Here is a 57671-nt window from a genome sequence, read left to right as displayed (position 1 = left end):
AACTCCGCCTCATCGTCGAGCGTGACGTACACCGGATATGAGGTTCGGTTGATCACGCGGAAATTGCCGCCGGATTCGCAAGCCGCGAGAAACAGGAGCGCCAACAGCGGCAGGAGCAGTAAATACATGCGTTTCATGTTTACACCTCTCTTTAGCTTTAAGCTTTGCCAGTCCAAATAATTCAGGCTGATAAAACCTATTAAAATCAAGCTTTCGACCCGCTGTCCTGATGTCAAGCATTATCTTGCCACTGATACAGTAACGGCGGTGGGAGCCGGAGGGATTTTCTTTCATTTGATACCCAGAAACTTACCCCCTGCCTAGTCCTGTCTGCCGCACCCTTAACCCTCACGACTATACCCCTCCCATGCCTCCCGGATAATACTCGCATCAAGTGCGGCCATTGTGCGGGAGGCGAATCTGAACCACAAGGAAGGGCCTTAAGGACCAGACAGCATCGCTTCGCTCTTTTGCGGGGAATGACATCAGGCCAGTTCATATACACAAAAGCCGATTTATCCGCGCGTAATCGCATCTTTGAAACCCGTTCGAGCCTGCGGCGCCCCAAGCCCAAAAAAGCATTTGACAGGAAAACATAGGGGTAAAATAATGCTTTTACGAACCTAAGGGAGCGATAAATGAGTTCATTAACGGTGCTGGGCTGCATGTGGGGCGACGAGGGCAAGGCCAAAATCGTCGATTTTCTGGGCGCGAACGCCGATGTGGTGGCCCGCTTTCAGGGTGGGGCCAATGCCGGGCACACGATAGTTCTGGAAGGGAACAAATATGTTTTCCACACGGTGCCCTCCGGCATCCTCTATCCCAAAACCAAATGCGTGATCGGCGCCGGAACGGTCATCGATCCCTACGGCCTGCGCGGCGAAATGCAGGCGCTGATGAAGCAGGGCATAGATTTTGGCGGCAGGATGTTCATCGACATCCGCGCCGGACTGGTTCTGCCGCTGCACAAAGAGCTGGACGGCAGCACGGAAGAGGAATTGGGAGCCAGCAAGATCGGCACCACGGGCAAGGGGATCGGCCCCGCCTATTCGGACCAGGCGGCCCGCTGCGGCCTGCGTTTTGGAGACTTGGGACATCCGGACTGGCTGAAGCAGCGCCTGGCCAGCCTTTACGCCTATCACGACCTCAAGCCGCGCGACCTCACCTGCGAACTGAAAGAGCTGGCCGAGGTCTGGGAATTCCTGAAACCCTTTGCGGCCCAGGCGGATGAGCTGCTCCGCAATTGCTATCTGGCCGGAGAATCCATCCTCTTTGAAGGCGCCCAGGGCACCTTGCTGGACCTCACCTACGGCACCTATCCCTATGTCACGTCGTCAAATACCACCACGGGAGGGGCCAGCATCGGCATCGGTTTTCCCCCGCGCTGGCTGGACAAAACCATTGGCGTTTATAAAGCTTACGTCACCCGTGTGGGGGAAGGACCTTTTCCCACTGAGATTTTCGATGAAACTGCCGAGCAAATCCGCGCTGTGGGCAACGAGTTTGGTGCCACCACCGGAAGGCCCAGAAGGATTGGCTGGTTCGATGCCGTCGCCGCCAAATACACCGCTTCACTGAACGGCCTGGATGCCCTGGCACTCACGCTTCTGGATGTGTTGAGCGGCCTGCCGGAACTGAAGATTTGCACGGGTTACTGGCTTGATGGGAAAAAACTCCCCGGCTATACACCGCACCCGCTGATCCTGGAACGGCTGGAGCCGGAATACCTTAGCCTGCCGGGCTGGGAAGCCGACCTCGGCAAAATCCGCAGTTTGCACCGCCTGCCCAAAACGGCAAAAGAATATCTGGAAGCGGTCCAGGACCTCGTGGAGGTTCCCATCGAGTTGGTCTCGGTGGGCAAAGACCGCACTCAAACCATTGTTGTAAAGCGATAAATGGAGATATAACCATGCGCAGAAACATTATTTGTCTGCTTTTGCTGGGGCTGCTGGGCACAGCGCTGTCTGCCCAATCCCCCGACGCCTTGAACTTTCCCCAACCCCAATACGTGAATCCCATTTTTGACAGTTTTACGCGCAACTACATGTCCACCAGCGCGATGGGGCGCGGCTACACCGGCCTGGCCATCCTCGGGGGAGTGGACAACGTGCTCAAAAATCCCGCCGGCTACCGTCCGGACAAGGCCTCGCTGCATCTGGAAATGCTGGTAAAACCTCCGGTGGAAAGCGATATTTACGCGATGGCCGACACCTCCGTTTACTACCGCATGACCAAAGAGAATATGCTCTCACCCGTGCCGGTGGGAATCGTTGGCGGCGGCGGAACTATCGGCCCCAATTTTACTTACGGCCTTCTTTATAGTATGCCAAAAAGCATCAAGGTGGATAATTTCGGCGTGGAAGTCAACATGGGCTACGGCCTCATCATGCGCTATCCAAGCTTTTTCCTGAACCAGCTTACCGCCAACGCTGCCTGGCACAAGGACAACTTCCACGTGGGATTGAACTTGCACAACCAGATCTACCATCTGGGCGACGTGACTTTCCTGCGTTCGTTCGAGCGCATCATTAGCGACAAATATGTGCTCAGGCCGCAACTGGGGCTGCTTTACAGCGGCGAATCCCTGAGTGCCGGCCTTAGCATGGTGCCACAGCAGAACGTTAATTGGGACCTCAAATTCGCCCAATACGATACCCGGCTGCCTCTAAACCTGGCTCTTGGCGTGGCTTACAACAAAAACAACGCCGTCTTCACCGCCGAGGTGGATTATGAGCAGTGCAGCACCATCAGCGATGCCTTCAAGGACCGCTACACCTTCCACGCGGGCATGGAAAAGACCATCAGGCGTTATACTTACCGCGCCGGCTATATCTACCATCCGCAGGTTTGGGAAGGGAATTTCCTGATCCCTGACGCCTGTTCGGACACCATCTCCATCTGGTGGGCTGCCGTGCTGCCCCAGGGCCGGGTGGGCAAGAACAATCAGCATATCCTCACCCTGGGCACTTCCTGGAACCATCCTGACGTGCGGGTGAACCTTTCCGGCCTGATAGACGTGGCCGGGCAGGCCCCCATCGCCCAGGTCAGCCTTTCCGCAGACCTCTTTTTCAGCGCCTTCAAGCGCAAGAACTTCCTCTATTTCGACTGATGCCAAAAGTCCAGATTCGCAGGATTGAAACATACGACCTGCAGCAGCTTGAGGCCGCGGTGGCTGATTTTCTGGGCCACGCAAACCGAATCAGGATAAAGCGCAGCAAACGGGTTTTGCTGAAACCGAATCTTTTGGGCGCTTTTCCCCCGGAACGGGCTGTCACCACCCATCCGGTGCTGCTGGAAGCATTGATCCGCCATTTTCTGGAGCTCGGCAAAGAGGTCTGGATCGGCGACAGCCCCGGCGGAACAGCCGACGTGGAACAGGTTTGGCAGGCCTGCGGGCTCAAAGACCTGGCCAGCCGCTATCCCGTGAAGCTGGTGAACCTTTCCACCTCCGGCTACCGCGAGCTCAAATGGAACGGGATTCCAGTTAAGATTTCCGAGGTCTTCTGGCAGTGCGGAATCGTGATCAACATAGGCAAATACAAGACTCACGGCCTGGTGGGTTTCACCGGCGCCCTCAAAAACCTCTACGGCCTTGTGCCCGGCTTGATTAAGACCGATTACCACAGCCGCTATCCCAATTCTGTGGATTTTTCCCATCTGCTACTGGCGCTTTACGGGCTGACCCGCGCCCGGCTTTCTTACAGCTTCATCGACGGCATCCTGGGAATGGACGGGATCGGCCCTTCCGGAGGCAGAGTGAGGAAATTCGGCCTGCTGCTGGGTTCGCGTTCCGCATCCTCGCTTGATTTCACCGCTGCGAGGATGATGGGTTTCCGCCTTGACGACGTTCCCTACCTCAGCGAAGCGCTGCAGATGGACGGGGTGCTGCCTTCCCGGGTTCAGGTACCCACAAGTTTTCGCAATTTCACACTGCCCGATGTGGACATCCGTGCCGTGAAATACAGCTACCGCGTCCTGCGCCGCGTGCCCCGTTTCGCCCGGCATCTGGTGCAGCGTTATTACAGCAAGCGGCCCTTTATCAGCGACCGCTGCAAAAAATGCGGCATCTGCGTGCAAAGCTGTCCCGTGCAGGCGATTTCCCCTCCCGGCAGATTCACCCTGCCCAAAATCGATCCCCGCAAGTGCATCAAGTGCATGTGCTGCCACGAGATGTGTCTCCACGGCGCGGTGGATATCCATAAAACCTTTCTCACCAGGATGATCGAAAAATGAAAAAACAACAGCCCAAGCATAAAGCCCTTTTCAACTTTATCTACATCGCCCTGTTCCTGTTCATCCTGAGTTGGATACTGTTCTGGGGCAGCAACAGTTTTTACCAGAAATGGCGCTTGCAGCAAAGCGCCGCCAGGAAAGAGAAACTGGTGGAAGCGCTGGAGGCTCAGAACGACAGCCTCAAGCAGGAAAACCAGCGGCTGAAGACTGATCCGGAAGAACGTAAACGCGCCATCCGCGCCACTTTGGGCATCTACGCCGAGGATGAGACCGCCTATATTTTCAAGCCAGCCCAGGAAGACAGCATGGCCACAAAGGCCGGTAAGAACGGAGAAAAATGAATCCCCGCCTGGATTTTGCCGGGCAGAGGGGCCCGCATTGCCATTTGGAGCCTGAATGACCGACGGGACTGATGCCAAAACCCCGATACCGGTGAGCTGGCGCCGCAAAAAGGGTCTGCGCGAAATGCTGGCCCTACTGCTGGATTCCAGTGGGCCGCAGCGCGAGTATCTGATCAACATCATCCTGGCCCAGGGTTCAGGCAGGCCCGGCCGCGAACCGTCCCAGCGCGAAACCCGCTTCCGCTGTGCCAACATCATTGAGCAACTGGTGGGGCTGCTGCGTTCCGAGGCGGTGCAAAGTAAAAGCCAGCTGCTACCTTTCTTCAAGTATCTGGACAGCTTCCCCCTCGACCCTCTCCAGGAAACCCAGACCGCTCTGAGCCTTATCTTCCCCGGGGGTCCCAGCGAAGAGGATAAAAAGCTCTTTTACCGCCTGGAACTCTTTTGGCTGCTTACCCTGATGGGCGATCTGGACAGCGCCGGACCCCTGCGCAAAGAGCTGGAACCACAAATCTCCCTGGAAAAGCCCCGTCTCTACATCATCTGGCTGCTTTCTTTGGCCCGCATTCTCCAAAAGCGGGGGAAACGCATCAGCTTCTCAACCCTGTGGCTGAACATCATTTGTGAATACTACCGCCTGGACGGTGCCGCCACCGCGCTCTACCTCATCCTCAGATGGGTGAGGATGATCAACTGGGGACGCGACACCGCCCTCCGCAAGAAGGTTTTGCACAGGTTCGGCGCCCGGCTCCGTCAGCGGAAGGACCTTCTCTCCGCCACCCTTTTGTATGAGCTCTTCGACCAGGAACACCGCCACGCCAATCCCAGCGAAAAGATGCTCTACACCAAGCTTCTGTTCCGCCACTCCTCTTCCCTGCTCAGCGTGCAGCAGCTTCAGTATCTCCACTTTTTTGCTGGCAACTACCTGTCGGCTGTGAAATCCAGCTTTCCCCAGTCAATCCGGGAATTTCAGCATTCTAACTACTATCTGCACAAAAGCTGGTCCCACCTGCGAAATCTATCCCTTTTTCTGCGTGCCAACCTCCGCGACGACCAATATGCCCAATCCATGAGCTACCTGCAGCAGCGAGTGGTGGACTTGAGCAGCCAGATCAGCCTGCAGAACAATGCCTACGTGGAAACCCTGCACGAAAACTACAGCACCATAAAAAAACTGCTCCGCCAAGTGGAGGAACTCTCCATAACGGACAACCTCACTGGCCTCAAAAACCGCCGCTACCTGACCAACAACCTCTACCACGCCTTCCAATTGGCAGCACGACATAAAGTGCCTGTCTGCCTGGCCATCCTCGACATCGACTATTTCAAGAGCGTGAATGACCAACTGGGGCACCTTGCCGGCGACCAGGTGCTGAAAAGCCTGGCCAGGCTGCTGCAGTCCTCATTCCGCAAGAGCGATGCCGTTATCCGCTATGGCGGTGAGGAATTCCTGCTTGTACTTTTCGACGTGGACCCGGAACGCATGTCTGAAATGATGGAGGAGCTTCGCCGCAAGGTGAAAAACCAACGTTTTAGCTGGCAGGGCAATCCCATCCGCATAAGCGTTAGCATCGGCTGGGCAAGTTGCCCCGCTTGCCTCAAACAGAGCGAGCTGGAGGAACACATCGCCCGCATCGATGCAGCCCTCTACACCGCCAAAAGCACCGGCCGCGACCTGGTTGTGCGTGCCACGGACTGATTTCCTGCTTGACAGCTTTGCCCACCGAATTTTTTGTTTGCCCAAAGGAGTATTCAGATGGCCAAAATCGTTGTTAAAGACCTCAACAAGTATTATGACAATAGCGTCCACGCCGTTATAGACGCCAATTTCGAGGCTGAGGACAAGGAATTCATAGTTCTCGTGGGCCCCTCCGGCTGCGGGAAAAGCACCGTGCTGAGAATGATCGCCGGTTTGGAAGAGGTTTCCAGCGGTGAGATTTGGATCGGGGACACCCTGGTCAACGACGTTCCCCCAAAAGACCGCGACATCGCCATGGTCTTTCAAAATTACGCCCTCTATCCCCACATGAGCGTATATGACAACATGGCCTTCGCCCTCAAATTGCGCGGCGAGGACAAGGAAAGCATCCGCAAAAAAGTGCAGCACGCCGCTGAACTCCTTGGCATTCAGGACATGCTGAAACGCAAGCCGGCTCAGCTTTCTGGCGGCCAACGCCAGCGCGTTGCCCTGGGCCGGGCCATCGTGCGCAACCCCAAGGTCTTTCTCTTCGATGAACCCCTTTCAAATCTGGATGCCAAGCTCCGCGTTGCCATGCGCGCCGAAATCGTTAAGCTTCAGCGTCAGCTTGCCAATACGATGATCTACGTAACCCACGACCAGGTTGAAGCCATGACCATGGCCGACCGCATTGTGGTGATGAAAGATGGCGTGATCCAGCAAATAGACACCCCACTTAAAATCTACAACGACCCCGCCAACATCTTTGTGGCAGGATTCATTGGCTCCCCCGCCATCAATATGGTGTCTGGCAGCGTGCAAACCAAAGGCGGCGAACTGGTCTTCGATAGCGGCGATTTCCAGTTGGAGATCTTTCCCGCCCATCGCGAAGCTCTGCAGAATTATACCGGAAAACCCGTCATCATGGGCATCCGCCCCGAAGATATCTACGACGCCAGATACGATTCCATGGCCGATTTTCCCCGCAAGCTTGCCACCACCTGCGACATCGTTGAGCCCCTTGGCAACGAATACCACGTGGTGCTGCGCACTGTCAAAAACGAGTTCACGGCCCGCTTTGACCCCAAGGAACTGCCTGTTCCGGGTGCCCCGCTGGAGGTGAGCCTGAACCTGGCCAAGGCTCATTACTTCGATCCCGAAACGGAACTTAGCCTGGTCTGAGCTTCTCTTAGGTTTCCATGCGCGTCTTGATCCTGGCTTGCATCTGCCTTTTGGCTTTCCCTCTGGGCGCGCTCATTCTCCATAACACTGCCTCCGCCAATGCTTTGTCAGGCATAACTCTGCTTTCTGAATCCGTGGCCGATTTCCAGCTTTCGCCCGCCCTGCCTTTCACCGGGATAGCCGCTTCAGGCCATCTGCCTTTCAGCGCCCCGGAAGCCGGCACTTTCTCCCTTTCCACAGCTCACAAACTGTCATTTCTGGTGCTCAATGCAGGTGCGTCCCACAGCGGAGACGCGGATTACAGCCTGCAGGATTTCCGGCTGGGGCTGGCCCTGAATTATGAAGGCTTGAGCGCTGGCTATGCCCAGCATCTGACTCTGGAAAGCGCGGCCACAGGCAGCTACCAAAGCTGGAGCGGCGACGCAGCCGTTTCATACCGCACCCCCGGCTACGGCTATGAAGCCCGCCTGTTGAGGATCGGCAAGGAGGACACGGAACTCCATCTCAGCGTGAGCACAAAGATCGTGACCGGCATCCAGGCCGCTTCCAGCTATGTTTACAGCCCTGGCGGACCTGACAGTTACCGCCTCGCCACCTCCATCGAGGTGACGGACAACCTTTTGCTGCAAAGCTCCTGGCAAAGCTCACCCAATCGCTTCGGTGCCGGTCTCAAGTTCCAACTAAAAGGCTGGGACCTGATGTACGCCATCAGAACCCATCCAGACCTTCGCCTCTCTCACAGCCTCGATCTTGGCTACACCTGGTGAAACCCGGCCTTGTTGCCTTCCTGCTCCTTTCCCTTTCCTGCCTCGCGGCCCAAATCCCCGATGAACTGACAGAGCTGGACTACGCTGCCCAGGCAGAGACAGCTTGGGAACAGCTCCATCAGGAACTGCTCGGCCAGCCTTTTTCTTTGGATGCCCGGGCCACCCTTGCGCCAAACAATTCCCAATTCCAGACCAGCGCCTCCTGCCACATCTCCCAAGCGGAGTTGTTGCTGCATTACAATTACCGCGCCAAAGACGCCCTGAGTGCTGGTTCCTTCCGCCTCAAGGCCTCCTCGCCCCGTTGGGATCTGGCCCTCGGCAGTTATAGATTCCGCTTCGGACGGGGCCTCGTGAGCGGTTCCAACTCTCGGGCACAGCAGGACAGCCTGTTCAGCCTGCTCGAACCCCTTTCCCCCAGGAACTACAGTCCCCAGGGCGCCATTGCCATACACCGTTACGGGTTTTTCCGAGGGGCCCTGTTCGGTTCAGTTCAGGACAGGGAAGCCAAAACGGATGCTGAAGGAAGGATTCAAACCCTGTTCAAAACCAGAACCGGCAGGCTCTCTACAACCCGGGAAAACATTATCGGAATGGCAGCAGGAGTGGCATTTCCCAGCGTTCAGGCCAGCGGATTGCTCTACTGGAGCCAATACGACCGGGATTTCGCGGAATCCGGAATCGACCCTGCCCTTTGGGCGGGAAGCCTATACGCAGCCTTCAGCCACAAAAACCTGCGCCTTGATGGCGAAGCGTCTTTGGCAGAGGGAATTCCCAGCGCTTTGCTCACCTGCAGTTATAAACTCAATCAATTCTCCCAAAGTCTCAGCTATGCCCATAACGGCTTCCAGGATCGGCTTCCTTACGCACTTTCTCCCGGGGTGCTTTCCCCGTCTGCTTCCAGAGATGAATTCAACGGAGATTTGAGCTTCGGCCTGCCTTTGCACACAAACCTGCAACTCCGCTTCACTCTGAATTCCGGTTCCGGCTTCAGCGGCGGTGCTCTTTCCCGCTTCACTGGCTCTGCAGGTTACAGCCACAGGGGCAACCATCTGAAACTGCTTTTTCACAACTACGACCGCGAGATCATCAGCCTTGTGGATTCCAACTACGTGTCCTCAGAACCGCGTAACTGGCGCTTTCAACTGAACGGCCAATTCCGCTTTCTGAACAACTTTTACCAACGGCTGGTTTTCAGCTACACGTTGCAGGATAAAACCGATGCCAGCCGCAACACCTACCGGGTCCGCTACGGCTTTTTCTGGTCACAAGGGGCTTGGAAGCTGGGTTTGGATTATCTTGCCTGGCAAAGCTCCGAGGAAATCTGGGAAGTGGATGAGTTGGACCCATACAATCTGGTGGCGGAAATGGCGGAGGACAAGCTGCTGGTAGCCGATCTGGCCAGGAAAAGCGGACCCTGGCGACTTGGCTTGCAGGGGCGACTATCCTTTCTGGATCAGGATTCCTGCCGCCTTTGGCTGCGATGTGGTTGGAGCTGGCCAGGCCGATCTGCGGATTCAAGTAATCCCCAAAAAAAGTGAAGTTCATGAATTGCGGCAATCTTAATAAAATACCTTTATGAACAACCCTCTGGCGTCGAAAGTATCAAGTGGTAACTCCGCTGGCGGAAAAAGGGTTGACCGCCTTAGTGATGGATGAGATGTTGTTCGCAAAAGCTATCCGAGGTGATTGATGTCCCGTTATTTGGTGTCCCTGATCGGGGAACTGGTGATCCCCAATCTCCTGTTGATAAAGACGTTAACCTCTGTTGACAAGCATGTTTTCCTCTGCCCCCGGGGTGGGGAATCCCGCGAACAAGTTGGGCGGCTTTGCGCCGTGAGCGATATTATTGATGAACCGCTGTTGCTGGAGGTCGAGGAATTTAGTCTGGAAGACGCGGATAGAGTTCTGAAGAATCATCTGAACGATCCCAGTTCCGAATATTGGGTCAATCTCACCTCCGGTTCCCGGATCATGGCCCTGGCAGCTTTTGAGCATTTCCGGAAACTACAGTCCCAAATATTCTACCTGCCGCCGTATCGCAATGTGTTTATGCAGCTCTGGCCCGATCACATTGAACATCATCTTCCCATCAAATTCAAACTGAGTCTGAAAAGTTGTCTGGAAGCCCATGGGGTAAAGATAACACGCATATCATCTAATCAACACAGCCTGGAGCAGTTGGAGGCGATGTACGCCATCATCACCCAAAACTCCAATTCCCGGTTCATGAACTTGCTAAACCGTCTGGGCTCAGAAAAACGCAGTGCCAATGAAGAGAACAAATTGGCCCGACTGGCAAGAAAATTCAGCCAGGCTTTAGGGATTTCCGAATACGAAGTTGAAACCCCTGCCTGGCTATCTTTCATAAAGGGCGCCTGGTTCGAGGAATACATGGCTTACTGGCTGGACAGGATCGTGGATGAGGTCTATTACGGCGTGGTGATAGAAATGGAAGGGGTGCAAAACGAATTGGACTGCGTTTTCATGCATGAGAACCGACTCCATTTTGTGGAATTGAAAGCCTCAGCCAACATCGGCGACCTCAATGAGTTTCTTTACAAACTGGATTCCCTTGGCAAAGACTTCGGTTTGCTGCCCCGTTGTTTCCTGGGCATCGCCGATCCAGACGTGGAACATGGCTTGCGGCACAACCGGCATTACCTCCGCCGGGCCAAGGTGATGGGAATAAATATCCTCACATACAGCCAGTTAAAACCCGAAAACATAGAAAAGACCCTGCGGGAGGCTTTATTCAGTAGCAGATGAGGGATGGACGCGAGTGGAGGGGCAGACGCTTGTTTTGAAAAGATTGAAAGATTGTCAGACGATAGACACGTAACAGGGAAGATTCTTTACCACAAGGCGATAGACAGCTTCAGCTCCCAGCTCCGGCCAGAGAAATGTTTCACGTGAAACCACACATTGGGCCAGAAGCGCCGAGATTCCACCCACGCAAATCAGATAGATGGCATGGTATTGCCTGATAGCTGATTCCACTTCAGAAGAACGCTCACCTTTGCCGATCATAACCTTCAGGCCCTTTTCGAGCAAGGGAATGGTGTAAGGGTCCATTCTGGTGGATGTTGTGGGACCGATTGAACCGCTCACCCTACCTGGTGGTGTCGGAGCCGGCCCGCAATAGAAGATGGCCGTTTTCTCCAGGTCAAAGGGCAGATTATCTCCCCCGCCAATCATCTCCAACATCCGGATATGCGCCTGATCTCGGGCTGTATAAACCTCACCGCTGAGCAGGACCTTGTCGCCAACTTCCAATCTGGAAATAGCTTCGGATGGAATCGGGAGACTAAGTCTATGTGTTTTCATATTTAAATCATGCTGAGTAACCATGTTTCACGTGAAACATCAGATAACCCTGGAAGTACTCCGGTGGGCGTGGCAGTCGATGTTCACAGCCACGGGCAGAGAGGCGATGTGCCGGGGACGGGTGAGGATGGAAACTTTCAAAGCGGTGGTATTTCCGGCAAAACCCATTACCCCTTTACCCATTAGATTGATTCTTTGGAGGATTCTTCCTTCCATTTGCTCAATATCCGCATCCTTGGGCTCTTCCAGCATCAAGGCCCGCTTAGCCAGGATGGCGCAGCTTTCGAAATCTCCACCTATGCCCACACCCACAAAAACCGGCGGACAGGGTTTTCCCCCAGCATCAACCACAGTCCGTACCACAAAATCCTCTATTTCTTCCAGCTTGGCCCCGGGCAGGAACATCTTCAGCTTGCCACAGTTTTCCGCGCCTCCGCCTTTGAGGGCCAGATGCAGGGTTAGCTGGTCACCCGGTACCTGTTCGAGGTGCAAAACCACAGGTAGTCTGGGGTTATCAGACCTCTTTCCCTGAACTTCCATCCTTTTGCCTGATAATGAGTTCCTTTGTGGATAAGCGGCGATCGAATCCCTCAGATGGAATTGTTGCCAAGCATCATGTGCCGTTTCTCCGATAAGAGATTCCAAGGTTCCACCCTCGACGTGTATTTCCGTTCCCAGTTCCGCGAACACGACCAGCAGACCGGTATCCTGGCAGAGCGGGAGTTGTTCCCTCGCGGCCAGTTCGTGATTTTCCAGGATGACGTCCAGCATGTCACGCGCGATTTCGTTTTTTTCTCCGTCTCTGGCTTGGCGCAACAGTTCCGCTGTTTCCGGGGTGGGACGGCAGAACATCTCTCCGATGGCGTCTATTACCGCATCTTTGATCTGGTTGGCTGAAATGGTTCTTACAGCCATAGCCGTTTAAACGCCCGGAAAGGCGTGTTTTTGAAGTTTTATCCGTTTAGCGCACATACGACTCCAATCTCATCCTTTTTTGCGCATCAGGAGGTATTTTAAGAGCAAGTCCTCCAACGGCGTGGCGGTGCTCACGGGGTTGTATTCTATCTGGTATTGGTGGCAGCCGGCCTTGAGCTGGTTGATGTGCCCGGAGTAGCGGGAAAGATATTGGGCCCTGATTTGCCAGGGGTTGACCACGATCTTTTCGCCGGTCTCGCTGTCCACGAATTCCGTTTCCTGGCGGAAGCTGAATTTGTCTTCCTGAAGGTCGGTGATGTGGAAGACCAGCACTTCATGGTGTTGGGAGCGGAAATGTTTGAGCCCCTCTATCACCCGTTCGGGATCGTCCAAAAGGTCTGAGATGAGGATGATGAGGCTGCGTTTGCGGATGGTGGAAGCGATTTGGTGAAGGTTTTCCAGCAGGCGGGTGGAATCCTTGGGCTCCAGTTCCGCCAGCACGCGGAAAATTGGGCCCAGATAGCCTCGGTAGGCCTTGGGCGGCAGCATGGAGGTTATCCGCTCGTTGAAGGTTATCAATCCGGTGGCGTCTTTCTGCCCCACCATCAGCCAGGCCAGAGCGGCGGCCAGACGGCAGGCGTAGTCAATTTTGGTGCTTTCGCCGGAGCCGTAGAACATGGAGCGGGAGTGGTCCAAAATGAGGTAGCAGCGAAGGTTTGTCTCTTCCTCGAAGCGCTTAACGTAATAGCGTTCGGTTTTGGCCACGATCTTCCAGTCGATGTTTTTAACAGGATCGCCACTGTTGTATTCTCGGTGGTCGGAAAATTCCACGCTGAAGCCGTGGTAAGGGGATTTGTGCAGACCCACCAAAAAACCCTCCACGATCGCCCGGGCCTGTAGCTGATAGCGTTTCAGCCGGGCCGCGGTCTCCTCTGTGAGCAAGGCCAAGCCTTAATCCTTGGGTTTGCTTTTATAGAGCAGCCCAAACGGGATCAGCACCACATAGGCCAGTATCAGCAGCAGCGGCGAGATGGTGATCTCGTTGGCGGACATGATAATGTAGCCCAGAATGAGCAGCACCGCCGCCACTCCCAGGATGATGAAATTCACGGGGCCCAGTTGCAGGCGGTCGTTTTTCTTGTCCATGATATCTCCTCTTCTATGTTGAAAGTTGGGTGTCGTAACTGTTGAAAGTGTCGCGGACCTGCTCGTAAACCAACTCTGCCAGTTCACCGCGGTTGCGCTCCGGATCGTATTCCACGGGATCCAGAAAGCTGAGTTCAGCCTCCAGCCGGCGCGCCATCAGGTTCCAGTAATACTTCAAAAAATTCACGCCTTTGTACCAGCAAATCACCGAACGGTTCTTTTCCGTGACCGGTTTGCCGTCCAAACGCAGATAGCGGATGCAGACCGGCACCACGGTGCAGGCGGCATCCACGGCCACCTGGAAAAGGGAGCGGCGGAATTTCTTAACGTGGGAGCCGTCCGTGCCGCTTTGCTCGGGAAACAGCACCAGTTTGAAGCCGGAACGCAGCGTTTCTGTAAAGCGCTTGATTTCTCCGGGCAGGCTCACCTTCTTCTTCCTGTCGGTATAAAGGCAGCCGCCTTTGCGGATTATGTCTCCCAGCACCGGAGTTTCGCTCATGTCCACCGAGGTGATGAACACGAAGTTTTCCACGGCGCCAAGCACAAAGATGTCCAGAAAAGAGGCGTGATTTCCCACCAACAGGTAATTCTGGTCCTTCAGTTCCTGCAGGCGTTCAGGGTTTTTTATCTTCAGTTTTACATTGAACGCGCGCAGGAAATGCCTGGCAGTCAGGGTGGTGTTCTTAATCTCCAGCCTGCGGCGTTTTATAGGGTTCCGGTTAAAAAGCCGGATAAAAAAAGACCGCGTGAAGAACCTGGCCAGGATAAGGCTGTGCCAGACTGTTTGCAGAGTCCTGATCATCCACTTCACGGTTACTCCCAAGTGTTTTTTGGAGGCTTGTCCGCAGATTCCGCCTTCTTATAGGCAAAATGCCGGCAGAACGAAAATCTGTCAAGAAAATTTGCCCAGCCCGCTGTAATAGGCGTGATTTGAGGTTCTTTTTTAACTGGGTTGGTAAGGGTACTTTGATTAGGTTCTCTTTCAAATCGAGTGGGTAATCCGGTTAATCGAGCCCGGAGGGCGGCAGATCATAGCGAGGGAGTGCAGTGAGCGTAGCGAACGGAACCCGGATCAAAGTCAGCTCGCCACCCCTGGCGTCCAGCGAACGCAGTAAGCATGGACGGCAGGAAATGTTGCTGTCGTCGATGCTCGTTCCTCGCTCGACGCCAGCCTCCCCGCCAACATTTTCTTCGTGTCGGCGCTTCAGTGAGCGCCGGTACTTGGCGGAATCTGTGTGATGCCCCATTTGCCTGATCTGCTCCTCATTTACCCTATCTTATTCACATCCCATTCACTTCCCGCTTAGTTCCCGTTCGGGCTGCGGGAACTAAGCGAGTGGCAGTCAGGATGTGTATAGGAAAGGGAAAAGGAGGAATCAACGAAGATGAGCAGGCCGAGAAACATGGATATATCTAACCGCATGTATGGCTGGCAGTTATAGTAATGGAGCCTGGTTTGTTTTGCGCGCTTTTACACATCCAAAGGTGCAAAAAACCCACGGGAGAACGGTAAGCCGGATTCTGTGGCCAGCGCTCACGCGCTGGCTGATGTCCATTCCTCTGGACCCTTTCTCACGAAAGGGTTCAAGCTGCCTACCCGGAAGCCGTAACCGCGCGGGCCGCGCTTCCTGGCTTCCCTATTTGGCATTGCACCGGATAAGGCATTCCCGTCAAGCCCTGTCACCAAGGCTTACGGTGGTCTCTTACACCACCATTTCACCCTTGCCCGGCACAAAAAAGCCGCGGTCTCTCAACGGCAACCAATAAAAGGAGGGCGCGCCGGGCGGTTTGTTTCTGTGGAGCTGCTCCGCATTGCTGCGGCTTCCCGTTAGGAAGTATCCCGCCCTGTGGTGTCCGGACTTTCCTCTGCACCCGCTAAGGATGCAGCGGACATCTGGTTTTCCCATGGGTCTGGAAGCAATTTTAGCAAGACAGCTATATCGTCAAGGGAAAAAACGCTGAATCTACCTAACTATTTATGGCTCACTTTCAAACCGAGTGGGTAAACTGTTTGATCGAGCCCATAGGGCTACCCCACTCGGTTTGGAAGTGAACCCCGTTTATTTGAAGTGAGGTTAGGGATGGTAATGTTTGAAGGTATTGAAAATGGATAAGTTAGTGATGTATTTTGTAAGGCCGGCCCCGGGATATCGAGGCTTTTCAGCGTGTTTTAACCACTCGCCGCAATTCTGAGTTCTTGCCGGCTTCCGCGCGCAGCAGATAGATTCCGGCAGGAGCGGGCTGCCCTGATTCCAGGTTGCCGTCCCAAACGCAGTTGGCGCCATCCGTTGAGACTACTAAATCCCTAATCCTGGCACCGCGAAGGTTGTAGATTCGGACGCGGGGCTGGGCGAAGCGGGTATCCAGATTGATGTTCAGCGAGGCGGCAAAGGGATTGGGCCAGGTGTCCAGGATGAGGGAAATATCCGGTTGAAAGGGGTCTTCAGAGGCGGTTCCGGGCTGAGCGGAAACGCTCACTACGCGGCTTTGCATGGCGGGAAGATCAACGCGGACGTAACAGATGTTTTCGCGATCGGAACGGTCCACCTGAAGCAGGGTGCCGTTTGTGACGCTGTAAGAACAGTTCCCTGGAGGCATGCGGAATTTGAGCAGGCTGTGCTCGAAAGCAACGCTCTGGTTGTTGTTGAACATGGCCGCCACGCTGTCAGCCACGGCTGTGTTGGAAGGAAACCAGATCACATTCAGCGCCTGGGAGTTACTGCCGGCGTAGATGGTTTTCAAAGGCTGCAACTGGGTTCCGTTCACCCGGATAACCCGGTAGGAGCGGTTGCCGTCACAGACGCTACGGGTGCCCAGATTGCAGGGATAGGCTGAAACCGAGCCGCTGTTGTAATGGATGTGGCCCCAGAGGGCAAGATCGACCCCCAGCGCGGAAAGGTTCAGTTGGTCCGAGAAATCGTAATGGTGGAAGAGGACGCGGGTCTTGTCGGGATGCAGGCTCAGACGCTGGTTCAGCCAGAATATCTGGTCGTAGATGAAGCTTTGCCCGCCGTAGATGTTGGGTCGCCAGTTGTCATAGTTGTCATAGGATTCCAAACCGATAAAGTGGATGTCGCCATAGGTGAAATCATAATCCTGGGTGTGCAGCGGCCAGTTGGAATCAGGGTTGTCCAGCCAGGGCCAGCCGAAATAGCGCCACCAGTTGCGTCGCGAACTTCCCTGCGGGGGCGGGGTCGAGTTCCAGCCGCCCAGGTCATGGTTGCCCGCGGTCACGAAACAGGGAACCTCAAACTCCTCCAGCAGGCGCTGAGTCCAGCCATACCAGTGCTGTCCCGCAAAGCCTTCCAGCTCTCCTTCGTTGAGCAGGTCTCCGGTGAGAAGCACGAATTCAGGGTTGATAAGGTTGATGTCATCTATTACGGCCCGAAAATCTTTCACAGAGGTGGAATCGCTGTCGAAGCCGCTGTTTGGATAGTAAATCCGGGTGGGCAAATGGAGGTCCGTGATATGGACGAAGTAGTAGCTGCTTTTACGTGTGGGAATCACTTTGACGGCGTTGGTGGTGGTGTCGTCGATCCCTCCGGAAGCCGCAACCCGCAAATCGTAAAGCTCATAAACCGGCAGGGAGGGTATCAGGGCCTGCAGTTCCCAGCGGTCCGGTGTGTTCAAAAACTGGCTGTGGATGATTTCCAGAGCCACGGACTTGTGCTTGTGCATCAGCCAGGCCTGCCAGCCGGTGGTGGAAGGAGGCGCAACGCAAGTGATGGTGAGGGTTTCTCCGGGGATGTGGATGGCAGGGATGTTGAGCAGCGGTTGCTGGATGACTGTGAGGGTGTCGCCCAAAGCATTGTAGGGGTTGAGCGCTGCCAGGGAAGCGAACAGAGACAGCAGCAAAAGCATTGCAACAAGCGGTTTTGCGGCTGCCTGCCGTTCTTTGGAGACAGGGTAGCCGTGCAAGCCCTTGAAGCCGCGTGGGATAAAGCTTCTGGAGTCCAGGCTCAAAGTCTGCTCAGGATCGAAACAACCTGGTCCACTGGAATGGCGAAACCGATGCCGATATTGCCGCCGGTTTCAGACACAATGAAGGTGTTGATGCCGATCACCTCACCCTTGATATTCACCAGCGGGCCTCCGCTGTTGCCGGGGTTGACGGCGGCGTCGGTTTGGATCATGCTGCGGTAGCTGCGCCCTTCCTGGGGTTCGAAACTGCGGTTCAGAGCGGAGATAACGCCAACGGAGACAGTGGGTTTGGGATCGCTCATCATGAAGCCGTAGGGATTTCCCAGCGCGATGGCCCACTCCCCGATCAAGAGGTTTTTGGCGCTGCCGAGCTTGGCCACGGGCAGATTGGAACCGGTGATCTTGAGCTTGGCGACGTCGTGAACATCGTCGATGCCCACCAGGACGGCTGGAAACTCACGCTTGTCGGGCAGCACGACGGTGATTTCGGAGGCGCCCTGCACCACGTGGGCGTTGGTGACGATGAGGCCGCTGGAATCGTAAATGACTCCGCTGCCGATGCTTTCAACCTGCCTTTGCATGGGAATGTCGCCAAAGAAATCGAAGAAACTGAAGCTCGGAAAGCGGCGCACATACTGGACTTTGGTGACGTTGACGCTCACCACGGCGGGCTCCACTTCCTGCACTGCGGCGGTGATCTCGTTGTGGCGCTGGTTGTGAGAGACAATTATCTTTGAGGCTGGTTCGGACACTGTATTCAAGCCCTTTTGGTTGATCAGGACGAGGGTGATCCCTGCGTTCAGGATCAGCACCACCAAGGCTAAAGCTATCGCTGTTGAAGTTTTCATGGTTGCACCTACTTGAATATTTGAATGGCGAATTCAATACTGGCAATGCTGACGGTGGTTTCGTGGCAAGGGCCGTTGGGACGCTCGTTCAGAACAGCGTAAACCGGATACCGCCAGGCGTCGCGCAGGCCGTCCAGCAGATCACGGTGGCAAGCCACGGCAACAATCACGTTGGGATTTTTGTCATGAATGAGCTTGCGAGCCAGCGAACCGCCGGTTGCCACTGCCGCCTCAACTTGTTGCCGCTCAATCAGTTTCTTGATGGTGGCAATGTCACAGCCGCCGCATTCCTCACAGTTGATGATGTCCGTGGTGATGCGCACGGTGCAATCATCCTTTTGCAGGCAATGCGGCAGCAGCACTAGGATGTTGGAATTGCGGACATCTTTTTGGTCGGTGAGCACGATTTCGTTGTTGAAATTGAGAAATGATTCCGTCAGCACGTTCTTCGAGGAAAAAGTGACGGTGCCCAGAGCGCAGGCCATCGGATAAAACATGTGGTTAAGCATCCATTTGTTTAGCTGGCTCATCCAGCGCGGTTTGATGCGGATATGGGTTGACATCAGGGTGCTCACCCAAGTGAAGATCATAAAGACGATCACCACCAGTAGAGCAATTAGGAGGCCGCGCACCAGATGCGGCTCCGTAACTTGGTCCTGCAGAATAAAATAGACCAAGCAGATATAGAGGGCGCTGATGATCAGCAGGCTAAGGCTGACAAAAGCGGGGAATTTCAACACGGACAGATATTGGTCCTGATCTTTCATTCTTCCTCCTGAAGAGGGTTTGAGGGTTTAAAAGTTGGGGGTCGGCCGAAACTTTCGCCGATGGACAGACGCGCCCCGAGCTGCCAGGGCCAGGCGTCCATCACCTTTTTCCCAGCTGCCTGAACCCGGGTGAGCAGCAAACGCTGGACGCCGCAATTCACTTCGACGCCAGTATTCCTTATCAGGGCTGCCACCGTGCCAGGCTCGCCGCTGGCGGGTTCCTGAACCAGTTGGGCAGCCAGGATCTTGAGAGGTTTTTCTCGCAGCCAGGCCTGGGCCCCGGGCTGGGGTGAAAAAGCCCGGATGCGGTTGAGAACTTGGTTCGCGGGCTTATACCAGTCCAGCTGAAGGTCTTCTTTGCCCAGTTTGCGGGTGTAGCTGGCCGCGGAATCATCTTGGGCAATTGCTTCACAGGATCCGCTTTCCAACTGGGGCATGAGGTTTTGCAGCATCAGAGCTGAGAGATTGGCCAGCCTATTGTGCAGGCTGCCGAAATTGTCTGTTTTAATGATGAGCATTTGATGCTGCATCAGGATCGGTCCCGCGTCCATCCGGGCATTAAGGCGAAAAATGCTGACGCCTGTAATGGTGTCGTCATTCAGCAAAGCGCTTTGGATGGGCGTCGCGCCTCGATATTTAGGCAGCAGAGAAGGATGCAGGTTCACCGCTCCGTAGCGGGGCAGATTTCTCAGTTCGCGCCTGATCATACCGCCATAGGAGGCCGTGATCAGCAGGTCGGGAGCGAATTCCCGGATCCGGCTCAGACTGTCTGGAGCATTCACGTCCGGCGGCTGAAACAGGTCCAGGCCCACCCGGCGGGCGTAATCAGCCACGGGACAGGGCTGGAGGCGCAGATTGCGTCCGGCGGCCTTGTCGGGCGGGCTGATGACGAGCAGGGGAACATCTTGCCGCTCAAGCAGTTGCAGGGATGGTAACCCGAAGGTTGAGCTGCCGGCGAAGATCAAGCGCATTGCATCGTTTTCCCGGTTCAGTCCTCACCGCGAAGGTTAACGCCATTCACAGCCTTGCGTTCGAGCTCTTTAAGCTTGCGCTTCACCTTTAACTTGGCTATGGTGCCGAGGCGGTCAACGAACAGGATGCCGTTCAGGTGGTCGTGTTCATGCTGAACCACCACGGCAGGATAACCTGACAGCTTCATCAGGCGGCGTTCTCCGCTCAGGTCGGTGAAAGAAACGCTGATAGCGGACGGCCGCTGCACCCGGGCATAAATGCCCGGAACGCTGATGCAGCCTTCCTCCATTTCTGTTTCGCCGTCGCTGGACTCGATCTCGGGATTGATCATCACCAGCGGTTCGCGTCTGGCTCCTTCCTTGCTCCAGTGCGGGTCCACCACAATTACGCGTTTGCTTACACCCGTCTGGGGTGCCGCGAGCCCCACCCCGTCACGCTTGTACATGGTGTGGGTGAGGTCTTTGGCGAACTGCAGCAGCTCGTCATCGATGGTTTCAACTTCCGCTGCCCTCAGGCGCAGAACGTCGTCGCCATAAACGCGGATATCCAAAAGCTTGGGACTGCGGGACATCAGGACTGGGCGGCGCTGTTTTCCCCGGTGACAACCGTGGCTATGGCCCCGCGCTGAAATTCCACGCGCACGTGGTTGGTTTCGTCAATTTCGATCACGACGGAGTTTTTATCCGGTTTGATGGTTACAACGCGTCCGTAGATTCCGGATGTGGTGATGACCTTGTCGTTCACCTTGATGTTGTCCAGCATCTTCTGCAGTTCTTTCTGCTTCTTCTGTTGAGGCATGATCATGAGGAAATAGAGCAGGGCGAACATGATGATGATGGGCAATAAGGACATCAGGGGATTGGTTTGCTGTGCAGGGGCGGTGCCGGAAGTTCCGCCGGCTCCGGTCATTAACAGTGTATAGAGCATTTATTTCTCCTATTGGCCAAAGAAGCTTGGCTTCAGTATTCTTATCAGTTGGATCACAAGGTTCGCGTAAACGCCGGCGATGAGGTCATCTACCACGATACCCCACCCGCCGCGCAGGCGCTGCGAAACGTTGATGGGAAAAGGTTTGGCGATATCGAAAACCCGAAACAGGACGAAGGCGTAGATCGCCAGCAGAAGTGATTTTGGCAGTAACAGCACAGCCACGAAATAGCCGCAAAACTCATCGATAACGATAGCCGGAGCGTCTCGCCCCAGTTTCTTTTCGGCCCTGCCGCTCAACCAGACAGCCGCCCCGGAAACGAGCAGAAGCACTCCACCCAGCCACCACCAGCCTTGGCCGCTGAAGAGGCTTTTGGGCAGCAGCAGATATACCCCCGCGGCAAAAAGAGTGCCAAAGGTGCCGGGCGCGAAGGGGATGAAACCCACACCCAAAAGCGAGGCCAGAAAAGTGGTCGGGCTCAGGCGCCGGGAATTCATCGCGGTATGATTCGCACAAATGATTTGGAGATCAGGTCGCTGATCCATTCATTGTAGGCGGTGTTAAATTTCTCTTGCATGAGGTAGTTTTCCAAAACGGGTTTCACCTCATCATAACCGAAGACGCGGGTGGGCATTTCTTCCAGCCGGACGAAAAGCAGCAGCACTCCCTCGTTTTCCAGCACAGGTGTCATTTTCCCAACTTCGGTGGCAATGATTTGCGGGGCATAGAGTTCCGGAAATTCATCCCGGGCCAGTTCTCCGATGATGCCGCCATTGGCAGCGGATTCCTTTTCGTCTGAATAGAGGGTGGCCAGGTTGGCAAAACTTTCCTCCCCGGAGTTAAACCTTTCACGCACGCCTTCCATCAGTTGAAAGGCATCCAGGCTGTCTTGCCGGGTAGGAGAGAGGATTTTCAGGATGTGCCTGGCCCGCACCTCGTTGTCACGTTTTTCCTCCACCTTGATAAGGTGATAGCCAAACTCGGTTTGCACGATGGGAGAAACCTGACCCGCGTTGAGCGCAAAAGCAGCTTCCTCAAAGGGTTTCACCATCATTCCCCGGCTGAAGAAACCAAGGTCTCCACCCCGCTCTTTACTGGGGCAATCACTCACTTCCATAGCCAGGGAGGCAAAATCCGCCCCCTGGTTGAGGCGGTCCTGAATAGCTTTCATCTCGGCCAGCTTCGCTTCCTCGGAGGCTTTGCTGGGCTTGATCTCGTGGATGATGGCGCCGGTCTTCCATGTAACCGGCTTAACCGCCAGGCTGTCCTTGCTGGTTTCGTAAAAAGACAGCATTTCCTCTTCGGTGACCTTCACTTTGGTTTTCACGTAGATATCGATCAACTGCTGCGAGAGGTAGCTTTCTTTGATTTGGGTGATATAGAGGTCCAAAAGCTCTGTTTCGGTCAGGTTTTCACGGGCAAGATCGGCAGCAAATGCCTGCTCGGAAGGATATTTTTCCTTGGTTTTTTCGAGCTCTTTTTTGGCGTATTTCTCCAACTGCTTGTTATCGATCTTAAGGTCCATGGACTCGGCTTTTTGAAGGATCACCTTCTGCTCAACGATCTGGCGCAAGGCGGCTTCTTCGTTGATGGACTCAGCCGGGTAACCCGCTGTTTGCATCTGGAACATCAGTTTGTAAACGTCGCTTAATAAAACGATGTCCGGGCCGACCTTGGCTACTATGCGGTCAACCAACTCCGCGGACAGGCTAAGCATCAGCACAGCGGCCAGCAGAGTGAGCAGGATCTTTTTCATATCTTTCCTTGTTGGGATGTGTTGGTGTCGGTCAAGACTGGTTCAGTAATAATAGATCTCCGGAGTCTTCATCTTGAGTTCCTGGATAAGTTCCTGGTAAACTTGCTGTTTTCTCTCTTTTAGCAGGATGGAACGGATCTCAGCCTGATATTCGGCGAAATTGGCGTCCTGGGTTCCCTCCCGCTGCTGGACATGGCGCAGGATGTAGGTTTGGCCGTTGATTGAGGCCATGCCGGGTGTGTTTGCCGGTAATTCATGGGCGGTACGCCAAAATAGCGAATCCGAGCCGGAGGCAGTTACAAAACCCATCCTTCCCTTATTGTTTTTCAGAGCTTCCTGGGAATGCTCAGCCACGGCAAGATCAAAGTCGTATCCATCCCTTTTTAGCCTTTGCAGGAGGGAAACGGCGCTGGCGGTATCAGAACAGAGGATGCGCTGGATGTCATATTCCATCAGCTTGCTCTGAAACTCGCTCTGGTGGATGCGGTAGTAATTGAAAAGCTCCTCCTCGCCAATGGCGATGCTGGCCAGGCGCTTGGAGATCAGGGCGTTGGCTTTGATCTTCTTGGCGGCATAATCCATCCGCTGTTTCACAGCCCGCTCTCCATCCAGTTTTTGGGCTTCGGCTTCCTGGGCCAGAAGGGTCAGGTTAACCCAGTTTTCAATTTCCTGCTTTTTCTGCTCAGAGCTGAGATTGTTCCACTGTTCGTCAGTAAATGTGGAGCGGAATCCTTCCAGGGTGAGCACGTCTCCGTTCACCTCGGCCAATGGTGTAAGTTTTTCATTGGTCGCTTCCTCCCTGTCGCAGGCAGAAAGCAATGCCAGCAGCAGGATCAGGAGCGGAAGGATTCGTCGCATGGCTCAAAGGAACGGCGGAGTGTAGGTTAGGCGCAGCTTGGGGCGTTTGTTCGCGGGCGCGTCCTCAAAGTGCCAGAATTCGATTTTGCCGTAGTTTATCATTTCCTGCAACGAACGGATCACGATGCCATAGGGAATTTTATCACCGGAGCTGTAAGCTTGGATGATCGGAGTGATGTCCACCACCAGGCTGTCCCCGCGCACAAGCTGCTCTGTCGGTATCCCTGTGGCCAGGCGGGAATCTTCAATTTCCACCGGCTGGGTAATATCCAGGGAATCGTCCATCCGGTCAGCCCTCAGCTTGTAGGTGCGGCTGCCTGTATAGTAAGGATTGTCTTTCACATACAAAATCAGCCTGGCCTGATTGATGGTGGTCCGCTTGCGGCTCAAACTGTCCATCGCGTTCCCCCGCATGTCCTTGAACCATGAATTGTCGATGGCGAAATCCATATAGATGCGGGAAGGGTTAATATTGCCTACGATCCAGCGGTTTGTGAGTAGAGGCGCCTCATCGGAATCAACCCTGTAGCTGTCCCGGGTGGGTCGTTGTTCATATCTGCTGTCATCGGTGTTAGTTGCTTCGTCAAGGCGGTAAAGGAAGTTAAGCTGAGGCCCCCTTCCGGTTTCCAGAGACATCGCCTCCATCCAGAAACCGCTCATGGTCCTGATAGCCAGGGTCATTCCCAGTGAATCAGAGGGAGTTTGCCAGGTTTCTATCTCATCTATGGGAATGGGTATCTTGATTTCGGTGCCCATGGTGCTGATGCTGTCGGGAATGGTCATTTCGATATTGGATATCTCTATCAGGTTGGCATCCTGTATCAAGTCGGTGCTGTCGGCCGCCCAAGCCTGGTTCAGCTTATAGATGGTCAGGTTGATGGGATTGCCCTGGGGAGTGGAGCGGCGCGTGAGGGTCAGCGAAAGAAAGGTGGAATCCTGATAGGCAGTGGGAATATGGAAAGTTCCAGGGTTCGGAAGCCCGGTGAAACGCATGAAAGCCACGGATTCGATCCCATCATAATTTCCGCACAGCAGCGAAGACTCGGTGCCAGTGATTTCAGCGCTTCCGGCAAAACTGTAGCCGGCTATCATGTCAAGCGGTTCCGTAACAGTTATCGGCCTCACATCTGACCAGTTGTTGCCGGTGGGATTTCCCTTCTTGATACACCCGGCCATCATCAAGGCCAAAATGACCAATAGTAGAGGTATAAGTTTGTTCTTCAACATCATATTCTTTATACCTAATTAAAAGTTCCTTTCTCAAAAAGTAGTGTTAGTAGGCATCGTGGATAAGTGGATTATCGGTCAACCTTTTTTTTAAGTGGCTATCCATAAAGCCTTGGCGAAGCCTCTCAAATTGTGGATAACTTGTGGGTAAGCATATCCTTCCGCACGGAGTTTTCCACACAGGAACAAGCATTTATATTTAAAACCAGGTTGTCCACACTTATCCACATAAACTATCCACTTATCCACAATCCCCTGCTCAGGCCTTGATATTTTTGATAAGCTGTTCGATATGCGAGCGGAAGTTGATATCCTCCCGGAAGCGGTTATCGATCATTTTTTTGGCGTGCAGCACGGTGGTGTGGTCTTTGCGCTTGAAATATTCGGCAATTTCTTTCAATGAAAGCTGGGGAATGAGCAGATTAGCAAGATACATGGCGATTTGGCGGGGATAGGCGATTTGCTGGCGGCGGGTTTTGTCAACTATCTGTGCGATAGTAATGTTATAAGCCAGGCAGACCTGCTGGGTAATGGTGTCCAGCGATATTTCCCTGCGGCTCTCGGAAATCATGTCGCTGAGGATGTTGCGCACTGTCTCGGTGTCCAGATTCGCGGGGTTGAGTTTGTTGTAGGAAGCGTAGGCCAGGATGCGGATCAGCGAACCCTCGAGGGCCCGCACGCTGGAAGAGATGGATTCGGCGATAAAGGAAAAAACCTCGTCGGGGAGATCGATGTTCTCCGGCTCAGCTTTTTTGCGCAGAATGGCCACCCTGGTTTCAAAATCCGGATTTTTGAGGTCGCAGAGCAGGCCGCTCTCGAAGCGGGTTACCAGGCGCTTTTCGAGGTCCGGAATGTCCTTTGGCGGCCGGTCGGAAGTAAGCACTATTTGCTTGCGGCTGTCAAAAAGGGCGTTGAAGGTGTGGAAAAACTCTTCCTGGGTGCCTTCCTTGCGGGAGAGGAAATGGATGTCGTCAACCAGCAGCAGATCCACTTTGCGGTATTTAGACCGGAAATCCGGCATCTTGTTGGAGCGGATGGAATCGATCATTTCGTTGGTGAATTCTTCGCTGGTGATGTAGAAAATGGAGCAGTTGCGGCCCTCCCGGGCCACGAAATTACCCACAGCCTGCATCAGGTGGGTCTTGCCCATGCCGCTTTCCCCGTAGATGAAGAGCGGATTGTAGGTGTATCCAGGCGCTTCCGCCACCGCCTTGGCCGCGGAATAGGCAAAGTTGTTGTTGCGCCCCACCACGAACTGCTCGAAGCTGAAGCGGTCGTTCAATTTCGTGTTAAGGAGCACTCGGTTGCCGGAATATTCTGCCTGGGCGGCCTTTTTTTCAGCCGGATAATGGGGCGGGGAGGTGAATTTGATCAGGTAACGCTGCTTGTAAAGGGCGTAAGATATCTCCCCCAGTGTTTCTGTGTAGTTCTGATTCAGATAATTTGCCGCGAACTGCGTTGGAACCCTGACCACCAAAGTGTTGTCCAGCAAATCCACCAGCTTGGCGTCCGAAAACCAGGTCCGGAAACTCTGATGATTGATATTGTCCTCGAGCTTATCCAAAATGTTCTGCCAAATATCTTGGTCCATACGTCTGTCCTATATAAAAATTCATATTTATCCACAGATGACCACATTCGCTTCAGGATGATTGGTAGCCTAATGTAATCACCTGCCGTTCAATTCGTTATCTGATTTTCGCGCAACCTTTGTCCACCCTCCGGATTAAAGTTATCCACATCTTTTCCACAATCTTCAGAGGCAAGCCTAATAGCTGTTCCAGCAACAATTACACATTTTCACAGTATCGGGCGGCAAAGGGATTCCAAGCTTTTTCCCCGGCGGTCTTTTGTCAAGCGGCTAAATCATTTAACACAATAACTTCCGCAGGCATCACAATCGCTAACGGAACCCATTTCAAAGCAGTTATAAAAACAACGCTGCAAACACAAAAACAGGAGGAATTGTCTGATTCTTATGTGGCCAAAAAGATTACAAAAATCTTCCTGCCGCAGGGGGATTTCCAGCAGTCAATCATCCAGCCTTTATCCACTTTCCCGAATAACCTAATTCCGAGTTGGCGCCGGGATTCCCACAGGGCAGATAAACCTTGACAAGATTTAACTGCCTCACATTCTTGGACAAGTAATATTTCCAAGAGGTGTAAGATGAAAATTCTGAAGTTTTTTGCGGTTTTAATACTGACCCTCACCTTTTTTTCCTGCAAAGAGCCCACCACTGAGCTCATCCAACTGGACGCCCCCATGTTCAGCAACCCCAGCGGGACCTATCTTGCCGGACAGGCCATCTACCTTACCTGCCCGGAATACGGCGCTGACATCTATTACACCACAGACGGCAGTGAACCCACCGACCAGGCTAACCTCTATGCCAATCCCCTGATCATCCCGGAATTTTTCCCTGAAGGTGCCGTCACCGCCACTCTAAAGGCCAGGGCATACAAGGAAGGATTTGACCCCAGCAGCGTTGTATCCGCCACCTACACCGTCACTTTTTTCAACACCGTTGCCAAGCCGCAGTTCTCCCCTCTTTACGGAAATATCACCACTAATACCGAGATTAACATCCATTGCTCCACCCTGAATGCGGACATTCACTACACTTTGGACGGCAGTGACCCCGATCAGAGTTCCGCAAAATACATAGAGGGGTTCACCATCACCCAAACCGGTGAGGTGACTTTGAAAGCCCGGGCCTATCGCTCTGGTTGGAACCCCAGCGAAATAGCGGAAACAAAATATACGGTCAGCGCGCCGTAACACTCGTTCTGATGATTCAATCAGAATAGTTCCTGATTCTGACAGCCTAAAAACAGCTCTCTTTCAAGCCGGATATGTAACTCCTTACAGGCTGCTCTGTTATTGGACTTCTGCAGTCACTTGGTTTAAAAAAGCAATACATCCTTACCCGCCTCAGTGTCCAGATAGACAGGCCCTGAGCGCTTGCTTCCATCTCCCTCCCACGCCCCTAGTATAATACCCGCATCAAATGCGGGCATCATGCGGGAGGCGCTTCTTGAGCATGGGAAAGGGCCTTAATGGCCAGACAGCATGCCAGGATATATGCTGGCGTGGGGAAAGGATATCAGGATTCAGGTATTCTTACCGCCCTGTCATTCGGTGGGCGTAAAAGAACATCAGTTGTTCCAGTTCCGGCTCGAAGCTCAGCAGTTCGAAATCCTCCGGCAGCCTGTCCGCTTCTTGCCGCGCGAACTCCAGATAGTCATGGAATTTATGTTCAGCGTTGTCAATGTATTCAGGTTCTTCCGAGCTGCCATTAAATCCCAGTTCTATATCCAGTTCCAGCGGTTTGGGCATAACGTGGTCCAGATACCGCCATTCCCCGCTTATGAGGTTGAACTCATACTGGGAAATGAACTTATGGCCGTGTTCGAGCACGAATTTCACCGCTTCGATCAGGTAGTCCACCTCTGCCTCGGTCATTGAGTAGTGCAGATTAAGGCGCACCCAGCCAGGTTTAATGCCGTTGTAGCCTGCGTTGGTGATCATGCAGCGGTAAAAATCCGAAACCTGGCTGCCGATATTCATCAGATGGTGTCCGTAAGGCCCGGCGCAGGAGCATCCCGCCCGGGTCTGGATGCCGAAGAGGTCATTGATCAGTCGGGTCACGAATTTGGGATGCAGTATCCGGTCGCGGTGACGGACGTTGAAAGGCACTATGGGCACCTTTTTATCCGGATCCAGCAGTCCGTAGAAAATGATCCGTTCGTCACCTTCGAAAGCCGTCATGAACTTTTCATAGAGGTATTTTTCCAGCCTGTCAATGGTGGACTGCCCCACCTTTTGCTTGATCTGAAAAGCCAGCGCGATCCGCAAAGCTTGCATAATCCCTGGTGTGCCAGGTTTTTCCCGGCTCTCGATATCGCTGAAAAACTCTTCCTTGTACTGGGAAACGTAGCTCACCGTGCCGCCGGCGGACACGGTTGGAGGAAGGTTTGAAGGATAAATGCGCTCGTTGAAGATCAAAACCCCGCTGGTGCCGGGGCCGCCCAAAAACTTGTGGGGTGAAAAGAAGATGGCGTCGAACCAGCTTTCCCCGTCCCGGTTCATGTCGATTTCCACATAGGGCGCGGCCGCCGCGTAGTCGAAACAAGCCAACGCGCCGTGCCGGTGCAGGATGCGCGCCACGTCATAAACCCTTGTTTTCAGCCCGCTCACGTTTGAGGCCGCGGAAAAGGAACCGATCTTGATCCGCCCCTCGTAGCGTGGGTCTGAGACCATTGTTTCCAGCGCGGCCAGGTCTAGCTCATGGTTTTTCAGGGGGACTTCAACGATCTCGCAAAGTGTCTGGCGCCACATGATTTCGTTGGAATGGTGCTCGTAAGGCCCAACGAAAACAATGGGTTTGTTCTGATGCATGAAGTCGTGCAGGGCCTGGTTGCAGTCCACGTCATCAGGATTGCGCAGCAGGCAACTTTTCAGAACTTCAGCCACCCGCTCGCGGGTTGCCGGGGGCCAATACACACCCAGTATCTGCATCAGCTTGTTCACGCCGCCGGTGCTGCCTGAGCCGGTGAACACGATCTTGCCTGCGGGGCCGGCGTTAACGCTGTCTTTGATTATCTTTTCAGCGTCTTGCAGTAGCGAGGTCATGGTCATGCCGGTAAAATCGTCTTCCGTGTGCGAGTTGGCGTAATAAGCCAGGATTCTTTGCACAGCACGTTCAACGGATTTCAGGCCTCTGCCGCTGGCCGTGTAGTCTGCATAAACCAGAGGCCTGGCACCGTAAGGTGTGGGGATGGCAATGTTCCGGCCGATGATGTCATCACGCAGCCAGTCCAAACTTCGGATCAGTTCTTTAGCGTTAATCATTGTGATTCCAAAAAAGACAGACCGCCATTTTCGGCAAGAAATATTCTTTCCGCCGTGATGGTTTCAGTTTTGAAACTTGTTTAAAGCCGCTCAGGCCTCCTCTTTGTCCTCAAAGAGCAGCCGGTAGATTAATCCGCCGGCCAAAGCGCCGATGATCGGAAACACCCAGAACATCCACAACTGCCTGATGAAGATGGAGCCGGCAAAGAAAGCGACTCCAGTGCTGCGGGCGGGGTTTACGGAGGTGTTGGTAACCGGGATGCTGATCAGGTGGATCAGGGTGAGCGCCAGGCCGATGGCGATTGGGGCCATTCCAGCCGGGGCGCGTTTGTCTGTGGCTCCCATGATCACCAGCAGGAACATTCCGGTCAACACCATTTCTGTCAGCAGGCATGGGATAACCCGGTATTTTTCAGGCGAAGCGCTGCCCACGCCGTTGGCGGCAAAACCGCTGGCGGCGATGTCAAAACCCCTCACCCCGCTGGCAATGATGTAGAGAACCAGTCCGGCGAGCAATGCTCCCGCTACCTGGGCTACGATGTAGGGGATCAGGTCCTTGGCGGGAAAACGTCCGCCGGCCCACAAGCCCAGCGAGACCGCTGGATTGAGGTGGCAGCCGGAAATATGGCCGATCGCATAGGCCATGGTTAGCACCGTAAGCCCGAATGCCAGGGAAATTCCAACCGGGCCGATTAACGTGCCTGCCAGAATGGCGGACCCGCAACCTCCCAGAACCAACCAGAAAGTGCCGAAAAACTCCGCGCCCATGCGTCTTGTGATGTTTGGCATGATTCGCTCCTTGCTGTTGTTTTGCCGCCGGACACACTGCCCGCGTTAAAGAGCTGTTATTTATGACGCGTGGCCGTCCTGCGGCTCCAGCCCAGTTTGCTTCATCTTGCCTGTGAGTCAAGTTTTTTCTGAACCCTGGCCAGAAGCGGTGTCGGGACATGCCATTTCGGGGTGGATTCTTGCCTTGATCTCCAGACTGGATTATCTTTTCATTAGTTATTAATGCAAAGGAGAATCAAAATAGATGAAGCCCCGTCCCGAATTCAGCCACACCGTCCATGAAGTGATCTGGAAACGCTGGAGCCCGCGTTTCTTTGCCGACCGTCCAGTCTCTGAAGAGCAGGTGCTGACTTTGTTTGAGGCAGCCAGTTGGGCAGCGTCCGCCATGAACGAACAGCCCTGGCGCTTCATTTGGTCGCTAAAAGACGGTTCCGAAAAGTATAAAAAGCTCTTTTCCTGCCTATATGAAGGCAACCAGATTTGGGCAAGCTCAGCGCCTTTGCTGATCCTCACCCTCGCCAAAACGACCTTTTCCTTCAACGGCAAGCCCAACCCCTGGTCCAGCCACGATTTGGGCCTGGCCGTGGGCAACCTCACCACCCAAGCGTCTTTGATGGACCTCTATGTGCACAACATGGGAGGCTTTGACCGTCAAAAAGCCCGCGAAATCTTCTCCTTGACCGAAGACCTGGAACCCATCACCATGATCGCGGTGGGTTGGGCGGAAGACCCGGAAAACCTCTCAGAGCAGGAACGGCAAAGGGAATACCTGATGCAGAAACGCCGGTCCTTGCAGGACATTTTCCTGTGACAATCTGCTGTCGTTGGAAGCCGGCACACTTCTTCTCATGCGGTTCTTGCCAACGCACTATGTCTTAGCCGTAGAAAAAACTTGACAGCCAGCCCCGTGTTTGGTTTCTTAACCAAGAATAAGGACGCTCGAATGATCCCTTCCAAAAAGACCTGTATCTTGCTCCTGGCCTTGCTTCTGGCCAGCCTCTGCGCCGCGCAGGAACAGCCGGATTTTTCTTTTCAGCCCGGCCGTTACGGCACCCTGGGTTTTGGTTATGGCTTGCCTTACGGCGGATACGGTTTCAGCGCGGACATGTATATCTTTGACCAATTGGCGCTTACGGTGGACGTAGGCACTTTGCTCTATGCCGCCGGCTATGAATTGGGCCTTAAATACCTGCACGGCAATGCCGGCAAGCTCTGGCGGCCCCAGGCCATCCTGCTTTACGGAGTGAACGGGATCATACCTTACAACTTTTCAAACACCGAAGTGGTCCAAACTGAGGTTTACAATGGTTTCACCGCCGGCCTGGGCTCGCAGTTCATGTTCGGCAAAAAACGCCGGCACGGACTCGACCTCGGCGTGACCTACGTAATCAGCTCCGGCCTGTTCAAACGCCTGGAAGAGCTGGCGGGATACGAGCTTGGAGCCTCCAGCCGCTTTGGTTTTTATCTGGGTTACCGCTACGCGTTCCAGTTCTTATATTGAACAGAGACTCTTTCAGTCACTGTTTTTATGTTCAGATTGGGTTTGGAGCCCTATCGAAATCTGGCACTTCTGGCAACAAAACAACAACATAAAGGAGTAAAAAAAAATGCTTGAGCGACAAACACATCCCTACACACCTTATCTTCCGAAAACGGCTGAAGCAGTGATAATTGGAAGCGCCCCACCCTGGCGGTTTTGCACTGGCAGGACTGAGGATCTCAGGGCGGGCGACGTGGATTTCTTCTATGGATCCGTTGACAACCGTTTTTGGTGCGTGATGTTTGAAGTTATGGGAATAAAGCCTGAGCCGGTAACGGTGGAACAACTGAAGAAAATCCTGAAAGACCACAAATTGGGGATGGGCGATATCCTGAAAAGCTTTACGCGCGAAGACCGCAAATCAGTTGATACCGCTTTGTCCGAGTTTACCTACAATATCAGCCTGGTGAATGAAATCATGGTCCGAGACCGCATCCGCAAGCTTTTTTTCACCAGTGAGTTTGCTTACAGGCATTTCAAAAGGGCTCTCCGAGAGCAGGGTTACAAGCTTAAACAGACAGCCATTGCGAGACGCCAATACACCCTTTCGGTCAGCAAGCCAGGTTTTGAGCGGAAATTTGAGATCAGTGTGCTATTGTCGCCCTCGCGCAGGGGGAGGCACAGCTTTGAGGACCTCGTTGCCAACTATAAGGAACAGTTTTCCAGGTTTTTCTAAGACTAAACTGAGATTCTTGCTTAGAATGAGGTGAATGCCCGGCCTGCCAACTCCAACCCTCCGCAACAGTTATCATAGACTCAGAAGCTCTACGAAGACCTCAGCGCGGGTACTTTTGCCAACGCTGTGCAGGGTCAAGCCCCTTCGCCGGTGTAGTTTCAGCAGCCTCAGGCAGATACTGGAGGCCCTGTTGCCGGCGGAGATAAGTTCCTGCCACTGGGTTTTGAATTCTCCCTTGTTCCAGTAGAGGTTGAGGATTTTGGCCAGTTCCTGCAGCCGGGCGACCTGTTCAAAGCTGAGAGCGTCAGTTTTCAGCACCTGCCAGGGCGGGTCGTTCAGCCACAGGTATCTGCGCTGGCTGGCAATTTCCTGCATCGGCGTGCCGGGCAGTATTTTCAGCATTCCAAGCTGGATTTCTGCCGGGAAGGTGGAGGCCAGCTCGTCGAGGGAACGCAGCACGGAAGCGTATTTTTCTCCGGGCAGCCCCACCAACAAATCGGCGTGAACGCAGATTTGGGTGCGTTCGCGGAGGGCGACAAGCGCGGCTTTCACCTTGCCCCAGTTAGAGTTGCGCCCGCAGGCCCGGGACACGGCGGCGTTCACGGTTTGCACCCCAACCTCGAAGCGGATGCGGCCGGGCGGGGCTTTTTCCAGGATTCGCAGGTCCTCTTCGGTGAGCAGGTCGGGATAGATCTCAAAGTGGAATTCACAGCTCTGCTTCTGCCGGATGGCGTGTTCCCAGATCAGGCGGGCCAGCCGGGGATGGGCATTGAAGCTGCGGTCAACGAATTTCAGGGTGCGCGGCTTGAGTTCCAGCAGGCGGTCCAGTTCTGACCTCAGCTTGCGGCGGTCGGAGGCCAGGGAGGGGTCGAAACGCGCTTCATTGCGTTTATCCAGGGCGGAAAGGCAATAGGCGCAGCGGAAGGGGCAGCCCCTTGAACTTTCAAAATAGACAAGCCTGCCCTGCAGAGCGGGACGGTCTGAGCGGCGGTAGAGAAAAGGCAGTTCGCTAAGGGGCGGAGCCGGAGCCTCGTAAGTCCCGCCGGGAAGCTCAAATCCATATTCAGCCAGCCTCCGGAACACTCCCTCACCCGGTCCTTTTACCCTGAAATCGCCTTCAGCCAGGCCGAAATCGCCGTTCGTGGCTTCAGGTCCGCCCAATACCACTTTCAGGCCCGGCATCAGTTTCTTCAGTTCCGGGATAAGCCGGCGCAGGTCAAGGCTATTCCAGACGTAAGCTGAAAAGCTGGCCACATCAGGGCGGTCGCGAATAATTTGGGTAAGGATGTCGAAGAGCGGTTCGGCGATGGAGAATTCACGCAGGCAAACCTCGAAAGGCAGGCCGCGCAGGGAGCCGCGCAGATAGTAAAGCGCGGGATTGCTGTGGTACCAGGCGCTGTTCAGCCCGATGAGGCTGATCCTCAGCCGTTTATTTTTGGCGGACAGGAACCCAAATCTCCAGCACGGAATCCGGCTGTCCCCAGCGGAAACGCCAGTCGTACAGTTCAAAATCCAGATTTCCCACCCGCTCAAGTGCGCTGGCAGGAAGCCATTCTGAATAGACCAATTCGTAGGTTTGGCACAAATTGTCCAGCGCCCCGCGATGCTCAAAAATGGCGTAGTCATTTGCCGGAACCACAAGCAGTTCCATGCCCGGGGGTATGTCGTTGGCGATTGAAACCTCCATCCCTGCCAGATAGGAAAACCTGTCGCCGGAGGGAGCGTCGCCCTCCTCGAGATAGCAGACGCCATAGGCGGTCCGGTCCTTGACGGAGTGGGGGATGCCGGCGCAGACCTCGTTGAAACCGTCCCAAAGCCGCGGAATCACGTTGTTTTGCTTGCTCGAGCGGCACTTGAGGCCCACCACCGTGAAGGCTTCGCGGCTAACCAGTCGGGGTTTCATCCTATCTCCTTTGCGGCGGGACCGTATCCAAGGCGGTCCCCTCTTCAGGCTTCATTTTTCCAGCAGGGCAAGGCTGTCAAGGGATTTGCCCGGTTTTTCCGGCACTTCCCCATTTTTCCGGCCAGCCTGCCTTTCATTTGCCGTGGTCCTGTCGGTCAGGCCCTTAGCGCTCGAGCCAATCTCCCTCCCACGCCCCTCGCTAGATTCCCGCATCAAGTGCGGCCATTGTGCGGGAGGCGGACTTGGGATTCAAGAAAGGGCGTTAACGGCCCGATGGCATTCCAGCTTTCGCGTTTCTGGGTTATAATCTCCTACCCCTCCCGGTCCCGGTCGCGTTCTAAGTCTTTCCTTTGCAGTGATTCCCGCTTGTCGTAAGTCTTTTTCCCTTTCACGAGGGCGATGGTCACCTTGCAGAGGCCTTTTTCGTTGATGAAGATTTCCAAAGGGACGATGGTCATTCCCTGTTCCTCGGTTTTGGCGCGGAGGCGGCGGATTTCGTGTTTGTGCAGCAGCAACTTGCGTTTGCGGGTGGGGTCGGGGCTGAAGTGGGTGGATTTTTCGAAGGGGGAGATGTGGAGGTTGAGCAGCCAGCACTCGCCGTCGATGACGCGGGCGTAGCTGTCCTTGAAATTGACCTTGCCGGCGCGGATGCTCTTTATTTCGCTGCCCACCAGGGCGATGCCGGCCTCGAACTTCTGGATCACGAAGTATTCGTGCAAAGCCCGCCGGTTCTTAAGCATCATATCAGCCCAATTCCTCCAGCACGCGCTGCCTCCACATCTTGGCGTTGGCGATTAGTTCGGCTTCGTCCACTTTGCACAGGCGCCCGCCCTCCAGCACAACCTCACCGGCGATCACAACGTCGCGCACCTGTTTGGATCCGAGGGTGTAAACCACGTGGGACCAGGGATTGTAAAGAGGCTGGCTCTCGATTCCGCCAAGCTCAAGAACGCAGATGTCGGCGTCCTTGCCCGGCTCCAGCGAGCCGCGTCTGTCCGCCACGCCGAGGGCTTTGGCGCCGCCAATGGTGGCCATCTGGACGGTTTGGACGGCCGGAAGGAAGGAGGGGTCGTTGTTCATGGCCTTGTGCAGTTTGGCGGTGAGGTCCATTTCGGCCAGGAGGTCGAGGTTGTTGTTGCTGGCTACGCCGTCGGTGGCGAAACAGAGGTTCACGCCGCTCTCCAGATATTGGGCCAGGGGCAGGATGCCCGAGGCGAGCTTGAGGTTGGAATCACTGCAAATGGCCACGGAAGCTGGATTGGCGGCCAGAAGAGCAATTTCGTCGGGGTCGGTCCAGACTCCGTGGGCGTAAAGTGCCGGAAGCTCCAAAATGCCCACCTTTTGCAGATAGGGAACGGGTTTGAGGCCGTGCGCCTTCAGGCAGTCCTCCACCTCGCCGCGGGTCTCTGATAAATGCGTGTGCAGCAGGATTCCGTGTCTGGCAGCCGCTTCGGCGCATTCGCGCAAGGTTTTCTCCGAACAGGCGTAGATGGAGTGGGGGGCGAGGTTGAAATCCAGCAAGGGGTCATCGGCGTAACGCTGGCGCAGCTCCAGGACCTTGCTGCCGAGAGGGGCTTCGCGGGTGCCGGAATTGCCTTCCAGCACCGCTTCGCCGATGATGGCTCTCAGTCCTGCTTGGGAGCAGGCATTCGCCACTGCCGGCATATCGAAATACATGTCGTGGATTTGGGTGATGCCGTTCTTGATCATCTCCGCGGCGCCGTGGAGGGCGGCCTGGCTGATGAAGTCGCTTTTTAGCATTTTGGCTTCGAGGGGCCAGATGAAGTCGTGTAGCCAGGTCTGCAAAGGCAAATCGTCCGCCAGACCGCGGAAATAGCTCATCGGCAGATGGGTGTGGGCGTTGATCAGTCCCGGCATCACGATGCAGTTGGAGGTGTCCAGCGTCCGCCGGGCCTGATAGCTCTTTTCCCGGGGGTCGAAGATGTCCAGGATGCGGCCCTGGTCAATGGCGATGGCCTGGCCTTCCAGAATGCGCAGCCCGCTGTCCAGGGTGAGAATGGTTCCGCCCTGCAGGAGCAGGTCAATGCTTTGGTTCATAAAGGTTTATCCCTGCACCTTCTGGGCGGCCTCGGCTGCTGCGAAAACACCTTTGGGGGTGATGATGCCCTGGATAAGTTCTGCCGGGGTGATGTCGAAACCTGGATTGAGAACCGGGGAGCCGGGATTGGCGGTGATCTGTCCGCCGTAGAGCTTGATCTCCTCCTCGTCTCTGAACTCGATGGGTATCTCTGTACCCTGCCGGCAGGCGAAATCGAAGGTGGAAAGCGGCGCGGCAATATAGAAGGGAATGCCGTGGTATTTGGCCAGCACGGCCTTGTCATAAGTGCCTATCTTGTTGGCAATGTCGCCGTTGAGGCAAACGCGGTCAGCGCCGGTCATAACCAGGTCGATCTCTTTTTTCCAGAAATAATAGCCGCTGGCGCTATCAGGGATGATGGCATGCGGAATCCCTTCCTGCTCCAGTTCCCAGGCTGTTATCTTCGATCCCTGGTGGCGGGGACGGGTTTCGCTCACATAAACGAAAATGTTTCGCCCTTTGCGGTGGGCCAGCCGGATCACGGCCAGTGCGGTGCCCCAATCTACGGTGGCAAGGGCGCCGGCGTTGCAGTGGGTGAGAATTCTGGCGCCATCGGGGATCAGGTGCAGGCCCTGTTCTCCGATCAGACGGCAGTCTTCGGCGCTGCGGTTGGCGAACTCCTTTGCGGCCAGTAAAGCCACTTTGCGGGCGTGGGCCAGGTCAGGAATGAATTTGATGGTCCGTTCGTAAACGTAATTGACCCCGCTTTGCAGATCAACAGCGGTGGGACGGGTCGCGAGAAGCAGGTCGTGGGCTTTGCGGATATGGCTGCGGAACCTTTCATCCGGAGCGTTCTTCGCGGCCAGGGCAAGGCCGAAAGCGCCCGCCGCGCCGATTGCCGGGGCTCCGCGCACGTTCATGTTGCGGATGGCTTCTGCTACCTGGAGGTGGTCGCTGAAATCCATGATCGTGAAATCATGCGGAATCCTGTTCTGATCGATCATCCGCAGGCGCCCATGTTCCCACCAGACGCTGCGGTATTCGCGTCCGTCAACTATCATCGGAGGTAGGCTCCACAGGAATGGGGCGGTTCTTGAAACGTGTGTAAGCAATGCCTCCGCCGAGGGCGAGCAAACTGGCCAATAGGCCGATGAAGCTGAGGCGGACGCTGGTTTTGTAGGATTCAGGGGCGAAGGTCAGTTCCAGTTTGTGCGCTCCTGCGGGAATCTGTAATCCGCGCAGGATGTAGTTCGCGGCGTGGATGGGGATTTCTTTGCCGTCCAGGGTCGCCTTCCAGCCGGCGGGGTAGTAAACCTCGCTCAGCACCAGGAAGGCGGGCTTGTCGGTATAGACGTCATAGGCCAGTTTGTGCATCTCGGCCGTGGTTTGCGTAACCCTGGCGGAATCAGGCTTCTGGATGTCTTTCAGGTCCGTTTCCACAAAGGCCAGCCGGCGGGGATCAAAGCTCTCGGAACGCAGCAGCGGGAGGATGGAATCAGCCGGGGCGACCTTTTGAACGGCATCCACGAACCAGGCCCGGGGCAGGGCGGTTTTGTTGCGGTAAACCGAAGTGCCGTCGAAGCCAGTGAAAACAGGGGTAAGCTTGTTGTAGAACTGATTGTAGGGCGGAAAGTCCAGCGTGAAGAGTGAATCGTTCGGAAGCGGATCGGGGTGAAGGATGTATTTGGTGGAAAGCATGTCCAGCACCGGGGTGGGTTTGTCAACTGGCATTTCGCCTTCTTTCATGCCGTACATTCCCATCATCAGGCGGCCCCATTCTCCGGGCTTCTGGGTGGCGGGATCGCCTTCGATCAGCTTCAGCAGCTTGTCATAGCGTTCCAGCTTGGCGGCGGAATAACCTGTGACAGTTTGGTGGTGGTAGGCAAATTCACCGGCGGGTTTGCCCATCCTGGCTTCTGAGAGCATGCTCTGGCCCAAAGGCAGGATGCGGTAGTTGGATTTGTCCGCCAGGAGGAATTCGTCGTAATCCTGAGGCGCGAAACGGTCGGTGTATTCCTGCCGGGCCTGGAGGTTTTCGCTCTTGAGAAATTTTCCCGTGTAAACCCAGAGGTCGATGAAAGCTAGTAGCGTCAGCAGCAGCACGAATGCGGCCTGAGGCAGCTTTTTCGTGCTTTTAAGCCAGGCCAGCGCGAGGCTGAGGCTGAGAAGCAACAGGCTGATCAAACCGCTGTTGTAAAGTAAGCCCAGGCGGGTTTCCTTAACCGTGCCCGGAAGCTCGGTAAGTCCATGCTGGGATAACTGTTGCAAATCCGAAGCGCTGGCGAATCCGAGACCGCCGAACAGGGCTTTGGCCGCTATGAGCCAAAGGAAGAAAACCCCGCCGCAGATCAGAGTCGCCTTCAGCAGTCCTTTGCTCCAGTCCTTGCTTTGCTCCGCGCTGAGGCTGAGGATGGTGTCCACGCCCAGGGCGGCCTGTAGCACGGCGTTGATTTGCACCATGGTGAGGATCATTGAGGGCACGCGGAATTTATTGAAGTAGGGCAGGTATTTCAGGAAGAGGTCAGAAAGCCGGGGCGTGGCGCTGCCGAAGGACATGATCAGGAAAATCAGCGAGCTGATGGACAGGAAAACCGCCGTGCGACGGTGTTTGGAACCGATCAGGGCAATGATCCCAAAAGCCAGCACGATCAGCCCAAAGTAGTTGTAAACCTGCGTAAAGGGCATGTAACCCCAGTAGTTGGGGCTCACACCGCCGTAGAAATCCGGGATGAAGAAGGTGATGATTTCTTTGGGATGGAAGCTCCAGCCCTGGGCGTAACTGGTTTCCAGGCCGCCGCTTCCGCCGCGCTGGGTGAATTTACTGTATTCCATCGTGCTCAGGTAGGGGTTCATCACCGCCAGCAGGGTCAGCCCCACCGCCACCACAGCCAGCAAGGTGAAGAGCCAGAAGCTCTTATGGTCTTTGGCGCGGATGCTTTCCACCAGTTGCCAAAGCCAGTAGAGACCCAGGAACAGATAGAGGTAGTAGCTGATTTGAGGATGGTTTTCCCGTAATTGTATGATCAGCGTGGTGGCCAGGAAACCCAGGCTCAGCAGGCCGGGTTTTTGCCGCAGGCGCATGAAGGCCCAGATCACCCAGGGGATGTACATTATGGCTCGGAATTTGGTGTTGTGGCCGATTTCCACCAAACCCAGCCAGTGGCAGGAGAACATGAAGGCCACGGCCCCAAAAAAGCTGGTCCAGACATCCAGTTTGAGGAACCTGAGCAGCAAAAACATCCCCAGCGAGCCGATAAAGAGCAGGAAGATGCGCCAGTTGATCAACTTGTCCGTGAGCCGGGAAAGGTTTTCCAGAAAGGGCCAGCGGTTCGGGAAGGAGATCATGTAGGAGGGCATGCCGGAAAACATGCTTTGGGTCCAGAGGGCGTTGTCAGCGTGATTTTGGTTGTATTCGATTATCTTGTTCGCCGCGCCTTGCCACTGCGAGATGTCAGATGCATGGGGGGTCTTACCGCCGAAAGCCACGGGGAAATAGAGCAGGCTGACGAAAACCAGCAGAAAGACCATCAGTGCCCAAGGCAGCCAGGGTTTGGCGGAAAGGACTTCCAACCAGCCCGGGGCGGCGGCCGGCGCCTGTCTCGGGGTGCGGGCTGAAGAATGGGCGCGGGCGGCCTGTTTAACGCCCTTCACGCCTTTATGCTGAATTTTTGGGTTGACATTTTTCTTGGCCATATTATCCTCAATTCAAAGATGATTTAATCATCAGAATTACGCCGCCCTTATCGGTCAAGCACAAAATACGGCGGCGAATGCCAAAAGGGAGACAGATAATGGTTTTCGAGTTTCGCAAGCGGATTTACGGCTTTGAGTGTGACGTTTACGGGCACCTGAACAACGCCAACTACCTCCAACTGCTGGAAAGCGCGAGGTCTGAGGCCATGATCGAAATGGGTATGTCCATGTCCAGGATGCATGAACTTGACATTCAGGTCTTCATCCGCGGCTTCGAGCTGGATTACCGGCAGTCCATCGAACATGAGGACCTCATCACCATCAAAAGCTGGTTTGATGAAATGAACCGCGTGAAAGGCCACTGGGTGCAGAGGATATACAATTCCCGCGGCGAACTTTGCTTTGAAGCGAAAATGGTCGCCGTCTTCGCCAGTGGCGGAAAAGCCACGCGGGTGTCTGAAGAATTGTTAGAAATATTTTTGGGCTATCTGGAGCCTCCGGCGGATTGAAAAGAGTTTATGGCACACCAGATTCGGGAGCCTAACCGACGTTATTCCTCGTAGTTACCTATTTGCTTATTAGGGGAGGGACCCCTGTCTGCCAGATGTCTTCACAATTCCCTTGACGGCGATTCGCGGCTGAGGATAATGGCATCCATAAAATCAAAGGAGGTAATCGCGATGCGCAAGAAGAGTTGATCCTGTAACAGCTCTCGCGTTGTGATTACACCCCTTTTTCACAAATCCCCATCGAGCTGTTGCTGCCCATCCCAAAACCAGATTACAGGAGAAAACCATGCAGTTTATCCAGCTCAAAAACATCCACTACACTTACCCGGACCAGTATCAGCCCATCCTCACGGGCGTTAGCCTGGTGGTCGCCGCTGGCGAAAAGATCGCCCTGATTGGCAAAAACGGTTGCGGCAAGACCACCCTTCTGCGGATAATTCTAGGCGAATTATCCCCCACCCAAGGTAGTATCAGCTATCCAAGCTCCCGCCCCGCAATATCTTATCTTCCCCAGGACATCCGCGTCTCCGCGCCCCTCAGCGTCCGTGATTTCCTCCTGCGGGTTAGGCCCCGGCAATTTGAATTGCTCACCCGGATCGAATCTCTCACTTCCACAGAGAATCTCTCTTCCTCAGCCGGACTGGAACTGGCTTCCCTCTGGCAGGAATACAACGATCAGAACACGGCGGAATGGGAAAAAGAGGTCCATGCCATCCTCCTCGGGATGGATTTGCTGATGCTGGCGGAACGGCCTTGCGCAACCCTTTCCGGCGGCGAATCCACCCGTCTCCAACTGGCGGCCCTGCTCCTGGAAAAACCCGACATCCTCATCCTGGACGAACCCACCAACCATCTGGATTCCGAACAACTGCTCTGGTTCGAGGACTGGATGCTGGATTACGGCGGTGCTGTCCTCTATGTATCCCACGACCGGGTTTTCATCGACCGCACCGCCACCAAAATAGCCGAACTGGAGGCCGGAAAGATGGAACTGCGCGCGGGCAACTACCAGAGCTTCGTGCGTGACAGACAGCAGCTTAAGGACCACCAAATGGTGCAATACCGTGAGCGTCAGCGCCTTTTGCGCCAGTTGCGTGACGCCAGCCGGAAAAGGCGGGCTTGGGCCTCGTCCTTTCAGAAGGAAACCCGTGGCGAGGGCGGCGGCTACGTTTTTGAAATGATCTCCAACCCAGCCCGCACCCAAATGCAGCAGGCCCGGCACATCGAAAACCGCATCAAAATGCTCACTGAACGTTATCCAGTGGAAAAGCCGCATCAGGACAAGCTTCGCCACCTTGCTTTCGAAGAGGTCCAGGTGGGCGACAGGGAGCTGATCAGCGTGGCTGGGATGGGCTTTCGCTATCAGGAAAACTGGATATTCCGCAATTTCTACCTCCACCTCTATGGCGCGGAAAAGCTCTGGCTTGCCGGTCCCAACGGCAGCGGCAAGACCACCCTTTTGCGCCTTCTACTGGGTTCTCTGGAGCCTTGCGAGGGAACGATTTCCCGCGCCAACCGCCTGCGGATCGGGTATTATGAACAGGACCTCAGCAAGCTGGACCCCCAGGCTGTGGTGCTGGATTTCCTGAAAACCTCTGGCAAGGAGGAAAGCCAGATACGCACTCTCATGGGCTGCATCGGCCTGAAGACAGACCTGGCCTTTGCCCGGACGGGCAGCCTCTCTTGGGGCGAACGGGCCAAGTTGCAACTACTCATGTTGCTTCTGGGCGAATACAATGTCCTGCTGCTGGATGAGCCCACCAACCACCTGGATATCCGCAGCCGCGAAATGCTGGAGGAATCCCTGAAAAACTTCAGTGGGGCTGTCGTCTTTGTTTCCCACGATCGCGCCTTCATTAACAGGCTTGCCACCCGAAAGGTGGAGCTTGCCAACACTCCGGCCCGAGATCATAACTCCGTGTCGACTTAATAATAAAGAGGTTCTTGCAAACCGGGTGGCTAAATTCCTCCGGGCTGATTTTTGCTTGAACACACGCAGCCACTTGATTACAAAGAGAGCCAAATCTGATTGCCTGCTGCTATATCCTGTCAGCCACACCCTTAACCCTCATGGCCATCCCACTCCCACGCCTCCCGAATAATACTCGCATCAAATGCGGCCATTGTGCGGGAGGCGCGTCTGGGCTTCAGGAAAGGGCCTTAACGGCCGGTAGGCTTCGCTTCCACGCTTCCACACGCTGGACCGAGCGAGGAACAAGCATCGGCGGCAGGCTCCAAGGCCACGTCATCCCGGATGTCACCGAGCTTGCGAGGTGATATCCGGGATCCATAGCGGTATAGAAACTGGATTCCGGGTCAGGCCCGGAATGACGTAGGTTTGGGGCTGAGTGATGGTTTATGGGCTATTTCGCCCGGTTCGGATTTCGGGTCAAGCCTGGAAAGGCGTTGAGAATGGGGGCAGGCAGTAATAAATTGTTAAGGGCAACAATAAGCTGGAAAACGGCTTTGTCCACCCTAATTGAACATCAGCCACAGGACAGGGCTGGAGGCGCAGATTACGTCCGGCGGCCTTACCGGTGTAAATTTATGTTTGGGCGGCTGATCAGATCAGTTTTGACTCTGGGCTCCGCCGGTGGTATCTCCTTCCGTGCTGATGAGTTCCGTGTCCGAGGCGGGTTCGTCGGAGTTTGTTTCCTGGGTGGTTGATTCCTCGTTGGCGTCGGTTTTATCCTGCGGAGGCTGGCAAGCCGCGAGTGTCAGCATTCCGATGAGCAGGGCGGCCAACAGGATGAGGCTGATGATCTTTTGCATGGATCCTCCTATCAGTGATCGTCACATTGATTGGTTAACAAAAAACGGGCATCCTTGTGGACACCCGTTTTTTAAGGACTGCGCTACTAATATCGACTAGTCGATTTAGATAGGGTTTAACTTATTAGTTAACGCCGTTGACAGGGGCTTGCTGTGCCAAGGTGTCAACAATGGGGGCGACAGTAGTGTCAACCACTTCTTCGGTGGTTTCTTCGACAACTTCTTCGGCTTCTTCGGCTTTGCAAGCTGAGAAGGCCAGCATGCCGATGAGCATCATCGCGAGAAGAGCAATAAGAGCCAGTTTTTTCATTTTGATTCCTCCATTCAGTGAAATCCGTATTTTTTGGTTTTGTTTTTTTGAATTCGGTGGCATTTTATAGCCTTACCGGGGCTTTTTGCTGAGAGGGCTGAAGAGCCGCAAAGCCTTTAGCAACCTCTCACACAGTCCTTAGACACTTCTATGTGCTTGCATAATTGTACCCATTCTATATAAGCCGTATTTTTTGGCAAGTTATTTTTTCAAAAGTTCGATTCCAGACCGGCGTGAACCATTCCCGCTGAGAAGTCCGCGAAGCCGTTTTCCCGGTATCCGAGGGCATACTCGATGCTCAGAATTCCCAGCCTGGTGCGCAGTTTGATGCCTAGTCCGGGGGCGAGGAGGTCGGCGCGCAGGCTGTTCTTGTCCCGCGCGAGGAGGCCGTGGTCGTAAAAGAGGTAGATCCGGGCCTGGGAACTGATCAGAAAGCGGAGTTCGAGCGAAGCCCAGCCGAGACGCCAACTACTGAATTCGTCTTCGCGGTAGCCCCGCAGCGAGTTGTAGCCGCCCAGCCGGTAGGTTTCATAAGCCACGGAACTGCTGTCGGCGAGGCTGCGCAGATGAACGCCCAGGGCGCAGGTCCAGCGCGGCGCCAGGCCAATGTATTGGGTGTGGTCAGCCTCTAGGGCGTTGTTCCAGCCGCTTCGCTCGCTTTGGTGCAGGCGGTAGGTGATGTTGGTCTGCATTCCCTTGGAAGGGTTGAAAGCGCGGTCCCGGCTGTCGAGTCGCCAAAAGGCGCCGATGCCGCGGCTGGAGGTGGTTTCCACCAGCAGGCTGTCCTTTGCGGCGGGCACATAGTAGTTAACGCTTTCCACGGCCAGTTCCAGGCCGTAGCGGTGAACGTCGTAATAGGAATAGATATCGGCGCCCACGGCCGATTTGATGAAGCTGTCTTTTTCCTCCTCGCGGGAAAGCCTGAGGTCGCCGGAAAGGGGAAAGACGTTCGGCCCGGATTCGTGGTATGAAAAGCGGAGCAGGCTGGTGAGCGGCAGTTTTCTCCAGTTCAAGGTCAGGGAGCGGTCGCTGCCCCAGAGGTTCAGGAAACCGATGTTGAGGAAGCCGGTGAATTCGTTTTTCGCGCCTACCCGGGTGAAGCCCAAAACGCCTTCCAGAGAGGTCATTTTGCCTTCCTCGATCTTGATCAGCAGGCTGGCGGGGTCCACCGGTTCGATCAAGCAGGCCTCGATGTAGCTTTTGCCCAAAATCCTGTCCTCGGCGGCGCGGATGGCCTCAGGGGTAACCACCTGCCCGGAGCTGAAGCCGGCCAGTTTGATGAGGGTCTGGTCGCGGGTGTATTTGTTGCCCTGGAAGTAGTATTTTTCAGGCTTGAGCGGCTTGCCTTCTTCGATGCCGATGTAGGCGGCGAGGTTTTCGCCCAGGGTCAGGGAATCTAGCCCCACACTGGCAAAGAGGTAGCCGCGGCGGTGATACTCATCTAGAATCCGGTCCATGATGCGCGGCAGTTCGGAAAGCCCGACCTTGCTTTTATCAACAAGCAGGAGCAGTTCACGCAGCTTTGCTTCAGAGAAATAGCGCAGGCCGCGGAAGCGGAGTTCGCAATCCTGTGCCGGCAATACCTCCGTGAGCTTGAAAGCCAGTTCCAAGCTGCTTTCAGAGAGGGGTATCAGTTCCGGATTGGTGATTTTCACGAAAGGATGTCCGTTTGCCTGTAGCCAAGCCTGCATCAGGGCGATGGCGGCGTTGACGTCCGCGGGGGTGTATTCGCTTCCGGCAGCCAGTCCGGAAGCCTTCAGCAATGCGGTCTCGTCGAAGGGAAAATTGGCAGAGAAACTGACCTTGTCCACGCTCAGGGCAGGGGCCAAAACCCAGGCCAGAAGAAGAGCTGCGGCCAACAGGGCGCGTTTCATGGCCGGAAAATCAATCGCGGTCCGCCTTCAGCACGGCCAGGAAGGCTTCCTGCGGCACGGTCACGGAGCCGATTTCCTTCATCTTCTTCTTGCCTTCCTTCTGTTTTTCCAGCAGCTTGCGTTTGCGGCTGACGTCGCCGCCGTAGCATTTTGCCAGCACATCCTTGCGCATGGCGTTGATGGTGCTGCGTGCGATGATGTTGCCTCCGATGGCCGCTTGCAGGGCAATCTTGAAGAGATGGCGCGGGATCACCTCACGCAGGGTTTCGGTTACGCTTTTCCCCCAGTTGTGGGCTTTGTCCTGGTGGCAGATGAAGCTCATGGCGTCCACTTTTTCGCCGTTGATGAGGATGTCCACTTTCACCACTCGGGAGGGGCGGAATTCCTTGAAGGAGTAATCCAGAGAGGCGTAGCCGCGGCTTACGGTTTTCAGCTTGTCGTAAAAATCGAAGATGATCTCGATCAGCGGCATCTCATAATGAAGGGCCACGCGCTTTTCATCGATGTATTGGATGTTTTTCTGGATGCCCCGGCGTTCCTGAGCCAGCTTCATGATGTTGCCGATGAAGTCTGTTGGAACGATGATCTCGGTGTCCATGAAAGGTTCCTCGATGCTTTCGATGAAAGTGGGATCGGGAAAATCGATGGGATTGTTTACCTCGATCTCTTTGCCGTTTTTGAGGGTGATGAGGAAGCGCACGCTCGGCGTGGTCGCAATGATGGGGATATTGTATTCACGCAGGAGGCGTTCTTTCACGATCTCGAGGTGCAGCATGCCCAGAAAGCCGCAGCGGAAGCCGTATCCGAGGGCGCTGGAGTTTTCCTTTTCATAGATCAGGGAGGCGTCGTTGAGCTTGAGCTTGGCAATGGATTCCACCAGGTTTTCATAGTCCTCGCCGTTGATGGGGAAAATGCCGGAATAAACCATTGGCTTCGGTTCCATGAAACCCGGCAAACTCTCTTCGCAGCCGCCTTTGGCCAGGGTGATGGTGTCGCCGACACGAGCGTCCGCCACCTCTTTGATGTTGGCGATGATGTAGCCTGCCTCGCCGGTGTTCAATTGCTGCTGGGGGGAGAATTTCAGGCCCAAGTGGCCGATCTCCTCGATCTCATACTCCCGCTCTGTGGCCAGGAGCTTGATCTTGTCGCCTTTGCTCAGCGAGCCGTCGAAAAGCCGCACCAGCACAACCACGCCGCGGTACATATCGAAATACGAATCGAATATCAAAGCTTTGGGCGGGGCGTCCGGATCGCCTGTTGGCGCGGGAAGCCTTTCACAGACAGCATCCAGCAGCTCGGTGACCCCGGTGCCGGATTTGGCGCTTACCCGCAAAATGTCTTCCGGCAGGCAGCCCATGATTTCGCAGAGGTCGTGTTCCGTGCCTTCGATGTCAGCCTTGGGCAGGTCGATCTTGTTCAGCGCGGGCAGGATTTCCAAATCGTTGTCTAGCGCCAGATAGAGGTTGCTCATCGTCTGGGCCTCGATGCCCTGGGAGGCGTCCACCAGCAGGATGGCGCCTTCGCAGGAGGCCAGCGCGCGCGATACCTCGTAGGAGAAATCCACGTGTCCGGGTGTGTCGATGAGGTTCAAAACATAGTCCCGGCCCTTGCAGCTGTGGACCATCCGCACCGCGTGGCTTTTGATGGTGATGCCTTTTTCGCGCTCGAGGTCCATACTGTCGAGCAACTGCGCCACATCCACCTTGCCCACCACGTTGGTGCTTTCAAGAAAGCGGTCCGCCAGGGTGGATTTCCCATGGTCGATGTGCGCTATGATGCAAAAGTTGCGTATATATTCCTGTTTCATGTTCATCCTAAGCTGTTTCACAACCGCCTTGTTTTCAGGGAATTGTGCCAAGGCGGCATATTCTTACCCAGAATTGGCGGTGTTCACTTTTGTCAACAATTTAATGCCCGCCCACATCCATCCGTTTTTTCAGATGGGGTGTTATCAAATGGTTTTCACCGCCCATAATCCTGTGGATTGGTTGATCTTACGCCAGGGATGGCACCCGTCACCTCACTACAGGGGCTGGATGTCCCTGTATCCAGTGCCAAAGCGAAGGTCCAGAAGTTGGCCTAGGCTTTCCCAGGCTGGCCGTTCCCGGCTGAAAAGGATGAAGATCGGGTTCAACCACTTGGGATATTCTGTCGCCCTGTAGCTGAAGCGACCAATCCGTAAGCGGGCCACTGCCTTGTCGATGTGGATTCCTGTTTCCACCTTGGCGGGGTTGGGGAAATACATTTGCCAACCGGATTCCTTGTTCTCCACGCTGAGATGCCGGGAATAATCCCAATACCGCAAATCTTCCCTCCCCGCCTCCACGCTCTGCCAGCGTTTCTGGTCGATGGGAACATGTATCCGGCAATTTTCCAGCTTGCCGCCGGGTGCGAAAAAGCCCATCAGCGGAAAACTCTCATAACAGGCAAAACCCGTTCCGGAAACCACTTCCGTGGTGGCGACGAGCAAAGGCAGCCCCGGCAGCGTGAGGTAATATTGTCGGAACCGCATCCCCCTGAACAGTTTGTAGTTATCTATCCTGGTATCAAACGCCAAGCCCCGCCAGGTATTGCCGTGCTGATCCTTCACCTCGGCGATGCCGAGGCTGTGTTTTTCCTTGCTGAGTTCAGCCAGAGAAATTCCGCCCGGCCGCACGTGAAAGCCTCCGGGATAGGGATTATAGAAGGATTTGGCATAAAACTGCGGCCAGGCTTGGTCCAGCCACTCAGATTCCCCGGTTTCCAGAGAAAGCAGCACCGGTAAGGTTGAATCGATGGCTGCGCCCAGTTTCAGGAATCCGTTGTCCACACTCAGCCAGGTTTCTTCTTTACGGAAATTGATCCCTCCGTCCGGCTGCAGGAGAGTTTGCTTCCTGAGAAGACGGTACAGCGGAAGGCTGGCATCACAACACAACTCCACCAGAGGCGTGTCCGGAAGTTCCACATCCTTCCAGTTCACACCCCGCTGGCCGGAACCGGGCTCCAGCAGTTGCGGCTCTCCGGATTTTCCTCCCTGCGCGCTAAGTTGAAACGAGCCGGTCAGATCGCGGTCCTGGCGCCAAATCAATTCCGCATTTACGGGGCCGGAAACAACTGGGTTTCCCTGGTTGACCCGCAGTTCCAGACTGGGATGTGCCGCGTCAACCGGGACATAGACTCCCCGGGTGTAATCGAGCAGTTGAAAGGCGTTCTGGAACTGGTTCAGAAAGACCTGGATGGGTTTACTTTCCGGTGTGCCAGCCTGGAGCATGGCATCGAGATCAAAGTCCCAGGCTAGATGCCAACTTTTCAATTTCACTTTTAGGGCTGGGTCCCAAACGATGCCTGTGGTGTCACCTTCCTGGCCGCAAAAGATGAAATTGCCGGTCACGGCGGTTTCAGGCAGCCATTCCAGTTCAGCCTCTATCTGGTCACGCTCCAGACTGTGCAATTCACCCTCGTGTTCGTATGTGATCAAGCTGCTGTAAGGCATCAACCGCAGGCGCAGAGTGGTTTTGGCGTTTTCCGGAAGGCTGATTGCCCGGGTTCGCAAATCCAGCATCCCGGAGGGATAGAGCCTGTAAATGAGGGCGAATTCCACGCCGGGAAAATCCTGGCTGCGATAGCTTAGTGTGAGCTGGTTCGCGCCGCCGAGGTCCTTGAAAACCGCGTCAAAGGGGTCAAGATGCTCGAACTCTTCGGAAAAAGGCTCGCCCAACATGGGTTCGGAAAGATAGCAATAATCGCCGAAAACCTTGGAGAAGCTAGCGCGGTTCTTATCCCCTCTGGTCTGCACAATGAGGGCATACGGACCGTTGATGAGGGCGTGGTAATGCTCCAGGGTTTTCTGGTCACGCGCCTCAAAGGTCCTCAGAATTGCCTCGCAGCGTTTTTCAAAGGTCACTTCGCCTCCGGATTCCGGACTGGCGGTCACTCGCGCCATTGGGGTCCAGAGGCAGCCGCGGGACAAGCTGATGCTTAGGGGAATGCTTGATCTGGCCTGGGGTGCGAGGCTGATCTGATGCCTGTTCTCAAGCAGGGTCACAGGCTCCTGGGGCAGGAACTCTATTTCAAACTCGGCATTCGTTTCAAAATGATTCTGAACGTTGAGCTGGAGTTTGTATTCCCGGTTGGGAATGAACAACATGGTTTCCTTTAAGAAGGAAAGGGAGAGCGGATACTGGGTTTTAAGCCCGGTTTTCATTTCCACGTTTTGTCCATCCAGGTTCAGCAGCGCCCGAACACCCGGCTGGGTCTGCCATTCGCCGTCGCCAGGCTGGGGCGCCGAAAGGCTGAATCCCGCTTCCCAGACGGCCTGTTCCCCAAGCTGGAAACCGTGGCTGGCGCTGAAGGCCACATTGGCGTCGTTCAAGCCCTCGATCCGCACCGGAATTGGCTTGCCGGAGCGGTTGGTGAATCTGTAGCTGACCCTGTGTTCACTCCCGAAAACGGGCCGGGCTTCATCCACAAGGCATTCCACCTCGATCTCGTTTGTGGCAAAGGCGGCGATGCCCCGCCCTGTTTTTTCAAAGCTGACGGTAAGCTTGCGCCCCTCTTTTTCCCACAGGTAATCATAGTAATCAAAGCCCCGTTCCTCCCTGCCGTCTGGCGTCACTTCAAGCTCCCGCTTCAGATCGTCATACCAGTGGAAATGTTCGAAATGAGGCCGGAAAAACGGGCTGTTCAGAATCCCAGGCAGAAAGTTCATCAGATGGGTGACCTGGCTTTCCATCCTTTCCCAGAAGAAGCCGCATTTTTTGTAGAGCGGAACGGCCTTGGTGTTGCCCGGCCAGGTGAATAGGTCGAGGCGCTGATATCCCAGTTCCGCGGAACGTTCCACGCATTTTCTCATCAGGGCTTTGCCAATTCCCTTGCCGTGCCAGGCCGGGTCCACCGAAATCAGCTCCACATAAGCCACACCCTCTTCCAAAGAGTATTTGGAGAGCTTGACATAGCCGATAACCTCCTCGCCGGCCAGCGCCAGCCAAAGGTTCAGATAGGCCGAATCACGCTCCTTTTGCAGAACTCTGGCCTCGCTACTGTTCCAAATCCGGCCGTTCCAGCCTTCGCTGCTGCGGTTCCACATCGCGGCAACGGCTTTGGCAAAGCGGGGTTCGTATTCGGTGTATTCCACTTGGGCCATTTTTCCTCCAATCCGGATGGATTTAATCCCTAATCGCGCCTCAAAGGATTATGTCAAGCAAAAGCTGGAATGCGGGCATTCAGCCGATTCCCGGTTCATAAGGCAATCAGATTTCCAGACCTGTCTCCAGCCTGATGAAGCTGCGGTGGGCGTCAAAGGCGATGGGCGGAAGTTCTTGCAGGGGAAAGAACTCGGCCTCCTCGGCGTCATCACCGGCCTGCAGGCTTCCCCCCGTCACCCGCATCCGGAAACCGAGGCTCAGAACGCGTTCGTAGATGGGGCTGTAGCCATAGAACCACGATATGAAGCGCTCGACCTCTCCCTCCAGTCCGGTTTCTTCCTTCAGTTCAGCCACGGCGTTCTCCTCCGGGGATAAAAATATCTCCATGTAACCGCTGGGCAGCGCCCACATTCCCGCGCTGGGAGCGAATTTACGCTTCACCAAAAGGAGTTCCCCCGCCGGGTTGAGCACCAAAACGGCCACCGCGGGGATGGGATTCTTGTAATGCACCCGGCCGCAATCTTCGCAAACCAGGCGGGTTTTGCCTTCGTGATCCTCTTTTGGAACAAGCGGGCTTCCGCAGCCCTGGCAGAACTTCACTTCGGGGTATTGGGGTTTTTCACGTTCAAGCATAATACCATTATGTCCATCCGCTCCAGCCTGTCAACCCCTTTGTGCACGGAATCCGCGTAACGCTCCAAAGCCTGGCGGGTTACCGGTTCATGGCTTTCTGGTTGGGCATCCGCGGCTGCTTGATCTAAAAGAGAGCTATACCTGCCAACCCGCCGCAAGGTCCTGTCTACCGCACCCTTAACGCCCGTTTACATCCCCCTCCCATGCCTCCCGTATAATACCCGCATCAAGTGCGGCCATTGTGCGGGAGGCGCATCCGGGAGACGGGAAAGGGCCTTAACGGCCAGAGGATATCGCTTCGTTTATTCGCGGAGAGCCTGGCGCTGGGATGACGGCAGTAGCGCCCGACTCATTTGAACACCGACCCTGTATTTCGCAAGGCCATGCTGGTCGAACAACAGGTCCAACTCCTTGCAAGGAAATGCTTTGACGGTATTCGTGACATATTCCGGATCAGAAATGGTTCACGGTATTGATGCCGTAATGATGGAGAAAACAGGGACTATGGCATAAAAATAGCTTTACAAAAAAATGGATGCGTATTTATTTGGTTCGATGTGTTAACTGTGAGTTTTGATATATTGTTGGTATCCTTCGCGCTGGTTTTTCCGGCGAGGTTGCCGTAATAAGTAAGCTGATCAACCATAACACCAAGACAAAGGTAAAAAGGAGATGATCGAATGAAAAGTTGTGTCGTCTTGCCGGTTCGGCTGGCGGTTTTTACCCTTGGGAGCGTTTAGTGCTGATTCGCAGTGTTGTGTTTGCAAGATCAGAGCCACGTCCTGAACGGCTGTTCCCGTCATTTGGAGTTCTCTCCAATACAGGGGCTTGTCACGCTTTTCATTATCCGCAAAATCTTTTCCAAACAAGGAATCTTCAACAAACCAAAGCTATCACTTCAATTCAGGTTTCCAATCCAACATTCGGGCAAGGTTCAAACTATCGGTCCCGAATCATTACTACCCTGTCAACCCGTTTAACAGTATCTACAACAAGGAGATGAGATGAAAAAACTGCTTCTCTCAGGCTTGCTCCTGCTTCTGGTGGTGTTTGCCTTTGCCGATGCCTACACCATCGGCGACGGAACCAGCACCCAGAACTATATTCCGTTCTATGGATTTTACAACTACAACTGGAGCAAGGTTATTTACACCCAGGCAGAAATCAACACTGCCGGACTAACCAACGGGGAAAACATCATCGGCATTGGTTTCTACGTTGGCAACACGCCCAGCAACTACACCATGCTGGACCAGCGTGTGTTCGTTCGGCATACCGATGCCACTGCCTATGAGACGACTGATGTCGGGTACCCTGATAACACACAGTTTCAGCAGGTGTTCCAGGGCGACCTGACCTTCGACGGCGGAGGCTGGCACTACATCGTGTTCAGCGCCCCCTTCGCCTGGAACGGCACCCAGAACGTTGAGTTCCTTTTTGAGAACTGGGATGGCACTTATTTGTCAGGTTATCCCAACTACCGCTATACCAGCACCACGCCTAATTACACCGGCGTTTACAAGCAACAGGACGCCAGTTTTCCAGCTGTGGACGGCACCAGGACCTACAACCGGCCCAACATCCAGCTGATCACACCTACTACCACGGCACCCGACCCCGCAGTGGTGGTTTCTCCCTTGAACGGTGCAACCCTTGTTTCACCCAGCGCAACCCTGAACTGGATGCCGGGCAACATCTGGCCGGACGGCTACTATTTCTTTCTCGGGACCGATCCCGCGGCTACTAACATCGTCAACAATGAAAACCTGGGTAACGTGCTCACTTATGACCCGACCCCGGATTTGAACCTGGACACCACTTATTATTGGAAAGTGGTTCCTTTCAACACCTACGGTAACGCGGCTGACTGCCCCATCTGGAGTTTCACCACCCACGGCGCGCCCGATATCGAAACGCTGCCATACACCCAAAACTGGGATCAGGTGACCGCTCCGGAGCTGCCCTTCGACTGGACGAGAATCGTCCAATCCACCTCCACCAGCGCTTTTGTGGGTACCTACTCCTCCACTACCTACGCCCACAGCCAGCCAAACTGCGCGCGCCTCTACAATCCCAGCGACGCAGACGCCACGCTGATCCTGGTGGGTCCGCCCTTGGCCACGACCCTGCCGGTCAACGAGGTGCGGGTGAAATTCTGGGCCCGGGCTGGCAGTTCAAACTATCCGCTTTCACTTGGCGTGATCAGCGATCCCACTGACGCTGCCACCTACACCGAAGTGCACGCGCTCACCATGTCCAACACTCTCACAGAGTACATCTTCGACATGACTACCTACACGGGAACAGGCACGCACATCGCTTTCAAGCACGGTCTTGGCGGCACCGGACGCTCGCATTACATTGACGACATCACGTTCGAACAGATCGCTCCCAACGACCTGGGCTGCGACGCTTTGAGCGGCAACCAGACCCCCAACGTAAACACAGCGGTTACCTACAGTGCCACCGTGCACAACTGGGGAACCGCAGCGCAGAGCAACTACACCGTCAAGCTGTTCAACAGCGATAACGTGGAACTTGCCTCGACCCCCGGTGTTGCCGTGGATCCCGGAATGACAATTGACATTCCGCTGACCTGGACGCCCACCGCTGAAGGAGAAGTGGTTCTTTATGCCAAGGTGTTCCTCACCGGCGACATCAACCCCGCCAATGACCAAAGCCCGAACCTGACCGTGAGCGTTCAGTCCGCTGGCTCCCAAGTGGTCAACATCGGCGACGGCACAAGCACCAACTCCGATACCGGTGCGCCCACACCTTACGGAACATATTACAGGAACTTCCACCAGCAGTATCTCTTTACCGCGGCGGAAATTCTGGCCAACGGCGGTGCTCCCGGACTGATCACCGCGCTGAGCTTTAACGTGGCGAACGTGAACGCCTGCTCGGCGATGCCGAACTATACCATCAAACTTAAACATACCGACCAGACCGCTCTCACCACAACCTTCGAGGTGGGGGATTACACCCAGGTCTGGTTCCAAAACGAATACCAGCCCGTTAACGGATGGAACGTGCACACCCTCAGCACCCCCTTCGTCTGGAACGGAACGCAGAACCTGCTGGTGGACATCGTCACCACCATGATAACGGGCTCTTACACCCGCAACGCCTCGGTCTATTACACCCCCACCACTGGCACCAACACCAGCCTCCGCTATCAGAGCGACAGCACTGACGCGTCATCCTCCACCACTGGCACCACCTCCGTGAACCGTGCTAATATCCGCCTATTCATGAACATAGTTGGAATGGCATCCCTTAACGGGAACGTAAGTTCCGGCGGCAACCCCGTCGCGGACGCGAGTGTGGTGATCACGGGCACAATCCACTCCACGCTTACAGATGCCCTGGGCAACTACAGCTTCCCCTTCGTGGAGCCGGGCACATACAATGTCACGGCCAGCAAGCTGGGTTATGAAAGCCTGACCCTGCCGGTCACCCTGGTTGCGGACGAAACCACCACCCTGAATTTCGTGCTCACGCCTTCCTCCTCCGTGAACGTGACCGGATTCGTGGTGGGCAGCGACCAACCCACAGTGGGCCTGGCCGAAGCAACTGTCTCGCTGACCGGGATAGTGGATTACTCTGCCACCACCGACGCCACCGGGCATTTCACCATCCCCGGCGTGCTTTCCGGCAACACCTATGACTATATCGTGATTAAAGAAGGATACCAGAACCTGACCGGCTCGATAACAGTTGGCGCAACCGCTTACGACATGGGAACGCTGATTCTGCCCGAGATAGCCTTCCCTCCTTCCCAGGTGGTTGCCACCGAAAATATCGCCCAGACCCAGGTTGACCTGATCTGGCACAGCCCCGTTCCTGCTCCGCCCTATGATGATTTCGAGCTCAACGACGGCGGCTGGGTGCCGTCATCCAACTGGTCCGATCCTTTGGGAGACTGGGAATGGACAAACACCTACGACGTCAATAACTACGACCCCTCCGGTAGCACCTCTTCACAGATTCCGCCTCCGACGGCTTATTCCGGAACCGGTTTGTGGGGCACCGTGATCTATGGACCCTACAGCAACTGCAGCGGCTGGTCCTACCTGAAGAAAACCTTCAACCTCAGCGGGGTCAGCAACCCTGTCCTGAACCTCTGGCACTACATGGACGGCTTCAACACCTGGGATTACGGTTTGATCAAGGTGAACGGCAACACAGTCTGGGGCAGCAGCGCAGCTGCGGTGTTCATGCCCTGGCAGGAGATAACGGTAAGCCTTGCCAACTATGCAAACCAGGCAAACGTGGAAGTAAGCTTCGAATGGTATGCCACCAGCGTGGTGAACTATGCCGGCTGGTACATAGATGATGTCTATGTGGGGCCAGCCCGAACCAGTGGCGAGAGCGTCATATCTGCCATCGAACCCGCGGATTTGCGCGGTTTGGATGAATTTGAAGCCGCGACCCTCGAGGAATTGGCCAACCTCAATGCCAGCCCTGCTTACGTAGTGCGCGATTCAAAACCCCAACCCAATGCCCAAAGCCGTGTCCTCACCGGCTACAAGGTCTGGCGCCTGCTGGCGATCAACGAAGGCGACGAGACGCAATGGACATCTCTGACCCCGGCCAGCATCGCCGACACCACCTTTGTGGACACTGCCTGGTCTCCGCTGCCCTCCGGTGTTTACAAATATGCCGTGAAGGCCGTTTACACCAATGACGTGCTTTCTGGCGCGGCTTTCTCCAACGAGATCCACAAAGGCATGATGGGCACCCTGAGCGGTACCGTTACCGAATTCGGCACCAACGTCCCGATCGCCGGCGCCACCATCACAGCGGGCGACTACTCCGGTACCTCCGGCCCCGACGGCAGCTATGCCTTCCTGGCCTACCAGGGCACCTACGACGTGACCTGTTCCAAACAAGGTTACCAATCCTCCACCGTCACCGGTGTGAACATCGTGGGAACCCAGACCACCACGCAGAACTTCGTGCTCACCGAGATTACCCTTCCGCCCGGAGGCGTGACCGCGGTTGAAGCAGGCCCTGACGTGAACGTGACCTGGAGCGAACCCGGCACCGCCGGCGGAGAATGGATCCAATACTCCACAGTGGATGCAAATAACAGCATCGGCCTAACCAACGGCGGAGAATTCGCCGTTGCCATCCGCTTCCCGCCATCAGCGCTTCAGGATTACGTGGGCATGAGCCTGCGAGCCATCAAATTCTGGCCCGGCGACCCCGCCACCTACACCCTCAAGGTCTGGACCGGCGGAACCGCCAGCGCGCCAGCGGTTGAAGCCACCAGCCAACCCGTCACGGTGGATACCTATGACGCCTGGATGACAGTGAACCTCAACAACCCCGTGGGCATCACCGGCAACGAAGAACTCTGGTTTGGCTACAACATAGTCCACACCTCAGGTTACCCCGCGGGCTGCGATCCGGGCCCTGCCATTGACGGCTTCGGCAATATGATCTACAGTAGCGGCTCCTGGACCACCCTGCTGACCCTGGCCAGCTCACTCAACTACAACTGGAGCATCCAGGGTTATGTGGGATACTCGTATCCCAATATCGCTCCGATGATTTCACCGGTTGTGGTGGAAACCACAGGCCAGCCCGTGAATGCCGGCTTCTTCAGCCTCAAGACCGACACCCCGCGCCCGGTTGTCCAAACCGTGCCCGAAAAAGCAATCAGGCCCGACAGACCAGCTGATCGCGGCAACCGCGTCCTCAACGGCTACAAGGTCTGGCGCCTGCAGCAGGGCCAGGAAAGCAACGAAACTTCCTGGATCCAGCTCACTCAGGATGTCATCACCGCCACAGCCTGGCAGGATAACGGCTGGAACGGTCTGCCCGACGGGACCTACAAATGGGCCGTGAAGGCCGTTTACACCGGCAACGCGATGTCGGTGCCCGCCTTCTCCAACCCGCTTACCAAGATCACCGAAATCGGCACCATCGCCGGTATCGTCCGTACCCAGCAGAACGCCCCCATCATGGGCGCCACTGTCACTTGCGGCGACGTCACCGCCACCACCAACGCCTCCGGAGCCTACAGCATGCAGGTGGTTGCCGGAACCCACAGTGTGACCGCGTCCGCCGCCGGCTATGCTCCAAG

Annotated in this window: 47 protein-coding genes and 1 other RNA gene (1 of these 48 running past the window's edge); 16 read left to right on the top strand and 32 right to left on the bottom strand. The window is 55.1% G+C overall.

Going from position 1 to position 57671, the window contains the following annotated elements; genetic code table 11:
* Positions 1-137 carry the 5' portion of a hypothetical protein gene (locus GX466_05735; GenBank protein NLH93707.1) on the bottom strand. Its footprint begins 484 nt before the window's first position, so the window shows 137 of its 621 coding nt (coding positions 1-137); its start codon is at positions 135-137; its stop codon lies off the left edge, out of view.
* Positions 138-638: 501 nt separating this feature from the next.
* Between GX466_05735 and GX466_05730 the strand changes: the two genes are divergently transcribed.
* The 9 genes from GX466_05730 (at position 639) to GX466_05690 (ending at position 10967) form a co-directional block, all read left to right on the top strand.
* Positions 639-1895, top strand: a complete 1257-nt coding sequence (locus GX466_05730; GenBank protein NLH93706.1) for an adenylosuccinate synthase — start codon at positions 639-641, stop codon at positions 1893-1895.
* Between the two features lie 14 nt (positions 1896-1909).
* Entirely contained in the window at positions 1910-3109 is a 1200-nt protein-coding gene (locus tag GX466_05725; GenBank protein ID NLH93705.1) for a hypothetical protein, read from the top strand.
* Positions 3109-4233 (top strand): DUF362 domain-containing protein, encoded by a 1125-nt coding sequence (locus GX466_05720; GenBank protein ID NLH93704.1) that lies wholly within the window; start codon positions 3109-3111, stop codon positions 4231-4233. Before GX466_05725 ends, GX466_05720 begins: the two co-directional genes overlap by 1 nt.
* Positions 4230-4574 (top strand): septum formation initiator family protein, encoded by a 345-nt coding sequence (locus GX466_05715; protein NLH93703.1) that lies wholly within the window; start codon positions 4230-4232, stop codon positions 4572-4574. The genes GX466_05720 and GX466_05715 overlap by 4 nt, the downstream gene beginning before the upstream one ends.
* 55 nt (positions 4575-4629) lie before the next feature.
* Complete coding sequence (locus GX466_05710; GenBank protein NLH93702.1) at positions 4630-6273, top strand: GGDEF domain-containing protein; 1644 nt, start codon at positions 4630-4632, stop codon at positions 6271-6273.
* A 57-nt stretch (positions 6274-6330) separates the two neighbouring features.
* Complete coding sequence (gene ugpC / locus GX466_05705; protein ID NLH93701.1) at positions 6331-7434, top strand: sn-glycerol-3-phosphate ABC transporter ATP-binding protein UgpC; 1104 nt, start codon at positions 6331-6333, stop codon at positions 7432-7434.
* 17 nt (positions 7435-7451) lie between these two features.
* On the top strand, positions 7452-8201 hold the full coding sequence (locus GX466_05700) for a hypothetical protein (protein NLH93700.1): 750 nt from the start codon (positions 7452-7454) through the stop codon (positions 8199-8201).
* A complete protein-coding gene (locus GX466_05695; GenBank protein ID NLH93699.1) occupies positions 8198-9739 on the top strand; it encodes a hypothetical protein in 1542 nt (513 codons plus the stop codon). Before GX466_05700 ends, GX466_05695 begins: the two co-directional genes overlap by 4 nt.
* A gap of 151 nt (positions 9740-9890) precedes the next feature.
* A complete protein-coding gene (locus GX466_05690) occupies positions 9891-10967 on the top strand; it encodes a DUF1887 family protein (GenBank protein NLH93698.1) in 1077 nt (358 codons plus the stop codon).
* Between the two features lie 54 nt (positions 10968-11021).
* Here the strand turns inward: GX466_05690 and GX466_05685 are convergent, their stop codons facing one another.
* The 17 genes from GX466_05685 to dnaA form a co-directional block, all read right to left on the bottom strand.
* Positions 11022-11525, bottom strand: a complete 504-nt coding sequence (locus GX466_05685; GenBank protein NLH93697.1) for a TRZ/ATZ family protein — start codon at positions 11523-11525, stop codon at positions 11022-11024.
* 39 nt (positions 11526-11564) lie between these two features.
* Positions 11565-12440, bottom strand: a complete 876-nt coding sequence (locus tag GX466_05680) for a fumarate hydratase (GenBank protein ID NLH93696.1) — start codon at positions 12438-12440, stop codon at positions 11565-11567.
* Positions 12441-12509: 69 nt separating this feature from the next.
* Positions 12510-13388, bottom strand: a complete 879-nt coding sequence (locus tag GX466_05675; protein ID NLH93695.1) for a DUF58 domain-containing protein — start codon at positions 13386-13388, stop codon at positions 12510-12512.
* A 3-nt stretch (positions 13389-13391) separates the two neighbouring features.
* Positions 13392-13586 carry a DUF3098 domain-containing protein gene (locus GX466_05670; protein NLH93694.1) on the bottom strand — a complete coding sequence of 65 codons (195 nt, stop codon included), beginning with the start codon at positions 13584-13586 and terminating at the stop codon, positions 13392-13394.
* Positions 13587-13599: 13 nt separating this feature from the next.
* On the bottom strand, positions 13600-14397 hold the full coding sequence (locus GX466_05665) for a 1-acyl-sn-glycerol-3-phosphate acyltransferase (GenBank protein ID NLH93693.1): 798 nt from the start codon (positions 14395-14397) through the stop codon (positions 13600-13602).
* Between the two features lie 684 nt (positions 14398-15081).
* Positions 15082-15492, bottom strand: an RNA gene (gene rnpB / locus GX466_05660) — RNase P RNA component class A.
* Between the two features lie 254 nt (positions 15493-15746).
* Positions 15747-17447 carry a hypothetical protein gene (locus GX466_05655; GenBank protein ID NLH93692.1) on the bottom strand — a complete coding sequence of 567 codons (1701 nt, stop codon included), beginning with the start codon at positions 17445-17447 and terminating at the stop codon, positions 15747-15749.
* 98 nt (positions 17448-17545) lie between these two features.
* Entirely contained in the window at positions 17546-18355 is an 810-nt protein-coding gene (locus GX466_05650) for a trypsin-like serine protease (protein ID NLH93691.1), read from the bottom strand.
* 8 nt (positions 18356-18363) lie between these two features.
* Positions 18364-19122, bottom strand: coding sequence for a DUF116 domain-containing protein (locus GX466_05645; GenBank protein NLH93690.1), 759 nt, complete (start codon positions 19120-19122; stop codon positions 18364-18366).
* Positions 19119-20093: a methionyl-tRNA formyltransferase gene (locus tag GX466_05640; protein NLH93689.1), complete on the bottom strand. Its 975-nt coding sequence runs from the start codon at positions 20091-20093 to the stop codon at positions 19119-19121. The genes GX466_05645 and GX466_05640 overlap by 4 nt, the downstream gene beginning before the upstream one ends.
* A gap of 17 nt (positions 20094-20110) precedes the next feature.
* Entirely contained in the window at positions 20111-20665 is a 555-nt protein-coding gene (gene def / locus GX466_05635) for a peptide deformylase (protein NLH93688.1), read from the bottom strand.
* Complete coding sequence (gene yajC / locus GX466_05630; GenBank protein ID NLH93687.1) at positions 20665-21003, bottom strand: preprotein translocase subunit YajC; 339 nt, start codon at positions 21001-21003, stop codon at positions 20665-20667. Before yajC ends, def begins: the two co-directional genes overlap by 1 nt.
* A gap of 27 nt (positions 21004-21030) precedes the next feature.
* A complete protein-coding gene (locus GX466_05625; protein NLH93686.1) occupies positions 21031-21519 on the bottom strand; it encodes a phosphatidylglycerophosphatase A in 489 nt (162 codons plus the stop codon).
* Entirely contained in the window at positions 21516-22778 is a 1263-nt protein-coding gene (locus GX466_05620; GenBank protein NLH93685.1) for a peptidylprolyl isomerase, read from the bottom strand. Before GX466_05620 ends, GX466_05625 begins: the two co-directional genes overlap by 4 nt.
* 42 nt (positions 22779-22820) lie before the next feature.
* Positions 22821-23636, bottom strand: coding sequence for a hypothetical protein (locus tag GX466_05615; protein NLH93684.1), 816 nt, complete (start codon positions 23634-23636; stop codon positions 22821-22823).
* 3 nt (positions 23637-23639) lie between these two features.
* Positions 23640-24815: a hypothetical protein gene (locus GX466_05610; GenBank protein ID NLH93683.1), complete on the bottom strand. Its 1176-nt coding sequence runs from the start codon at positions 24813-24815 to the stop codon at positions 23640-23642.
* 307 nt (positions 24816-25122) lie between these two features.
* Positions 25123-26454, bottom strand: a complete 1332-nt coding sequence (gene dnaA / locus GX466_05605) for a chromosomal replication initiator protein DnaA (protein ID NLH93682.1) — start codon at positions 26452-26454, stop codon at positions 25123-25125.
* Between the two features lie 578 nt (positions 26455-27032).
* Between dnaA and GX466_05600 the strand changes: the two genes are divergently transcribed.
* A complete protein-coding gene (locus GX466_05600) occupies positions 27033-27644 on the top strand; it encodes a hypothetical protein (GenBank protein ID NLH93681.1) in 612 nt (203 codons plus the stop codon).
* Between the two features lie 342 nt (positions 27645-27986).
* Here GX466_05600 and GX466_05595 read toward each other — a convergent pair whose 3' ends face one another.
* The gene (locus tag GX466_05595) at positions 27987-29714 is read right to left on the bottom strand and encodes an aminotransferase class V-fold PLP-dependent enzyme (protein NLH93680.1); all 1728 of its coding nucleotides are present in this window, start codon (positions 29712-29714) and stop codon (positions 27987-27989) included.
* A 93-nt stretch (positions 29715-29807) separates the two neighbouring features.
* Positions 29808-30506, bottom strand: coding sequence for an aquaporin Z (aqpZ, locus tag GX466_05590; GenBank protein NLH93679.1), 699 nt, complete (start codon positions 30504-30506; stop codon positions 29808-29810).
* Positions 30507-30750: 244 nt separating this feature from the next.
* Between aqpZ and GX466_05585 the strand changes: the two genes are divergently transcribed.
* The 3 genes from GX466_05585 (at position 30751) to GX466_05575 (ending at position 32722) form a co-directional block, all read left to right on the top strand.
* Entirely contained in the window at positions 30751-31317 is a 567-nt protein-coding gene (locus GX466_05585) for a nitroreductase family protein (GenBank protein NLH93678.1), read from the top strand.
* Between the two features lie 132 nt (positions 31318-31449).
* Complete coding sequence (locus GX466_05580) at positions 31450-32007, top strand: hypothetical protein (protein NLH93677.1); 558 nt, start codon at positions 31450-31452, stop codon at positions 32005-32007.
* A gap of 106 nt (positions 32008-32113) precedes the next feature.
* Positions 32114-32722 (top strand): hypothetical protein, encoded by a 609-nt coding sequence (locus GX466_05575; protein ID NLH93676.1) that lies wholly within the window; start codon positions 32114-32116, stop codon positions 32720-32722.
* 72 nt (positions 32723-32794) lie between these two features.
* Here GX466_05575 and GX466_05570 read toward each other — a convergent pair whose 3' ends face one another.
* The 6 genes from GX466_05570 to GX466_05545 all read right to left on the bottom strand — a co-directional run bounded on the left by GX466_05570 (position 32795) and on the right by GX466_05545 (position 39516).
* Positions 32795-34231, bottom strand: a complete 1437-nt coding sequence (locus GX466_05570) for a DUF4080 domain-containing protein (GenBank protein NLH93675.1) — start codon at positions 34229-34231, stop codon at positions 32795-32797.
* The gene (locus tag GX466_05565; GenBank protein NLH93674.1) at positions 34152-34625 is read right to left on the bottom strand and encodes an AraC family transcriptional regulator; all 474 of its coding nucleotides are present in this window, start codon (positions 34623-34625) and stop codon (positions 34152-34154) included. Before GX466_05565 ends, GX466_05570 begins: the two co-directional genes overlap by 80 nt.
* A gap of 311 nt (positions 34626-34936) precedes the next feature.
* On the bottom strand, positions 34937-35365 hold the full coding sequence (gene smpB / locus GX466_05560; GenBank protein ID NLH93673.1) for an SsrA-binding protein SmpB: 429 nt from the start codon (positions 35363-35365) through the stop codon (positions 34937-34939).
* Positions 35366-35369: 4 nt separating this feature from the next.
* Positions 35370-36683, bottom strand: a complete 1314-nt coding sequence (locus GX466_05555; GenBank protein NLH93672.1) for an amidohydrolase family protein — start codon at positions 36681-36683, stop codon at positions 35370-35372.
* 6 nt (positions 36684-36689) lie between these two features.
* Positions 36690-37724 (bottom strand): S-methyl-5-thioribose-1-phosphate isomerase, encoded by a 1035-nt coding sequence (gene mtnA / locus GX466_05550; protein NLH93671.1) that lies wholly within the window; start codon positions 37722-37724, stop codon positions 36690-36692.
* Entirely contained in the window at positions 37714-39516 is a 1803-nt protein-coding gene (locus GX466_05545) for a YfhO family protein (protein ID NLH93670.1), read from the bottom strand. The genes mtnA and GX466_05545 overlap by 11 nt, the downstream gene beginning before the upstream one ends.
* Before the next feature lie 938 nt (positions 39517-40454).
* On the opposite strand from GX466_05545, the gene GX466_05540 reads away from it, so the two are divergent.
* Both GX466_05540 and GX466_05535 read left to right on the top strand, forming a co-directional pair.
* Positions 40455-40865 carry an acyl-CoA thioesterase gene (locus tag GX466_05540; GenBank protein NLH93669.1) on the top strand — a complete coding sequence of 137 codons (411 nt, stop codon included), beginning with the start codon at positions 40455-40457 and terminating at the stop codon, positions 40863-40865.
* Between the two features lie 286 nt (positions 40866-41151).
* Positions 41152-42795 carry an ABC-F family ATP-binding cassette domain-containing protein gene (locus GX466_05535; GenBank protein NLH93668.1) on the top strand — a complete coding sequence of 548 codons (1644 nt, stop codon included), beginning with the start codon at positions 41152-41154 and terminating at the stop codon, positions 42793-42795.
* Between the two features lie 638 nt (positions 42796-43433).
* Here GX466_05535 and GX466_05530 read toward each other — a convergent pair.
* From GX466_05530 to GX466_05505, 6 genes are all read right to left on the bottom strand, one after another.
* Positions 43434-43637 carry a hypothetical protein gene (locus GX466_05530; GenBank protein ID NLH93667.1) on the bottom strand — a complete coding sequence of 68 codons (204 nt, stop codon included), beginning with the start codon at positions 43635-43637 and terminating at the stop codon, positions 43434-43436.
* A 124-nt stretch (positions 43638-43761) separates the two neighbouring features.
* A complete protein-coding gene (locus tag GX466_05525) occupies positions 43762-43947 on the bottom strand; it encodes a hypothetical protein (protein NLH93666.1) in 186 nt (61 codons plus the stop codon).
* Positions 43948-44156: 209 nt separating this feature from the next.
* Positions 44157-45821 carry a BamA/TamA family outer membrane protein gene (locus tag GX466_05520; protein ID NLH93665.1) on the bottom strand — a complete coding sequence of 555 codons (1665 nt, stop codon included), beginning with the start codon at positions 45819-45821 and terminating at the stop codon, positions 44157-44159.
* A gap of 10 nt (positions 45822-45831) precedes the next feature.
* Positions 45832-47628 (bottom strand): elongation factor 4, encoded by a 1797-nt coding sequence (lepA, locus tag GX466_05515; GenBank protein ID NLH93664.1) that lies wholly within the window; start codon positions 47626-47628, stop codon positions 45832-45834.
* A gap of 216 nt (positions 47629-47844) precedes the next feature.
* Positions 47845-50943: a GNAT family N-acetyltransferase gene (locus tag GX466_05510; protein NLH93663.1), complete on the bottom strand. Its 3099-nt coding sequence runs from the start codon at positions 50941-50943 to the stop codon at positions 47845-47847.
* A 106-nt stretch (positions 50944-51049) separates the two neighbouring features.
* Positions 51050-51577 carry an NUDIX hydrolase gene (locus tag GX466_05505; protein NLH93662.1) on the bottom strand — a complete coding sequence of 176 codons (528 nt, stop codon included), beginning with the start codon at positions 51575-51577 and terminating at the stop codon, positions 51050-51052.
* Between the two features lie 1004 nt (positions 51578-52581).
* Here GX466_05505 and GX466_05500 point away from each other — a divergent pair.
* Positions 52582-57671, top strand: a 5090-nt coding sequence (locus GX466_05500) for a hypothetical protein (protein ID NLH93661.1), incomplete at its 3' end; no start/stop codon positions are given.

The sequence above is a fragment of the Candidatus Cloacimonadota bacterium genome, from assembly GCA_012516855.1.
Classification (GTDB): Bacteria; Cloacimonadota; Cloacimonadia; order Cloacimonadales; family Cloacimonadaceae; genus Syntrophosphaera.
Note: the sequence above shows the minus strand (reverse complement) of the source record. Positions and strands in the feature narration are given on the sequence as shown.

What these genes read in the sequence shown, in the direction of transcription:
- GX466_05725 (NLH93705.1), top strand. Translation starts at nt 1,910, where the DNA reads ATGCGCAGAAACATTATTTGTCTGCTTTTGCTGGGGCTGCTGGGCACA.
- GX466_05710 (NLH93702.1), top strand. Translation starts at nt 4,630, where the DNA reads ATGACCGACGGGACTGATGCCAAAACCCCGATACCGGTGAGCTGGCGC.
- GX466_05610 (NLH93683.1), bottom strand. Translation starts at nt 24,815, where the DNA reads ATGATGGCCGGGTGTATCAAGAAGGGAAATCCCACCGGCAACAACTGG.
- GX466_05655 (NLH93692.1), bottom strand. Translation starts at nt 17,447, where the DNA reads ATGCTTTTGCTGCTGTCTCTGTTCGCTTCCCTGGCAGCGCTCAACCCC.
- dnaA (NLH93682.1), bottom strand. Translation starts at nt 26,454, where the DNA reads ATGGACCAAGATATTTGGCAGAACATTTTGGATAAGCTCGAGGACAAT.
- GX466_05565 (NLH93674.1), bottom strand. Translation starts at nt 34,625, where the DNA reads ATGAAACCCCGACTGGTTAGCCGCGAAGCCTTCACGGTGGTGGGCCTC.
- GX466_05555 (NLH93672.1), bottom strand. Translation starts at nt 36,683, where the DNA reads ATGAACCAAAGCATTGACCTGCTCCTGCAGGGCGGAACCATTCTCACC.
- GX466_05545 (NLH93670.1), bottom strand. Translation starts at nt 39,516, where the DNA reads ATGAACCCCTACCTGAGCACGATGGAATACAGTAAATTCACCCAGCGC.
- GX466_05505 (NLH93662.1), bottom strand. Translation starts at nt 51,577, where the DNA reads ATGCTTGAACGTGAAAAACCCCAATACCCCGAAGTGAAGTTCTGCCAG.
- GX466_05585 (NLH93678.1), top strand. Translation starts at nt 30,751, where the DNA reads ATGAAGCCCCGTCCCGAATTCAGCCACACCGTCCATGAAGTGATCTGG.
- aqpZ (NLH93679.1), bottom strand. Translation starts at nt 30,506, where the DNA reads ATGCCAAACATCACAAGACGCATGGGCGCGGAGTTTTTCGGCACTTTC.
- GX466_05620 (NLH93685.1), bottom strand. Translation starts at nt 22,778, where the DNA reads ATGAAAAAGATCCTGCTCACTCTGCTGGCCGCTGTGCTGATGCTTAGC.
- GX466_05720 (NLH93704.1), top strand. Translation starts at nt 3,109, where the DNA reads ATGCCAAAAGTCCAGATTCGCAGGATTGAAACATACGACCTGCAGCAG.
- GX466_05650 (NLH93691.1), bottom strand. Translation starts at nt 18,355, where the DNA reads ATGAAAACTTCAACAGCGATAGCTTTAGCCTTGGTGGTGCTGATCCTG.
- GX466_05535 (NLH93668.1), top strand. Translation starts at nt 41,152, where the DNA reads ATGCAGTTTATCCAGCTCAAAAACATCCACTACACTTACCCGGACCAG.
- GX466_05600 (NLH93681.1), top strand. Translation starts at nt 27,033, where the DNA reads ATGAAAATTCTGAAGTTTTTTGCGGTTTTAATACTGACCCTCACCTTT.
- GX466_05510 (NLH93663.1), bottom strand. Translation starts at nt 50,943, where the DNA reads ATGGCCCAAGTGGAATACACCGAATACGAACCCCGCTTTGCCAAAGCC.
- GX466_05640 (NLH93689.1), bottom strand. Translation starts at nt 20,093, where the DNA reads ATGCGCTTGATCTTCGCCGGCAGCTCAACCTTCGGGTTACCATCCCTG.
- smpB (NLH93673.1), bottom strand. Translation starts at nt 35,365, where the DNA reads ATGCTTAAGAACCGGCGGGCTTTGCACGAATACTTCGTGATCCAGAAG.
- GX466_05685 (NLH93697.1), bottom strand. Translation starts at nt 11,525, where the DNA reads ATGAAAACACATAGACTTAGTCTCCCGATTCCATCCGAAGCTATTTCC.
- GX466_05520 (NLH93665.1), bottom strand. Translation starts at nt 45,821, where the DNA reads ATGAAACGCGCCCTGTTGGCCGCAGCTCTTCTTCTGGCCTGGGTTTTG.
- GX466_05525 (NLH93666.1), bottom strand. Translation starts at nt 43,947, where the DNA reads ATGAAAAAACTGGCTCTTATTGCTCTTCTCGCGATGATGCTCATCGGC.
- GX466_05715 (NLH93703.1), top strand. Translation starts at nt 4,230, where the DNA reads ATGAAAAAACAACAGCCCAAGCATAAAGCCCTTTTCAACTTTATCTAC.
- GX466_05575 (NLH93676.1), top strand. Translation starts at nt 32,114, where the DNA reads ATGCTTGAGCGACAAACACATCCCTACACACCTTATCTTCCGAAAACG.
- mtnA (NLH93671.1), bottom strand. Translation starts at nt 37,724, where the DNA reads ATGATAGTTGACGGACGCGAATACCGCAGCGTCTGGTGGGAACATGGG.
- GX466_05540 (NLH93669.1), top strand. Translation starts at nt 40,455, where the DNA reads ATGGTTTTCGAGTTTCGCAAGCGGATTTACGGCTTTGAGTGTGACGTT.
- GX466_05645 (NLH93690.1), bottom strand. Translation starts at nt 19,122, where the DNA reads ATGAAAGATCAGGACCAATATCTGTCCGTGTTGAAATTCCCCGCTTTT.
- GX466_05625 (NLH93686.1), bottom strand. Translation starts at nt 21,519, where the DNA reads ATGAATTCCCGGCGCCTGAGCCCGACCACTTTTCTGGCCTCGCTTTTG.
- ugpC (NLH93701.1), top strand. Translation starts at nt 6,331, where the DNA reads ATGGCCAAAATCGTTGTTAAAGACCTCAACAAGTATTATGACAATAGC.
- GX466_05700 (NLH93700.1), top strand. Translation starts at nt 7,452, where the DNA reads ATGCGCGTCTTGATCCTGGCTTGCATCTGCCTTTTGGCTTTCCCTCTG.
- GX466_05670 (NLH93694.1), bottom strand. Translation starts at nt 13,586, where the DNA reads ATGGACAAGAAAAACGACCGCCTGCAACTGGGCCCCGTGAATTTCATC.
- GX466_05580 (NLH93677.1), top strand. Translation starts at nt 31,450, where the DNA reads ATGATCCCTTCCAAAAAGACCTGTATCTTGCTCCTGGCCTTGCTTCTG.
- GX466_05690 (NLH93698.1), top strand. Translation starts at nt 9,891, where the DNA reads ATGTCCCGTTATTTGGTGTCCCTGATCGGGGAACTGGTGATCCCCAAT.
- GX466_05615 (NLH93684.1), bottom strand. Translation starts at nt 23,636, where the DNA reads ATGCGACGAATCCTTCCGCTCCTGATCCTGCTGCTGGCATTGCTTTCT.
- yajC (NLH93687.1), bottom strand. Translation starts at nt 21,003, where the DNA reads ATGACCGGAGCCGGCGGAACTTCCGGCACCGCCCCTGCACAGCAAACC.
- GX466_05530 (NLH93667.1), bottom strand. Translation starts at nt 43,637, where the DNA reads ATGCAAAAGATCATCAGCCTCATCCTGTTGGCCGCCCTGCTCATCGGA.
- lepA (NLH93664.1), bottom strand. Translation starts at nt 47,628, where the DNA reads ATGAAACAGGAATATATACGCAACTTTTGCATCATAGCGCACATCGAC.
- def (NLH93688.1), bottom strand. Translation starts at nt 20,665, where the DNA reads ATGTCCCGCAGTCCCAAGCTTTTGGATATCCGCGTTTATGGCGACGAC.
- GX466_05730 (NLH93706.1), top strand. Translation starts at nt 639, where the DNA reads ATGAGTTCATTAACGGTGCTGGGCTGCATGTGGGGCGACGAGGGCAAG.
- GX466_05680 (NLH93696.1), bottom strand. Translation starts at nt 12,440, where the DNA reads ATGGCTGTAAGAACCATTTCAGCCAACCAGATCAAAGATGCGGTAATA.